Below are 57,671 nucleotides of genomic sequence, written 5' to 3' on the forward strand. Positions count from 1 at the left end.
CGGGCAGCCGATCTTCCATCTCTCCGCGTCCTTCCAGACGTACGAGGAGGGCATGGAGCACCAGGCCGCGATGCCGGCCGCGCCCGACCCGGAGACGCTGCCCACGGCCGCCGAACTGCTGCCGTTGTACGCCGATGTCATCAAGGACCCGGTCGTCGTCGAACGGCTCCTCGAAGCGCGCGAGTCCGTCGACCTGCGTTACGTCGACGCGCCCCCGTACGGCACGGTCGGCGAGGTCCGCGAACCGCACTCCCAGGTGTGGTTCCGCACCAACGGCAAACTGTCCGACGATCCCCTCCTGCACGTCGTCCTCGCCACCTATGTCTCCGACATGACGCTCCTCGACTCGATCCTGCTCGCGCACGGGCGCGGTGGCTGGGTGACCGGGGACGTCGTCGGGGCCTCGCTGGACCACGCGATGTGGTTCCACCGCCCGTTCCGCGCCGACGAATGGCTGCTGTACGACCAGGAGTCGCCGTCCGCCTCCGGGGGCCGCGGCCTCGGCCAGGCCCGTATCTACACGCAGGACGGACGGCTGGCCATTTCGGTGATCCAGGAGGGCGTGGTCCGCATCCCCCGCTAGGACGGGGCCTGCCCGGTGAGACTGACCGGGGGCCCACCCGGTAAGACTGGGGCATGGCCATGACTGAAGCGGGAGCCGGACAGCAGGACGACGAGGGTGGCGGGGGTGGCGAGAGCACCTTCACGGTGATCGTCGCCGCCCTCGCCAATCTCGGGATCGCGGTGGCCAAGGCGGTCGCGGGCGTCATCAGCGGATCGAGCGCGATGCTGTCCGAGGCCGCGCACTCGGTGGCCGACACGGTCACCGAGGTACTGCTGCTCACCGCGCTGAAGCGCAGCGAGAAGCCGGCCGACGAGGAACATCCGCTGGGCTACGGCCCCGAACGTTACATCTGGGCGATGCTCGCCGCCGTCGCCACCTTCGTCGGCGGCGCGGTGTTCTCCCTCTACGACGGCATCCACACCCTTGTCGCGGGCGAGGAGCCGGGCGACCCCCTCGTCGCGTACATCGTGCTCGCGGTCGCCTTCCTGCTGGAGAGCTTCTCCCTGCGCACCGGTGTACGCCAGGCGCGCGGAGAGGCGGAGCGTGTGGGGGCGCCTTTCAAGCGCTACCTCCGGTACACCCCGGACACCGCCGTGAAGGCCGTGGTCCTGGAGGACTCGGCCGCGCTGATAGGCCTCGTTCTCGCGGCGGGCGGTCTGCTCGGCGGGCAGCTCACCGGCTCCGGCGTCTGGGACGGCATCGCGTCCCTCAGTATCGGTCTCCTCCTGTTGTACGTCGCCTGGGTCCTCGGCCGCTCCAACGCCGAACTGCTGATCGGCCGACCGCTGCCCAAGTCGGTGCGGGAGCGGATCCGGGCCGAACTGCTCGCCGTGGAGCACGTGGAGGCCGTACTGGAGCTCACGACCCTCGTGCAGGGGCCCCGCGAGGCGCTGGTCGCGGCCAAGGTCGACTTCAGGGACGTCTCGACCGCCGCCCAGATCGAATGGGCCTGCGAACAGGCCGAGGCACGGCTGCGCGAGGTGTTCCCCGGGGTGAGCCGGGTGTACCTCGACCCGACACCGGGGTACGCCCAGCGCCGCGAGGAGGGCCTGAACCCGTTGCCGTAGCGCGACTCCCGTCGTCGTAGTGCGGCTCCCGTGGCTGTAGTCCGGCTCCCGCCAGGGGGTGGTCAGGCTTTGCGCAGGAACCGGATCCTCTGCTGGGCCCTGCTCACGGCACGCTCCAGCTCCATGCGGGCGTGCTCCTGCTTCATCGCGCGCTCCATGTGCGTGTCGAGCTCCGTCTGCGGCACCCTCGCGGGGCTGGTGAGCTGGGGGAGGCCGGTGGCGAGGTAGCCCTCGAAGTGGTCGGTGACATCGTGCAGTTCGGTCCGGATCACCTCCAGCTGATCGGCGGAGGCCTTGATGAGGTTGCGCAGCCGCCTCAGCGGGGCGAGGTCGGCGGCCCGGCAGGGCTTCTGTGCGAGCTCGCACAGCTTCTCGAAGGTCTCCTTGAGGTAGCTGTCGGCGTCGTCGAGGTCCTTGGCGTTGTCGTCGGTGTCGCGGTTCTTCTTCATCCACGCGAACACCTGGCGGCCGTGGCGGATCCCGAGGAGGGCGAGGGCGGCGGTGACCGCGCCGGACAGGGCGGCCACCACCGGGGAGCCGGCGCCGGCCGCCAGGGTGGTCGAGCTGAGGATCATCGTGGTCCGATCCGTTCGTGGGTGCGCGCCTGACCCGGCGCGGGGCCCTGCGGCGTTGCGGGAAGTCGTCGTCGGCTCGGTCGGACAGGCCCTACGAAGGCATGGCGATGTCGCGCAGGGCGAGGAGGTCCGTCACCACGAACTGCCGGTATCTGCTGGTGATCACGCCGTGGGTCTCGCGCAGGGTGCGGACCGCGTTCTCGACGGTGGAGACGCCCATCAGGAGCGCGTCGGCGATGTCCCTCTGGGTCGGGCCCAGGATGGTGACCTGGCCGGGGTCGGCGGAGTTCGTCCGGCCGGCGACCCCGGCCAGGTGCAGCAGCAGGCCGCCGACTCGCTGCACGGGCGAGCGGGTCGGGGTGCAGTAGATCATCTCGTCGCTGCGGTTGCGGTCCTCCAGGCTGCGCAGCAGGGCCAGTTGGGCTTCCTGCTGGCGGCGCAGCAGGAGGTTCATGCGCTTCACGGAGCAGGGCATGACCCAGGTGGTGGTCAGGCAGACGGTAGTGACCGTCGCCTGGGGGTCGATCAGCTTGGCCTCGCCCAGGAGTTCGCCGACGCCGCGGAACCTCGTGATCCTGGTGGAGGCGAACCCGGCGCCGAAGGGGAAACGCTCCTGGAGGACGCAGCCGCCCAGGATGATGTACACGTTTCCGTCGCCCGGTCCCAGCGGCAGTTCCTCGTCGCGTTCGTAGACACGGGCGTCCAGGCCCCAGGTGCTGACGAGCAGCGGCCAGGTGTTGCCGGGGAGGTAGTGGAGAAAGGTGCCCTCGGGCATCGCTTGACGGCCTTTGAGGACGTCACTGGTGCGGAAGGCGTCGACCTTGGGAGGCATCGGTCACTCCCCTGCCCCGGCCGCGCCGTACGGCGTCGTGGAGGCGTACGGCCGTAACGGGCCGTGATGGTGACGCTGTGTCGGTCGAGGGCTGCCGATGGCCCGGGTGACGAGGGTCTTCGGCAGGGCGACGCCATCGGCGACGGCGGTCTGCATCGGTTCTGAGGTCCTTCCCGCTCGGGAAAAACAGGGGACCGGGTGCGTCCGTCGACTGGCGGGCGCACCCGGGCTGGTGGGTCCAGAGCCCTCTCCGTCGCATGGTCATCCGGCTGGTTTAGGTCCGGACGCGAGGCGAAGGCGTTACATCGACAAGTTACCTCCACTCGCGCGGAATTTGCCAGTCGCGCATGTGCGGCGGCGGGAATTTCCGGTCGGCGGAGGCCGCGAAGGGAAGGGAAAACAAACCCTCGCGGGAGGGTTTTGTCGCGCCGACTCCGCTGGGTGTGGTCCACGTTACGCTCCGTCTTGCGGAGGGAGGGTCGCCAAGTGTGAATGCCGATATTCCGCAAGGATATCCAAAGACGCGCTTGGAAATTTCCCGCAGATGTTCCCGCGGATGAGCGGAAGGGGGCGCGGATGTGAACGCGATGGAAAACAAGGAGGCCCCGGGGAACCACCCCCGAGGCCTCCAGGAAAGGGTCTGGACCCACCAAGGCTCAGACCGACTTCCAGTAAACACCATGAGCTGCGAAAAGGTCACTCGGGCAGGGAAACGTCGGGCAGGCTTCCCTCCGGGGAGGGATTCACGGGCCGGACCTGACCGCGTCCTCGTCGCGGAGGGTCGCGCACCGGCACGCCGAACCTTACGTCCCTTTTGCTGCGCTAGGCGAATTTCGTCACGCGGTTCGTTTCGTTCACCGCTCATACTCGAACGGCACGAGTGAATAACGATCACATCTGGATCGGTGTCGACCGGTCGAGCCGGGGTGCCCTCACCGGCATGACCGTCCGATCGGTAGTTCGAAAGGGGGGTGAGCAAGCACCCGATTAAGTGCGTTAATGTCGCCACTTACCTTTCCTCAGGGTGCTGGACGTGCGGCCGTGCGAAACTCTCCGGGGATTCATAGCGCCTTGAGAGCGCCTTGAATCCGACTCCCCATTTCATTTATTTATGCGCGTTCGGGAAAGGGGGTTGGAGAGGGGTGGAAAGTAATCCGCCGGCCCGTCCTTCGCGACGTCCACCCTTTGGAAAGTCGACTAATGAACACCAGAACTCCGGCCGGTGACGGTGCCTCCGGGCGCCCGGTTGAGCCCCGCCGCATCGTCAACGCCGCGACGAGGCGCGGGGGTCGAGCGGGACGACGGACCCCAACGGTGCGTAGCGCGCCGAACACTCGCCATACAAATGCGGCTACTTTCCGTAGCCCTCCGTGCGCGGTGCCGCACGCGTTCCCGCGGTGGGCGTCAGAGGAGTCCCGCGGCGGAGAGCAGATACGCCGTCAGCGGGTCGTAGAACCGCGGGCTCGTGACGTGGTCGTCGAGGGGGACCGTCACCTGGACCGTGCCCTCGGACTCGGCGAGGAAGAGGGCCGGGTCGTTGGAGTCGGCGTAGCCGACGGAGTCGACGCCGAGCTGGCCCGCGCAGCCCGCCCAGCCGTGGTCGGCGACGACCAGGTCGGGCAGGGGGCGGCCCGCGCCCTCGAGGCCCTTGAGGATCGCGCGCATCGGCTCGCCCGAGTGCGTGTGCCACAGCGTGGCGCCGTGCTCCAGCACCGCCACGTCCGCGAACTGCATGACGTACCCCTCGTCCGTCTGCAGTCCGTCCGGAATGACGACGATCTCGCAGCCGGCGCCGCGCAGCGCGGTGGCGGTGGCGCGGTGCACGTCGAGGAGGCCGCCGGGGTGGCCGGTCGCGAACAGCACCCGCTGCTCATCGTCCGCCGCCTTGCGCAGCCGCGCCGCCATCCGCTCCAGGGCGTCGACGGTCAGCTCGGGGTCGATGGTGTCCTGGCCGTAGCGGTACTCCGGGTCGTCGTTCACACCGCACCGCTCCGCCATCACGGCGAGCACGTCCTGCTCGTCGGTCCAGCGGTCGCCGAGTTCCAGGCCGAGCCAGAAGTTGCGGTCGCCGTTGGCGAGCTTGCGGTAGTGGGAGAGGTTGTTCTCGCGAGGCGTGGCGACGTCGCCCGCGATACGGGTCATGACCAGGTGGTCGACGAGCTCGGCGCGGCTGGGGGTCCCGGATATCGGCATGCCACCCATTGTGCCGGGGCGCTCCGCTGGTAGGGCGGTTGTCCTGAACCGTGGGATGCGGGTCACTCGGCGTGAGGCGGTCGTTGTCGGTTCCCCGCCCACCCGTCCGACTCGGCCTGTTGAGAGGTGAGGGTCGGGGGAGGCTGCTCTCAGGCATCCCTCAACGCGAACCACAACTCCATCCGCACGTCCGCGTCGTCGAGGTCCGCCTCCAGCAAGGTCGCACACCGCGCGATGCGTTGGCGGACGGTGTTGCGGTGGACGGAGAGGGCGACGGCCGTGCGGTCCCAACTGCCGTGGAGGGAGAGCCAGGTACGGAGGGTCTCGGTGAGGGCGGGGGCGGCGGCGATGGGGGCGAGCAGGGCACGCGCGTGGGCCTCGGCGTCGGCCGAGGGCACGAGGTCCGCCAGGGCGGGACGCTCGCCGTGGCGGACGAGGGGCGCGCGGGTCGCCCGGGCGCGGGCCAGGGCGCGGGCCGCCTGCCCGTCGGCGGACGTCCACTCGTGCGGGCCGACCGCCGCGCTGACCCCGCAGATCCAGCCCTCCTGCGCGGTCGGCTCGCGGTGGCCGGGGACCAGGACGCGTACGACACCCCCGCCGGTGTCGATGAGCGCGGAACCCAGCGCCGCCCCCAGCGCCGACGCGGCGACGGCGTCCGGCGCCGGGCCGTCCGCCGCGGGGCGGGCGTGCACGACGGTCCACCGGTCCCCGCCGAGCAGCGGGGCCACGTCCTCGGGCGCGGCGCCCAGCAGGAGTCGTACGAGCGCCGCCGAGCGCGCCGCACCGCTCCCGCTCTGCTGCTCCCCGGTGAGGAGGGAGAGGAGCACGGCCGCGACGGAGGCGATGGTGTGGTCCCCGGGGTCCCGGCGCGGCGCCGCGACCCCGAGGACGAAGCCCTGCCCGCCGCCGAGGGCGTACGCGGCGAGGTGGGTGCCGCCGACGGTGTCGGTGGCGGAGGAAGGAGTGGGAACGGGGGTGGGGGCGGGGCCCTGGGGGCCGGTGGCCTGGGTTCCCCCGGGGTGCACGACGCCGGCCAGGGCGCCCAGGGCCGTCACGGGGCCCGCCTCCGGTGCTCTCCCCGCCCGGGCCAGTTCCGCGCCCTCCGGGCCGTACAGCACCGCCCAGCCGCTCACCCGCTGGGCGAGCTGCCGCAGCACCGCCGCCACCGGGTCCGGGCGCGCCGCGGCGGCCGCCAGGCTCTGCTGGGCCTCCGTGACGCGCCGCAGCTCCGCCAGCCGGGCCTGCGCCATCAGCTGCCACACCGCGCGGGCCACGCCCGAGAAGGTGGTCTGGGGCGGGACCTCCAGCAGGGGCAGGCCGTAGGTGTCGCAGGCCGCGACCAGGGCGCGCGGGACCGTGTCGTGCACCGGCGCCAGGCCGAAGCCGAGCGCCGCGCCGCCCGCCGCCACGATCCGGGAGACGTAGTCGTCGAAGTAGGTGCCCGAACCCGCCGCCTCCGGGATGTGCACCCCGGCGGTCAGCAGCAGCTCACCGCCCAGCAGATACGGGTACGGGTCCGCCATCTCCGAGGTGTGCGCCCAGTGGATCACCGTGTCCGGATCGGAGGGGCCCGCGATCCGGCGCAGGCCCAGGTCCTCCCGGGCCAGGAGAGCCGACAGAGGAATCGGTGGGGTGGGTGGGACAGGTGTGGCGGATGCGTCCGGCATGGTGGACGTTCCCTCCATCCGGATCGGCTGTAATGGATGAAACGTACACTTCAGAGTCATCTTCCGGCCACCTAATGTCAGTGCCGTCGGCAGCCGTGGGTACGGGCGTATGTCCCCGCGATCCGCTGCCGGTCTCCCGGCCGGGCCTCGCTCGCCCGTCCGCGTCCCCATGTCCATCTGCACGACACGCCACCGATGAGTGCGCGAAGGAGGGCCCCCTTATGGCCGTCGACTACACAGTGATCGTCGTCTATCTGGCCGGCATGCTGGCCATGGGCTGGTGGGGCATGCGCCGCGCCAAGTCGAAGAGTGACTTCCTGGTGGCCGGGCGGCGCCTGGGTCCCGCGATGTACTCCGGGACCATGGCCGCGATCGTCCTCGGCGGCGCGTCCACTATCGGCGGCGTCGGGCTCGGATACCAGTACGGGCTCTCCGGCGCCTGGATGGTGTTCGCCATCGGCCTCGGACTCCTCGCCCTCTCCGTCTTCTTCTCCGCCCGTATCGCCCGCCTGAAGGTCTACACCGTCTCCGAGATGCTCGACCTGCGCTACGGCGGCCGGGCCGGTGTCATCTCCGGCGTCGTCATGTGGGCCTACACCCTGATGCTCGCGGTCACCTCGACCATCGCGTACGCCACCATCTTCGACGTCCTCTTCGACATGAACCGGACGCTGGCGATCATCATCGGCGGCTCGATCGTCGTCGCGTACTCCACGCTCGGCGGCATGTGGTCGATCACCATCACCGACATGGTGCAGTTCGTCGTGAAGACCGTCGGCGTGCTGCTGCTCCTGCTGCCCATCGCGGTCGTCAAGGCCGGCGGGTTCAGCGAGATGAAGGCCAAGCTGCCCACGGAGTACTTCGACCCGCTGGGCATCGGCGGCGAGACGATCTTCACCTACGTGCTGATCTACACGTTCGGCATGCTCATCGGCCAGGACATCTGGCAGCGCGTGTTCACCGCCCGCAGCGACAAGACCGCCAAGTGGGGCGGCACCGTCGCCGGTACCTACTGCCTGGTGTACGCCCTCGCCGGTGCCGTCATCGGCACGGCCGCCAAGGTGATGTACCCGACGCTGCCCAGCGCCGACACCGCCTTCGCGACCATCGTCAAGGACGAACTCCCGGTCGGCGTACGGGGCCTGGTGCTCGCCGCCGCCCTCGCCGCCGTGATGTCCACGTCCTCCGGCGCCCTCATCGCCTGCGCCACCGTCGCCAACAACGACATCTGGACCAAGCTGCGCGGGGCCGTACGGCGCGACGCCGAGGTCCGTGACGGCGAGCCGCACGACGAGGTCAAGGGGAACCGCGTCTTCATCCTCGTCATGGGCGTCGCCGTGATCTGTACCGCCATCGCCCTCAACAACGTCGTCGAGGCGCTGACCGTCGCGTACAACCTGCTCGTCGGCGGTCTGCTCGTCCCGATCCTCGGCGGACTGCTGTGGAAGCGCGGGACCGTGCACGGCGCGCTCGCCTCCGTCGTCGTCGGCGGACTCGCGGTCATCGGGCTGATGGCGACGTACGGCATCCTCGCGAACGAGCCCGTCTACTACGGGCTGCTGTCCTCGCTGGTCGCGTACGTGATCGTCTCCCTGGCCACGCCCGCGACCGACCCGGCGGTGCTGGCCGCCTGGCGCGAGCGGCTGGCCGGGCGCGGCGCGGACGCCGAGGCGACGGCCGAGCCGACGGCCGTGGTCGCCTAGACGAGTCATTCCGAATGCTGACGGTGTGTCTGGGAACGCAGACAGGGCGTCCAAGATTCGTTGTGTGACGAACAACCTAGACGCCCTGCTGACCGCACTGTACGTGAAGATCGACGACGAGATCGGAGGTAGCCGATGGCTTGGCCGACCGCCGCAGCTGACGGATTCTGAGCTGGTCACCCTTGCCGTCGCCCAGGCGCTGCTGGGCTACACCTCGGAGTCGCGCTGGCTGCGGTTCGTGGACTCCCGACTGGGAGCGATGTTCCCGTACGTGCCCAGGCAGCCGGGCTGGAACAAGCGGCTGCGGGCAGCGTTGCCACTGGTCAAGAGGGCAATACGACTGCTGGCCGTCGATACGGACTTCTGGTTCGACAACCACTGGATCATCGACTCCACACCGGTGGAGTGCGGCCGCTCGCGTCCGACGGTGAAGCGGTCGGACATGGCCGGCTGGGCCGGATACGGGTACTGCGCCTCGCACTCCCGGTTCTTCTGGGGCCTGCGCCTGTTCCTGGTATGCACCCCGACCGGGATGCCCATCCTGTGGGCACTGGCGAACCCGAAACTGGATGAGCGGGAGGTGCTGTCGGCGATGCTGGACCGCGAACCGCACCTGTCCACGGACCGGCCGAGCCTGCTGGTGATCGCAGACAAAGGCTTCGCCTCCAAGGAGTTCGAGGCCGATCTGGCCTTCCGGGGCGCGGAGTTGCTGCGTCCTTCTTTCAAGCGCGAGAAGAAGCGCAGGGGCGAGAGCCTCCTGAAGTCGGTGCGACAGCTGATCGAGTCGGTCAACGACACCCTCAAAGGCCAGCTCGACCTGGAACGGCACGGTGGACGGACCTTCGAAGGTGTCGCCGTCCGCGTCGCCCAACGCATCCTCGCGATGGCCGCCGCGATCTGGCACAACCACAAGACCGGCCAGCCCGTCATACGATCCTTGATCGCTTATGACCACTGACCACATCGGAATGACTCGTCTAGCCGCCGCACCGCACCCCAGCCCCCGAAGAACTTCGGCCCGGCCGCCGCACGGCGACCGGGCCGGGCGGCCCCCGGTCAGCGGGGTCCGCGACACTGGAAAAGCGCCACCTGTACGACGCATCACCCCGTACCACCTGGAGGAGTCCGACGATGAGCAGCACCGAGTACCCGGCAGCAGGCGGCAGCCAGCCACGCGGCCCCGTCGACTCGTCCCGCGTCCCGCGGTACGCGGGCCCCGCGACCTTCGCCCGGCTGCCGCGCCTCGACGAGGTCGGCAGCGCCGACGTCGCCGTGGTCGGCGTGCCCTTCGACTCCGGGGTCTCCTACCGGCCGGGCGCCCGCTTCGGCGGCAACGCCATCCGCGAGGCCTCCCGCCTGCTGCGCCCGTACAACCCGGCGCAGGACGCCTCCCCCTTCGCCCTCGCCCAGGTCGCCGACGCCGGTGACATCGCGGCGAACCCGTTCAACATCAACGAGGCCGTGGAGACGGTCGAGGCGGCGGCCGACGAGCTGCTCGGCACGGGTGCCCGCCTGATGACGCTGGGCGGCGACCACACCATCGCCCTCCCGCTCCTGCGCTCCGTCGCCAAGAAGCACGGCCCGGTGGCCCTGCTCCACTTCGACGCGCACCTCGACACCTGGGACACCTACTTCGGCGCCGAGTACACGCACGGCACGCCGTTCCGCCGGGCGGTGGAGGAGGGGATCCTGGACACGGAGGCCCTCTCCCACGTCGGCACCCGCGGCCCGCTGTACGGCAAGCAGGACCTCACCGACGACGAGAAGATGGGCTTCGGCATCGTCACCTCGGCGGACATCTACCGCCGGGGCGCCGACGAGGTCGCCGACCAGCTGCGCCAGCGCATCGGCGACCGCCCGCTGTACATCTCCATCGACATCGACTGCCTCGACCCGGCGCACGCCCCCGGCACGGGCACGCCGGAGGCCGGTGGCATGACCTCCCGCGAGCTGCTGGAGATCCTGCGCGGACTGTCCTCCTGCAACCTGGTCTCCGCGGACGTGGTCGAGGTCGCGCCCGCGTACGACCACGCCGAGATCACGGCGGTGGCCGCGTCCCACACGGCGTACGAACTGACGACGATCATGTCCCGCCAGATCGCGCAGGCCCGTAAGGACGGCGAAGCGAAGTGACCCACGACCACGACCTGGTTCTCCGTCCGTCGGCGGCGCAGACGGAGGCCGCGCTGAATCCGCCCCCCGGCCGCAACGGCGGAGACCTGGTCGTGGAGACCCTCTCCGGTCTCGGCGCCACGACCGTCTTCGGCCTGCCCGGACAGCACGCACTGGGCATGTTCGACGCCCTGCGCCGGTCCTCGTTGCAGTACATCGGCTTGCGGGTGGAGAACAACGCGGGGTTCGCGGCCGACGCGTACGGCCGCATCACGGGTGAGGCCGCACCGCTGCTGCTCTCCACCGGCCCGGGTGCGCTGACCTCCCTGGCCGCGCTCCAGGAGGCCGCCGCGGCCTCCGCCCCCGTCCTCGCCATCAGCAGCCAGATCCCCACCGCCGGGCTGGGCGGCGGACGCCACGGCTATCTGCACGAACTCCCGGACCAGCAGGCGTCCTTCAGGGGTGTCGTCAAGTCCGTCCACACGGTCCGTACGCAGTCGCAGATCCCCTCCGCCATCGCGGCGGCCTGGGAGTCGGCGCTGACCGCCCCGCACGGCCCGGTCTGGGTGGAGATCCCGCAGGACGTCCTCCTCGCCGAGACCCACCTGCCGCAGGTCACGGCGATGGACGCGACCCCGGAGGACGTCGTCCCGCGCCCCGAACTGACCGCGCTGGCGGCCCACTTGCTGTCCTCTGCGGCCCGCCCCGCGATCATCGCGGGCGGCGGGGTCGTACGGTCGGACGCGTCCGGCAAGCTGAAGTCGCTGGCGGGGAAGTTGAACGCGCCGGTCGTCACCACCTTCGGCGGCAAGGGCGCGTTCCCCTGGAACCACCCGCTCTCGCTCCAGTCCTGGCTGGAGGACCGGCACACCACCGACTTCCTCGAGGACGCGGACGTCCTGCTGGTCGTCGGCTCCGGTCTCGGTGAACTGTCCTCGAACTACCACACGTTCAAGCCCCGCGGCCGGGTCATCCAGATCGAGGCCGACCTCGGCAAGCTGGAGTCCAACCACCCGGCGATCGGCATCCACGCGGACGCCCGGCTCGCGCTCTCCGCGCTCCTGGAGACCGTCGAGGAGCGCCCCGACGCGACGGCGGCGGACCGCGTACGCGCGCTGCTCGACCGGGTGGGCGAGCGCATCGCCGCGCAGGAACTCACCCTGGAACAGGAGGTGCTGGCGTCCGTGCGCCGGGCCCTCCCGTCCACCTCCCCGTCCTTCTGGGACATGACCATCCTGGCGTACTGGGCGTGGTCCGCCTTCGACCCGCGCGGGAAGAACACCATGCACTCCGCCCAGGGCGCGGGCGGCCTCGGCTACGGCTTCCCGGCGGCCCTCGGCGCGGCGGCGGCCGATCCCACCCGCCCGGTCCTCGCGGTCTCCGGCGACGGCGGCGCGTTGTATTCGATCGCCGAACTCGCCACGGCGAGGCAGTACGACCTGAACGTCACCTGGCTGATCGTCGACGACGGCGGCTACGGCATCCTGCGCGAGTACATGACCGACGCCTTCGGCCAGGCCACGGCGACGGAGCTGGCCCGCCCCGACTACGTGGCGCTGGCCGAGTCCTTCGGCGTCCCGGGGGTCCGTACGACCCCCGAGACACTGGAGGAGGACCTGGCGAAGGCCCTGGCGACCCCCGGCCCGTCCGTGGTGCTGCTCCCGGCGGTACTGCGGATGTTCGCACCCACCCACCTCGGGAGCTGACGGCCCGGTCGACCGGCACAGCCGTCTACCAGATCGCGTCCACCCACTCCGGGTGGTCGATGAACGGGTTGCGGTTGTGCTGGTAGGTGTCGTAGATGACCTGGTTGCGCTTCTCCTCGAAGGCGCTCGGCGGGTCCTCGTCGCTCCACTCCTTGAGCACGGAGAGCTTCCCGATGTACGGGTTGCTTCCGTTGCTCACCTTCTCGTTGGGCTCGAGGTCGGCGAAGCCGTCGCCGCCGTCGTAGCGGACGGCCATGTAGAGGATCATGCGGGCCACGTCGCCCTTGTCCGCGTCGCGGGGCTCGAACGAGTCGGAGTCGGTGAGGCTGCCGCCCCCGCCGCTGACCGAGCTGCCGCCGTTGTCGAAGTCCTTGTTGCCACGGATGCTGTTGACCTGGACGTCCGCGGGACGCAGGTGGTGCAGGTCCGTGCCGGGACCGGTCACCTCGCCGAAGTCGCCGTGGGACTTGGCCCACACGTGCTCGCGGTTCCAGTCGCCGACGTCCCCGCCGTTGAGGGACTTGGCGCGCGAGGTGCCGCTGTACAGCAGGATCACGTTGTTGCTGTTGTTCGGGTCCTGGTCGGTGACCATGAGCGCGTTCCAGACCGCGGAGTACGAGATCTTGGTCTGGCTGCTGATGATCGTGTGCAGCGAGGACTTCAGGGCGCTGCCGGTCTTGCCGACCGCGTTCTTGTAGTACGTGCTGTCGTACGCGGTCGTCGTGGCGCTCGCGGGGGTGGCGGTCATCGTCGGCAGGGTGAGGCCTACCAGGACGGCTGAGGTGGTCAGCGCCAGCGTCTTCCAGCGGCGTATGTGCGTGGCGGGCATGGTGGGGGCGTCCGATCTACGCGGGTTGAATGGGCGGGCAATCGGAGCGTGACATGGACATGCGTTTCTGGGAATGAACGGGAGATGTCGGTTGTGTATCGGACGCCGGCAAGTCGCTTGCCGCGTACGCGATATGAGATGCCAGAACGCCCCTGACCGGGGGTGACTCGGTCAGGGGCCTTCTGGGCGTGCGGGGGAGTGGATCAGTTGAGGTCGGACGGGTCCAGGCGGTAGAGCGTCGACGTCTGGGTGGTGGACGACGAGGAGCCCGAGGAGCCCGAGGAGCCCGAGGAGCCCGAGGAACTCGACGACGTCGATGACGAGCTCTTGCTGTAGGCGCTCTCCTTCACCGCGGTGGCGTTCTTCTGCACCCAGGCGGTGACCGCGGAACTGGTGCTGTTGTTGCCGCCCATTCCGCCGCCCATGCCCGAGCCGCCGACCTGGATGTAGTGAAGCTCGCCCTTCTTCACCAGCTCCTTGAGCTTGGCGACCGTCATGCCCTTGTCGGTGCCGGTGAAGCCGTACATGGAGATGACGGGCTTGTGGGTGCTCAGGATCAGCTGCCCGGCGCTCTGCGAATTGGACACCGCGAGCAGCCACTTGGCGCCGTCCTGGTGCTTCTCCAGGTACGAGATCAGCTCGCTGTCGGTCTCGCCGCCCATGCCGCCCCCGCCGCCGCCCGCGCCGCCACCGGGGAAGCCTCCCGTGCCGCCGGACCGGCCGCTGGTGCCGTTCGGAGGCGTACCGGTCTGGCCGCCCGTGGGGGCGCCTTCCTGACCCCCGGGTGCGCCGCCGCCCTGGGGCAGTTCGCCGTTGCCGCCGGGGAAGCCGCCCTGCTGACCGCCCGCCTCGGCGTTCTGGCCGCCCTGCTGGGTGCCGCCGGGCGCCTCGCCGCCGGGGGCGTTGCCGCCGCCGAAGCCGCCCCGGCCACCGCCCGGACCGCCGCCGCCGAAGCCGCCGTTGCCGGTGGAGGGCCCGGCGGTCGGGTTGGTGCCGCCCATGCCGCCGCCCGCGCCGCCCGCACTGGCCGGGACGGCGAACGAGTACGCCGCCGGGCCCGCGAGAGCCGCGACGACCGCCGCCGCCAGGGACGCGGCCAGCAGCCGTACGCGGTTGCCGGAGCGGAAGACGAACAGGCCGACGACGGCCAGCGCCATGACCACCGCGATGGCCGGCCACAGCCAGGTGTTCCAGTCGGTGGCCCGGCGCAACAGCACGACCGCCCAGATGCCGGTGACCGCGAGCCCGGCGGGCAGCACCCAGGACCAGCGGACGTCACCGCCGCGCAAGGCACGGAACAGCATGACGCCGCCGCCACCGCACAGGGCCGCGATGCCAGGGGCGACCGCGGTCGTGTAGTACGGGTGCATGGTGCCTTCGGCCGTGGCGAACGTCAGGTAGTGCAGCAGCAGCCAGCTGCCCCACAGCACCAGCGCCGCACGGGTCGGGTCGATGCGCGGGGCGCGCCCGCACAGCACCAGGCCGCCGGCGAGGGCGATGCCCGCGAAGGGGATCAGCCAGGAGATCTGGCCGCCCAAGATGTCGTTGAACAGTCGGCCGAGGCCCGCGGAACCGGAGAAGCCGCCGCCGCCTCCTCCGCCACCGCCGTTGCCCTCGCCGCCGAGGACCCGGCCCAAGCCGTTGTAGCCGAAGATCAGGTTCCAGGCGGTGCCGTCCGTCGAACCGCCGATGTAGGGACGGTCGTCGGCGGGCACCAGCGAGACGGCCGTCGCCCACCAGAAGCTGGACACGGCCAGGGCCACGGCGGCCAGCAGCAGGTTGCGGATCCGCTTCGCCCAGCCGAGGTGCGACGCGTACAGATAGACCGCGAAGACGGCGGGCAGCGCGATGTAGCCCTGGAGCATCTTCGTGTTGAAGGCGAGCCCGAAGCAGACCGCCGAGCCGAGCAGCGGCAGCAGCCTGCCGTCGCGGGTCGCGCGCAGTCCGAGGGCCGCGCCCGACACCATCAGGAGGAGGAGCAGGGTGTCTGGGTTGTTGTCGCGGTTGATGGCGACGGTGATCGGGGTGAGCGCAAGCACGAGCGCGGCGAGCGCGGCGGCGGCGTGGCCGAACACCCGCTTCACGGAGGAGTGAAGGATCCAGATCGTGCCGAGGGCGGCCACGATCATCGGCAGCATCATCTGCCAGGTGCCGAAGCCGAAGATCCGGCACGACAGGCCCATGACCATGAGTGCGAGCGGCGGCTTGTCGACGGTCAGGAAGTTGCCCGCGTCGAGCGAGCCGAAGAACCACGCCTTCCAGCTCTGGGTTCCGCTGTAGATCGCGGAACTGTAGAAGCTGTTGAGGCCGGAGCCGGACAGGTTCCAGGAGTACAGCACTGTGGCCAGCACCATGATCGCGATCAGGGCGGGGAGTGACCAGCGGGGGGCGGCGGGGGTGGGCGACGGCTCCTGGGTCGGCTCGGCGGCCGGTACGCCGGGGGCCACGGAGGGGCCGGGAGCCGGGGGCAGTGGGTCGGTGGCAGATGTCACCAGTGCACCGTGCACACCGCCGATGGGTACGGGCTGTGCTCTGTCTGGGGGTGAGCTGTGGATGGATGAGATCCCGGTAAGAGAACGTCGAGCCCTAACCGCGGTCCGGCGGGGAGAGCCAGGGAGCGAGCAGGTCTCTCATCAGAGAGGCGAAGGCGCCGTCCAGGGCGTCTTCCCGGCGCTGGTCGTTCACGGCTTCGGGACAGAGGGCGGCAGGGCGGGCGATCCAGAGGATCTTCCAGGTCATGGAGTTCAGTGCGGGGTCGCCCCAGATTCCGCCGTTCGGGACGAGCGGGTGCAGCAGATCGCTGACCCGTTCCAGCGCGAGCCGTACCAAAGGGCCCTCGGTCGCTGTGTGGGCCGCGATGAAGGCCGTGGGTGAGGAGCGGGCGACGGCGGCTGTGGTCGGATGGCGGCGGATGTTGCGAACGACGTGTGCCAGATGGTCGGTGATCCCTGGAACCGTTCCATCGCTGGGGCGGGTGCGGTGCGCCGCGTCGAAGGCGACGGCGAGTTCGGCCTTCAGCGCGAGCAGGTGCAGCGCGGAGGCGGACTTCCAGTTGGCGTAAAGGAAGTTTCGTGACGTGCCGCAACTGCGCGCGATGGCGGTGAGGGACACATCCAGGCCGTCGGCGCGCATGAGTTCGCGCACTGTGGCGACCACCTGGGCCGTGCCGTAAGGGTTGCGCTCGTACGCGAATCCAGGGCTCATGACACCAACTGTGCAAAAAGGTGTGAGCAGCCGGGGGGTGATTGTCACTGGTCCACTCAAATGAGCGACGCGTGAGCGATGGGGGCGGGATTGTGCACGGTTTCGGGCGGAGGTAGTGCTGACGCGGGGGCGATGCCTTCCCCGAATCATCACCGCCTGTTGTCGCCGACACGGAAAGCCGGGGCACCCGGCCGAATCCTCATCCGTAGAACGCGCGTACAACTTTCGGCCACTCACGCGAGTCATGAGAGGCGAGTGCGCCACGGGCGCGCTCGTACTGGTTCAAAGGGGATGGGGAACCTCCATGACTCACCGGATATCCCGGCGGGCCCGTGTGCTCGCGGCGAGCCTCGGCGCCGGGGTGATCGTGCCGTTCGCGGCGGCCGCCGCACCGGCCGCCGCCACGGCGCCACAGGTCAGCTGTACGTCGAACAAGGCGGGCCTGGCCACCAAGCTGCAGAAGGACATCACCACGGCGCTCAAGGGCCGCGCCGGTACCGTCGCCGTCGGTCTCTACGACCGTACGACGAAGACCACCTGCACCCTGCGGAGCAGCACGGCGTACGACTCCGCCAGCGTCGTCAAGGCCACCGTGCTGGCCACGCTGCTGTGGGACGCCAAGAAGCACAACCGGTATCTGACCAGCCGCGAGCAGACTCTCGCCACGGCAATGATCACCAAGTCGGACAACAACGCCACCAGCACGCTGTGGAAGCAGCTCGGTGTGACCAAGGTGAAGGGTTTCCTCGCCGCCGCGGGGATGACGCAGACCAAGCCGGGCGCCAACAACTACTGGGGTCTCACCCAGATCACGGTGCGGGACGAGCAGAAGCTGCTCGCGCTCCTCACCGCCAAGAACTCCGTGCTGAGCGACAGCTCCCGCGCCTACGAGTTGAAGCTGATGGGCAAGGTCATCTCCTCGCAGCGCTGGGGCACTCCGGCCGGAGCGCCCTCCTCGGTCGCCGTGCACGTCAAGAACGGCTGGCTGTCGCGCGCCACGCACGGCTGGCGGGTGCACAGCGTCGGCACCTTCAACGGTGCGGGCCACGACTACATGATCACCGTGCTCACGCAGGACAACAGCACCATGCAGTACGGCGTCAACACCATCCAGGCCGTCGCCAAGGCCATTCACAAGGACTTGGTGCCGGCGCCCTCCACGACGAGCTCCGCGACCAGCTCCACGACCGGCGCGAGCGTGCAGCGGTACGTGCCCACGAGCAACCCCCAGGAAGCGATCCCGGCGGTTCCGTCCGTGGGCTGACGCTTCACGAGGCGGCCTCCCGCGCGTCACCGAGTCGCCCTACGGTGACCGGCATGCGCCTGAGATCCGTACTCGCCACCGTCACCGCCGGCCTGGCGGCGGCCACGTCCCTGACCGCCGCCGGGCCCGCCGTCGCCGACACCCGTGCCTGCTCGCCCGCCGTCTCGATCACGAGCTACTCCGACGCCCTCGACAAGACCACGTACGACGGCACCTTCGTCGGCAACCTCTCCGCGCTCGCCGTCGACCGCGGCGGCCGGATCGCCGCGCTCTCCGACCGGTCCTCGCTCTTCACCCTGGACCGCAGGACGGCGAAGCAGACGACCGTCGTGAACCTGGTCGACGAGAAGGGCGCCGCGCTCGACTCCGAGGGCCTGGCCGTGGACCGGGACGGCACCCGTCTCGTCACCTCCGAGACCGAGCCCTCCGTACGCCGCTACGAGCGCGACGGCACTCTCGTCGGGAGCCTCCCCATGCCGGACGCGCTCAAGGTCACCCCCGCGGGCCGCGCCACCTCCAACCTGACCTTCGAAGGGCTCACCCTCCTCCCCGGCGGTCACACGCTGCTCGCCGCCATGGAGGGGTCACTGAGCGGTGACACCGGCGGCATCGTGCGCTTCCAGACCTGGGACCGCACCATCCGGCACCACGACTTCCGGCTCTCCGCCCAGTACGGCTACCGCACCGACACCGGCCTCGGCGTCTCCGAGGCCCAGGCCACCTCCGACGGCCGCCTCCTCGTCCTGGAGCGCGGCTTCACCGCCGGCGTGGGCAACACCGTCCGTCTCTACCTCGCCGACCTCCGCCACGCCACGGACACTCGCCGCATCGACACCCTGACCGGCCAGGACGGCGTGCGGCTCGCCCGCAAGACGCTCCTCGCCGACCTCGTGAACTGTCCTTCACTGGGCGCCCGGGCCAAGCAGCCCCAGCCCAACCCGCTCCTCGACAACATAGAGGGGCTGACGATCACCGGCCGCACCGCGGACGGCCGTCTCACGCTCCTGCTGGTCAGCGACGACAACCAGAACGCCGTCCAGACCACCCGCCTGTACTCCCTGAGTGCCCGCCTGCCACGCACGGTGAACGGCTGATTATTGCGGAGGGATGAAATCCGCTTCGTTCGGCGTTGGTGCTTTGCGGTGGAGTGAGATCTACGGAAGGCACCGGTGTGGCAGTGGAACAGAGCGAGGCCGGGCAAGGAAAGCCCGGCTGGGCGCGGCGACTGGCCGGGTACGCGTGGCGCTACCCGAAGGACGTCCTGCTCGCGCTCGGCTCCTCCCTCGCCGGCATGGCCGTCATGGCGATCGTCCCGCTGATCACCAAGGTGATCATCGACGACGTCGTCGGGAACCACAGCAAGGCCATGGCGCCCTGGGCGGGCGGGCTCATAGCCGCCGCCGTCCTCGTCTACGTCCTCGCCTACATCCGCCGCTACTACGGTGGCCGCCTCGCCCTCGACGTCCAGCACGACCTGCGGACCGAGATGTACGAGACGATCACCCGGCTCGACGGACGACGCCAGGACGAGCTGTCGACCGGCCAGGTCGTCGGCCGTGCCACCAGCGATCTCCAGCTGATCCAGGGCCTGCTCTTCATGCTCCCGATGACCATCGGGAACGTGCTGCTGTTCCTGATCTCTCTCGGGATCATGGCCTCGCTGTCCCTGCCCCTCACGCTGGTCGCGCTCGCCGTCGCCCCCGCCCTCTGGGTCGTCGCCAAGCGCAGCCGCTCCAAGCTGCACCCCGCCACCTGGTACGCGCAGGCGCAGGCCGCCGCCGTGGCGGGTGTGGTCGACGGCGCCGTCAGCGGCGTACGCGTGGTGAAGGGCTTCGGGCAGGAGGAGCAGGAGACCGGGAAGCTCCGGGACGTCGGGCGGCGGCTCTTCGCCGGGCGGCTGCGGACCATCCGGCTCAACGCCAAGTACACCCCGGCCCTCCAGGCCGTGCCCGCCCTCGGTCAGGTCGCGATGCTCGCGCTGGGCGGCTGGCTCGCCGTACGGGGACAGATCACGCTCGGCACGTTCGTCGCGTTCTCCTCGTACCTCTCCCAGCTCGTGGGACCGGTGCGGATGCTCGCCGTGGTCCTCACCGTCGGACAGCAGGCCCGTGCGGGCGCCGAGCGCGTCCTCGAGCTCATCGACACCGAGCCGTCGATCAAGGACGGCACCAAGGTCCTCCCGGCCGACGCGCCCGCGACCGTCGAGTTCGACGACGTGTCCTTCTCGTACGAGGACGCGCGGCCGGTGCTCGACGGGCTGAGCTTCGAGATCCGGCCGGGCGAGACCCTCGCCGTGGTCGGCTCCTCCGGCTCCGGCAAGTCGACGGTCTCGCTGCTGATGCCCCGTTTCTACGACGTGACGCACGGCGCCGTCCTCATCGGCGGGCACGACGTCCGCGAGCTGACGCAGGAGTCGCTGCGTGCCGCGATCGGACTGGTCCCCGAGGACTCCTTCCTCTTCTCCGACACCGTGCGCGCCAACATCGCCTACGGCCGTCCGGAGGCGACCCAGGAGGAGATCGAGACCGCGGCCCGCGCCGCGCAGGCGGACCGTTTCATCGCCGAGCTGCCCGGGGGCTACGACACCAAGGTCGGCGAGCACGGCCTCACGCTCTCCGGCGGCCAGCGCCAGCGCGTCGCCCTCGCCCGCGCCATCCTCACCGACCCGCGCCTGCTCGTCCTCGACGACGCCACCTCCGCCGTGGACGCCCGGGTCGAGCACGAGATCCACGAGGCCCTCAAGGGGGTCATGGAGGGCCGCACCACCCTCCTCATCGCCCACCGCCGCTCCACCCTGAACCTCGCCGACCGCATCGCCGTTCTCGCCGACGGCCGCCTCGCCGACATCGGCACGCACGAGGAACTCCAGCAGCGTTCCCCGCTGTACCGCCGGCTGCTGACCGACCCGGACGAGCTGGGCGGCGTCTCGCCCGGTCACGCCCAGCCCGCGGTGCCCCAGGAGGACACCTCGGTACGGGACGAGCTGGACGCCGAGTTCGACGCCGAGCGCGGGGTCACTCCCCGCCTGTGGACGGGCGACCGGGAGCCCAAGGACGACGCGCTGTCCGGCATGCCCGCCACCCCCGAGCTCCTCACCCTGGTCGAGGCGCTGCCCCCGGCCACCGACATCCCCGGCATCGACGAGGCGAGTGCGGTCAGGCCCGAGGAGTCGTACGGGCTGCGCAGGCTGCTGCGCGGCTTCGGGCTTCCGCTGCTGGTCAGTCTGGGTCTCGTGGCCGTGGACGCGGGCATGAGCCTGCTGCTGCCGGTGCTGATCCGGCACGGCATCGACCAGGGCGTCACCCGGATGGCGATCGGCGCGGTGTGGGCCGCCGCCGCGCTGGCCCTGGTCACCGTGCTCGTCCAGTGGGCCGCGCAGATCGGCGAGACCCGGATGACGGGCCGGACCGGCGAGCGGGTCCTCTACTCCCTGCGTCTGAAGATCTTCGCGCAGCTCCAGCGCCTCGGGCTCGACTACTACGAGCGGGAGCTGACCGGCCGGATCATGACCCGGATGACGACGGACGTCGACGCGCTGTCGACGTTCCTCCAGACGGGCCTGGTCACCGCCTGCGTCTCGGTCGTCACCTTCTTCGGCATCATGGGCGCGCTGCTGGTGATCGACGTACAGCTCGCGCTGGTCGTCTTCATTACCCTTCCGCCGCTGGTCATCGGCACGTTCTTCTTCCGCCGGGCGAGCGTGAAGGCGTACGAACTCGCCCGCGAGCGGGTGTCCGCGGTCAACGCCGACCTCCAGGAGTCGGTCTCCGGACTGCTGATCCTGCAGGCGTTCCGGCGCGAGCGCTCGAGCGGGCGGCGGTTCGCGGAGGGCAGCGACAGCTACCGCAAGGCGCGTATCCGCGGCCAGTGGCTGATATCGGTCTACTTCCCGTTCGTGCAGCTGCTGTCGTCGGTCGCGTCGGCCGCGGTGCTGATCGTGGGCGCGCACCGGGTGGACGCCGGCACCCTCACGACGGGCGCGCTGGTCGCCTACCTCCTCTACATCGACCTGTTCTTCGCCCCCGTGCAGCAGCTCTCGCAGGTCTTCGACGGCTACCAGCAGGCCACGGTCTCGCTGGGCCGCATCCAGGAACTGCTCCAGGAGCCGACCTCGACGAAGGCCGCCGACGAACCGCTGGAGGTCCTCTCCCTGCGGGGCGACATCGCCTTCGAGAACGTCGACTTCGCCTACGGCGACGACGAGGAGGCGCTCAGCGGTGTCTCGCTGAACATCCCCGCCGGACAGACCGTCGCCTTCGTCGGCGAGACCGGCGCGGGCAAGTCGACGCTGGTGAAGCTGGTCGCCCGGTTCTACGACCCGACGGGCGGGCAGGTGACCGTCGACGGCACGGATCTGCGCTCGCTCGACCTGACCTCGTACCGGCACCGGCTCGGCGTCGTCCCGCAGGAGGCGTACCTCTTCCAGGGGACCGTCCGTGACGCCATCGCCTACGGGCGTCCCGACGCGACCGACGCCGAGGTGGAGTCCGCGGCCCGCGCGGTCGGCGCCCACGACATGATCGCCACGCTCGACGGCGGCTACCTCCACGAGGTCGCCGAGCGCGGCCGCAACCTCTCCGCGGGCCAGCGCCAGCTGATCGCGCTGGCCCGCGCCGAACTCGTCGACCCGGACGTGCTGCTCCTCGACGAGGCGACGGCGGCGCTGGACCTGGCGACGGAGGCCCTGGTCAACCAGGCCACCGACCGCCTCGCCGGCCGTCGTACGACCCTCGTCGTCGCCCACCGTCTGACGACGGCGGCCCGCGCCGACCGTGTCGTGGTCATGGACCACGGCCGCGTCGCCGAGGACGGCACCCACGACGAGCTCCTCCAACAAGGCGGCCACTACGCGGAGTTGTGGAAGACGTTCGTCGGGGCTCCGGAGGAGGAAGAGCCGGTGCCTTCGTCGGCCTGAGCCGGAGCGTGCCCCGGACCTCTCAGCTCTTCGCCTTGATGTCGGAGATCTTCTTCGTGGCCAGGTCCGACCGCACGGTCAGATAGGTGTAGGTGGGGTGCTGGGCGGAGCCCCAGGTGAGGCGCACCGTCGACCAGGTGTGGCCCGCGCCGCTGTCTCCCGCCGTCACCTTCCAGGCGCTCGGCACGTTCTGCGCGCGCAGCACCCCGTCGGCGTGCTCGCGGCTCTCCCACTTCGCCAGGCGGGTGCGGAGATCCTTGGTCAGGTAGAAGGTGCGCAGTTGGGAGTCGAGGCGGCCGCTTCCCTCGTCGGTGACCGCGTCGATGTAGGCGCCGTAGAAGTCGGCCACCCGGTCGTAGGCGGGACCGTTGGCGCCGCTGCGGGCGGGTGGGGGGGCGCTGGATCCGGCGAACGCGGGCACGGAGGCACCCGCCGCGGCGAGGAGTGCCGCGGCGACGAGCGCGCCGACGGCCGTACGTGAACGTGACGTGCGGGACATGGCTGAGCACCTTTCGTTCGTTTTCCGACCAGTTGGACACCGAACAAAGGGGTGTGGTTGCCCCAAAGGGGGAAGAAAACCTCGCTTGGGTGAACGCAACCATCCGACGTACGCCCTGCGTCCGTACACCAGTACGCTGAATGGCCGGGGGAGGGACGACAGTGGACCGTGGTGGTGCGATACGCCGGCGCCTGGCGCTGGGCCTTGCGGTGTTGACCGCGGCCGGGTTGATGGCGCTGATGAGTCCGGGCAGTGCGCAGGCGGCGGGCTCGTACTGTTCGGGGCGCAAGGTCCGTACGCTCACGTTTTCGACCGGCTCCGTCCAGGTCTACAAGCGCGACGGCTATGTCTGCGCGGTGACCGTCCCCAAGAAGCAGCAGTCACACAGACGGCCGATGTCCGTCAGCGTGCAGGCGCGCGGCAACCGGCCCGTGGTCGACCAGGGCAGCTTCTCGCACCACGCGGGCCCGGTGACCGTCCACGCGGGCCACCGCTGTGTCCGCATCAAGGGTTCGGTCGGCTCGGGTTCGGTGAGCTCCGGCTGGATCCTCTGCTGAGCCGGCCGAGGCACTGCCCTCTCCGAGGGTTTTCCCCATGTCCCCTGGTGCGCCTGTGAGTTGCTCCGATAGCTTCCAGCGCACATCCGTTTCACAGGGGAGTGTGCATGCGCAAGGCGCTCAGATGGCTGCTGGCGCTCACGGTGCTCATAGGCACGTTGAGCACGGCAGGGGCGGCCACCGCCGCCCAGCCGGAGGCCGCACCAGGCACCACAAGCACGGACACCGACATCAAGGACCGGCTGCTCGCGATACCGGGCATGAGCCTGGTCGAGGAGAAGCCGTACACCGGCTACCGCTTCTTCGTTCTCAACTACACCCAGCCGATCGACCACCGGCACCCGTCCAAGGGCACGTTCCAGCAGCGGATCACCGTGCTGCACAAGGACGTCTCCCGCCCGACGGTCTTCTACACCGGCGGCTACAACGTCTCCACGAACCCCGGCCGCCGTGAGCCCACCCAGATCGTGGACGGCAACCAGGTCTCGATGGAGTACCGCTTCTTCACCCCGTCGCGGCCCGCCCCGGCCGACTGGTCGAAGCTCGACATCTGGCAGGCGGCGAGCGACCAGCACCGCATCTTCGAGGCCCTGAAGCCGATCTACCGTCAGAAGTGGCTCTCCACGGGCGGCTCGAAGGGCGGCATGACCGCCACGTACTACGAGCGCTTCTACCCGCGCGACATGGACGGCGTCGTCGCCTACGTCGCCCCCAACGACGTGGTGAACAACGAGGACTCGGCGTACGACCGCTTCTTCGAGAACGTCGGCACCAAGGAGTGCCGCGACAAGCTGGACGCCGTGCAGCGCGAGGCGCTGGTGCGGCGCGCACCGCTGGAGAAGAAGTACGAGGCGTACGCCGCCGAGAACGGCCTCACCTTCACCACCATCGGGAGCCTCGACAAGGCGTACGAGGCGGTCGTGCTCGACTACGTGTGGGGCTTCTGGCAGTACAGCCTGCTCTCGGACTGCGACTCGATCCCGGCCGACGCCGCCCACGCCACCGATGACGCGATCTGGAACTCCGTCGACACCATCTCCGGCTTCTCGGCCTACGCCGACCAGGGCCTGGAGACGTACACGCCGTACTACTACCAGGCGGGTACGCAGCTCGGCGCGCCCACGATCCACTTCCCGTACATCGAGAAGAAGTACATCCGCTACGGCTACCAGCCGCCGCGGAACTTCGTGCCGCGCTCGATCGCGATGAGGTTCCAGCCGTGGGCCATGGCGGACGTGGACTCCTGGGTCCGCCACCACGCCGACCACATGCTCTTCGTCTACGGCCAGAACGACCCCTGGGGTGCGGAGCGCTTCCGGCTCGGCAAGGGCGCGCGTGACTCGTACGTCTTCACCGCTCCCGGCCTGAACCACGGTGCCAACGTCGCCGGTCTCGTCCCCGACGAGAAGGCCCTCGCGACGGCCCGCATCCTGGAGTGGGCCGGTGTCGCCTCGGCGACGGTCCAGGAGAACCCGTCGGCGGCCAAGCCGCTCGCGAAGTTCGACGCGAAGCTGGACCAGCGCGACATCGAGCGCGAGCCCACGCTGCGACCGTAACCCGGTTCAACGGCCGTGACCCGGTTCACCGGCCGCGACCCGATTCATCGGCTGCGTCCGCCCCTCGGCTACACCGGGCGGGCGCAGCCCACGGGTTTGTCGCCGCCCAGTTGGACATAGAGGTCCGTGGACGACGGGCACCTGGCGCGGTCGACGACCGCCGATGTCACCTTGTACTCCGGGGACTTCTCTCCCTTGCCGTCGCACGCGGTCTCCCGCACCTGACCGTCGCCCGAGCTGTAGACGCAGTCGCCGACGATGGTGCGGGGCCCGCCGCCTCCGCCCGGGTCGCCGGGGTGCGGGGCCTCCAGCTTGCGCATGCAGGCGTAGCCCTGGGGGACGACCCCGTCGCCGTTCTCGTCCGAGGCGGGCCGGGTCTCGCTGATGTGCAGCACGAAGTCCGTGGTCGCGGGGCACAGCGGCCCGTCGGCCACCTTGCCGTCGTAGCGGGCGATCACCCGCGCCGCGGCCCGTTCGCTGCTGCAGGGCACCTCGGTGAAGCTGGTCGTCCCGAAGGAGCTGCACTCGTCGACCGCGAGGAACACCGCCCCGTAGCCGGAGGGCCGCGTCGATGTCGTCCCCGCGCTGGGTTCGGCGCTCCCCGAGTCCGACCAGCGGTCGCAGCCCGCGAGCGCGGCGACGGCCAGCAGCAGCGCGCACACCACCCCAACGGAACGCCGACCCGACGAGTTGGCTCGCATGGCTTCCCCCCGATACCCCCGCCCAGCGTGACCCGTCGCAACGGGCACACGCCAGACATCCGGGGTGCTTTGCGTCCTTTGGGGGTGGTGCGCGGGGTGTGCGGCGTAGGGCCGGTACGCCAATCCCCACGCGAGCCGGTACGTCAGCCCCTACCGGACCTGGTACGTCAATCCGTATCCGATCGGATACAGCACCTTCGCGGGATCGTCCGCCCGGTCCACGGCCACTGGCAGTTTCCCGCGGGGCCTCGCGGCGCCCCCGATCACTCGGGCGGCGGCGCGCAGTTCGACGTCCGTCCAGGAGTAGGTCGCCAGGTAAGCCCGCACGTCAGGGAGTTGAGCCACGTCGTACGGGTTGCGGATCGCGATCGCGACCAACGGGACGCCGGTGGCGAGGAGCCGCTCGACGAGGGTCTTCTGCGACCCGGTCGCCGTCACGTTGTACGTGCCGACGACGACCGCGTCCACGCCTGCGGCCGCCGCCACCGCCTGGTCGATGCCCTCCGCGGAGGGCGTCGTTCCGGTGGACAGCGCCGTCGTCGTGAATCCCAGCTCGGTGAGAGCGGTGGCGAGGACGGTCGTGGGCGGTCCGTCGGTACCGGACGGCGAGGCGGGATCGGCGCCCACGACGAGGACGCGTGGGGTGCGCCGGCGCGAGAGCGGGAGCAGACGCTCCTCGTTGACCAGCAGTGTCGTCGTGCGCTCGGCGATCCGGTCGGCCGTCCTGCGGTGCGTCGCGGTGCCGACCGTGTGGTCGACGCCGGCGTCGGTGACGTACGGATTCTCCAGCAGGCCCAGCTTGGCCTTGAGGCGCAGGACGCGCAGGACGGACTCGTCGAGCCGGGCCTCGGTGAGCTCGCCGCCGTGCACGGCGCTCAGGACCGCGTTCCAGGCCACCTCGATGGACGGCGGGTTGAGGAGCTGGTCGACACCGGCCTTGAGTGCCAGTACGGGGACGCGGTCGTCGCCGTACTTCGTCCGGACGCCCTCCATGCCGAGCGAGTCGGTCACCACGAGCCCGTCGTAGCCGAGTTCCTCGCGCAGGATGCCGGTGAGGATCGGGTGGGAGAGCGTCGCGGGGTCCCCGGACGGGTCGAGGGCCGGGACCATGATGTGGGCGGTCATGATCGAGTCGACGCCGGCGCGGATGGCGGCGCGGAAGGGCACGGCGTCGAGGGTCGACCACAGCTCGCGGCTGTGCGTGATGACGGGGAAGCCGTAGTGGCTGTCGACGGCGGTGTCCCCGTGCCCCGGGAAGTGCTTCGACGTGGCCGCGACCCCGGCGCTCTGGTAGCCCTTCACCTCGGCCGCCACCAGCCCGGCCACCGCGTCCGGATCGGCGCCGAAGGAACGTACGCCGATGACCGGGTTGGCCGGGTTGACGTTCACGTCGGCGACCGGGGAGTAGTCCTGCCGGATGCCGAGGGCGCGCAGTTCGGCGCCGCCGATCCGCCCCACCGCACGGGCGTCCTCCCGCGAGCCGCCCGCGCCCAGCGCCATCGCGCCCGGGAACAGGGTCGCGGGCTTGCCCACCCGGGCCACCGCTCCGTACTCCTGGTCGGTGGAGATGAGGACGGGCAGCCCGCGCGGCTGGTCCAGGGACACCTTCTGGATGCCGTTCGAGAGGGCGGCGATCTGGTGCGGGTCGCGGGTGTTGTGCGCCCAGGTGAAGTAGATGATCCCGCCGACGCGGTATTTGGCGATCAGCTCGGCGGCCGTCCGGACGCCCAGCTCCTCGAGGTTGGTGTCGATGTCGGCCTGGTCGGGCGCGGTGGCCGAGTGCCCGTACACCCGCATCACGAAGAGCTGGCCGACCTTCTCCTCCAGCGTCATACGGGAGACGAGCGCTCGGAGTGACGATTCGTCAGGGCGGTCTGCGGCGTCCTCGGCCGCCCGGACGGGGGTGGTGCTCAGGGCCAGGGCCGCGGTGGTCCCGGCGGTGGCGGCGAGAACGGTACGTCTGGTTGGCCTGGAAGACCTCGATGGCCGCACGTGCGCTCCTCCCTCGTGAAGGAAACTTCCGAGGGGTCACGAATATCCGGGAAGTTTCTTCCAGTCAAGGGTGTGCACAGTATCCCGAGGAGGGGCCGTCACCGGCGCAGTTGGAGGGGGGCGCGCCGGTGACGGCGTGCTGCCGGCCGCAGGCGGCGGAGAGGGTGGTCAGCGTTCGCAGCCAGCAGCGAGGCCGACACCGCTCTGCGGAGACTCATCCGGCAGCATGCGGATTGGACGAACCGGCACGGGTCGGGGTTCCCCGGTTTCCGCCGGTTCGGGGAATTGGTGCGGGTGGGGCGAATGGGTGGGACGGTTCGACGGCGGCTCGCTCGGGAAGGGCGGCGGCTCGCGCGGGAGGGTCCATTTGGCGGACGCTCCGGCGCATGACCGGGTCGGGGAGCCAGCATGAGGGCATGGCCGTCGTAGACATCCCCGGTTCCAAGTCCATCACCGCGCGTGCGCTCTTCCTGGCCGCGGCCGCCGACGGGGTCACGACCCTCCTGCGGCCGCTCCGGTCGGACGACACGGAGGGCTTCGCGGAGGGCCTGACCCGGCTCGGCTACCGCGTCGGCCGCACCCCGCACGCCTGGCAGGTCGACGGCCGCCCCCAGGGACCGGCGGCCACCGACGCCGACGTGTACTGCCGGGACGGCGCGACCACCGCCCGCTTCCTGCCGACCCTCGCCGCCGCCGGACACGGCACCTACCGCTTCGACGCCTCCGCGCAGATGCGCCGCCGCCCACTGCTCCCGCTCACCCGCGCCCTGCGCGACCTCGGCGTCGACCGGCGGCACGACGAGGCGGAGGGCCATCACCCGCTGCGGATCGCGGCGGCCGGGGTGGAGGGCGGTGACGTGACGCTCGACGCGGGCCAGTCCTCCCAGTACCTGACGGCCCTTCTGCTGCTCGGCCCGCTGACCCGCAAGGGCCTGCGCATCACCGTCACGGACCTGGTCTCGGCGCCGTACGTCGAGATCACGCTCGCGATGATGCGGACGTTCGGCGCGTCCGTGCGCCGGGAGGGTGAGGTGTTCGTGGTCTCGCCCGGCGGCTACCGCGCCACCACCTACGCCATCGAGCCCGACGCCTCCACCGCGAGCTACTTCTTCGCCGCGGCGGCCGTGACGGGCCGCGCGGTGACGGTCCCGGGCCTGGGGACCGGCGCGCTCCAGGGCGACCTGGGCTTCGTCGACGTACTGCGGCGCATGGGGGCGCGCGTGGAGGTCGGCTCCGACGGTACGACGGTCACCGGCACCGGCGAACTGCGCGGCCTCACGGTCGACATGCGGGACATCTCCGACACCATGCCGACGCTCGCCGCGATCGCGCCCTTCGCCACGGGCCCGGTCCGTATCGAGGACGTCGCCAACACGCGCGTCAAGGAGTGCGACCGCCTGGACGCCTGCGCGGAGAACCTCCGGCGGCTGGGCGTACGGGTGGAGACCGGGCCGGACTGGATCGAGATCCACCCCGGTGCGGATCCCCTCACGAGCGCGGAGATCAAGTCGTACGGCGACCACCGCGTCGTCATGTCCTTCGCGGTGACCGGACTCCGCGCGCCGGGCGTCTCGTTCGACGACCCCGGCTGCGTACGGAAGACGTTCCCGGGTTTCCACGAGGCTTTCGCGGCCTGGGCGGGCCCGCTGGGGATCAGCGGGGGTGATCGGCGGGGGTGATCAGTGGGGTGATCAGTGCGGGATGTCGTCGATCAGTTCGCGGGCGCCCTGGCGCAGCAGGGCGACGGCGACCGAGGTGCCCAGGGTCGCGGCGTCGAGGCGGCCCGCCCACTCGTGGGCGTTCAGCACGGTCTTCCCGTCGGGAGTGAACACGCAGGCCCGCAGCGAGAGTTCGCCACCGCGGTCGGCCTTCGCGTAACCCGCGATCGGCGAGTTGCAGTGGCCCTGGAGGACATGCAGGAACATCCGCTCCGCCGTGGCCTCGCGGTGCGTGTTCGGGTCGCCGAGGTCGCTGATCGTCTCGATCACGTCGGTGTCGCCCTCACGGCACTGGAGGGCGAGGATCCCCGCCCCGATCGGCGGCATCATCGTCTCGGGCGACAGGATCTCCGTGATCACGTCCGCCCGGCCGATCCGCTGCAGCCCCGACACCGCCAGCAGCAGCGCGTCCGCCTCACCCGCCGCCAGCTTCTCCAGCCGACGGTTGGCGTTCCCCCGGAACGGCACGCACTCCAGGTGCGGATGCGAGGCGGCGAGTTGCGCGCCCCGCCGTACGGACGACGTACCGATCCGTGTACCCGGCGGCAGTTCGTCCAGCGTGCGGCCGCCGGGGTGCACGAGGGCGTCCCGGATGTCGTCGCGGGCCAGGAACGCGGCGAACATCGTCCCCGCGGGGAGGGGACGGTCCGCGGGGATGTCCTTCACACAGTGCACCGCGAGGTCCGCCTCGCCGGCCAGCAGCGCCGCGTCGACCTCCTTGGTGAACGCGCCCTTCCCCTCGACCTTGGCCAGGTCGCCCATCCACTTGTCACCGGTCGTCTTCACGGGCACGACCTCGGTGCGGATGTGCGGATGGATCGCGCCCAACTCGGCACGGACACGCTCCACTTGGGCCAGAGCCATGGGCGAGTCGCGGGAGACGATACGGATCAGTTCCGGTGCCGACATGGGGTCCACGATAGCCCGTCGCCGAGGGGCAGCGAGCCGCAGGAAACGGGCCCGGCGTGGCCCCGCGCCCTCGGAACCGGACCTAGGCCGAGTCGTTCAGGAGGCGTCCGAGGTGCTCCCGGCCCGGCCCCAGCAGCTCGGGAAGCGGCGCGGCCTCCTCGTACCACCGCTTCTCGTACTCCCAGCACAGCCAGCCGTCCCAGCCCTCCCGCGAGAGGAGTTCCACACAGTCGGCGAGGGGCAGGACGCCCGCGCCGAGGGGGAGCGGGGTGGTGTCCTCGGCGGAGGCGATGTCTTTGACCTGGACGTAGCCGAGGTAGGTGCACAGGGCCGCGTACGTCGCCGGTGGCTCCTCGCCGCCGAGCCAGGTGTGCATGACGTCCCACAGCGAGCCCACGTGGTGGTGGCCGACCAGCCCCAGGATCCTGATCGCGTCCGCGCCCGTGCGGTGCGAGTCATGGGTCTCCAGCAGGATCCGTACGCCCAGATCGGCGGCGTACTCCGCCGCGGTCCCGAGCCGCCGCGCCGCCGTCGCGTCCGCCTCCTCGGTGCTCTGCTCGGAACTCGCGCCCGGGAAGACCCGTACGAACGGGGCGCCCAGGTCGCGGGCGAGGTCGAGAAGCTCCCTGATCTCGCCGATGACGGCGTCGTCGTCACCCGGCGCCGCCACCCGCGCGTACCCCGCCAGGCCCAGGATCTCGATGCCGCCCGCCTTGAACTCGGCGACGACCTCGTGCCGCTCGGCCGCCCCGATGCCGGGGTGCACCGGTTCCTCGGGGTGCGCGCGCAACTCCACACCGTGGTAGCCGTGCGTGGCGGCGAGTCGTACGACGTCGGGGATGGGAAGCCCGGGCACGCCGAGCGTGGAGAAGGCCAGCTTCATGTACATGGACCTTACTCGCGCGCGCCCCGCGTGCTGCCATCGGCCGTTGCCGGGTCGTTGTCGGGCGGTCTTCGCGTCGGCGTCGGTCCGGAACGTCGACTTCGACGGGGTGATGGGAAAGGTCGGATTCGACGCGAACGGCGACGCCGTGTCCCAGACGGTGACCGTCTACGGCCTCAGCGGCGGTAGGTGGAAACCCGTGTGAGCCGGCCGGTCACTCCTGAGCGCCGTGCAGATCCAACCGCCAGTCCTGGCCGAGCAGATCCGCGCCGAACGAGCGGTGCGGTTTCTCGGCGACGAGGACGAAACCGTGGCGCTGGTAGATGCGGCGGGCGGCGGAGAGGACGTCGTTGGTCCACAGGACGAGGTCGCGGTAGCCGCCGTCCCGCGCGAAGTCGATGACCGCCTCGACCAGCCGGTCGCCGATGCGCAGCCCGCGCGCGTCGGGCTCGACGAGGAGCAGGCGCAGGCGGGCGGTCCCGGGCGCGTCGTCGCGTACGCACATCACACAGCCCACCGGCCGCCCGTCCAGCTCGGCGATCCACACCCGCTCCAGGTGCGGATCGTGGTCCTCGGCGAAGTCCGCCACGATCCGGGCGACCAGGCCCTCGTAGTCGGTGTTCCAGCCGTACTCGGCGGCGTACAGCGCGGCGTTGCGCTGCACGATCCAGCCGAGGTCGCCGGGGCCGGGTTCGCGCAGGACGACGTCCTCGCGGCGGGGAGGGCGGCCGTGGGAGAGGAGCGTGCGTACCGTGTGCATCGCCTCGGCGAGCCGGGGGCGGTCGCCGGCCGGAACGGTCGCCAGCAGCGCCCCCACCGATTCCCGTGAGCGCTCGTCCAGCAGGGCCGCCGTTTCCCGGCCGCGTGCCGTGAGCGCGATACGGCGCCGCCGCGGGTCCCGCTCCGAGGGCGTCCGCCCGATCAGGCCGTCCTGCTCGAACTTGTTCAGGATGCGGCTCAAGTAACCGGCGTCCAGGGACAGTTCGTTGCGGAGGTCGGCGGCGTCGGTGCGGGGGGAGTGGGCGAGCTCGTACAGCACGCGGGACTCGGTGAGGGTGTAAGGGGCGTAGAGGTGGCGGCCGTAGTCGAGGGCGCCGATGACGTTCGTGTAGAAGCGGTTGAAGGAGCGGACGTCCTGGACGGTCATGAGTGCTCAACCCCGGATCGGCTCTGGTTGTTCGGCTCTGGCGGTTCGGCTCTGTTTGCTCGTCTCTGGATAGTTGACTCAGTCAGAGGTGTGTGTCGAGCCTACGACTTCGGCCAAGCCTGGGCAACGGCCGGGCGACTCCTCGGCAACCCCGGTCATGGCTTGGCCAACCCCTTTCCGCACGTTGACCACGAGTTCATCTCAGGGCTCTGCCAACCCTCGCCCACCCCTAGGAGAGTGAAGCGGCGGGCCCGCCCCCGTGCGGGCCGCAGTTCGACTCCGGAGAGCTGACGAAGTCTCAAGAAGGGGGCATCAATGACCGAGTTGACACGTCGTAGACTCCTGGGCTCGGCCGCGGGCGCGCTGGGCGGCGCCGCGGCGCTCTCCCTCCTCCCGCCGAGCGTCCAGAAAGCCGTCGCGGCCGGGCCGCCGAAGCGCGGCTCGCTGCGCGACATCGAACACGTCGTCCTGCTGATGCAGGAGAACCGGTCGTTCGACCACTACTTCGGCACACTGTCCGGCGTCCGCGGCTTCGCCGACCCGCACGCGCTGAAGCTCGACACCGGCCGGTCGGTCTTCTACCAGCCCGACACGGTGAACCCGAAGGGGTATCTGCTCCCCTTCCACCTCGACACCCACACGTCCAGCGCCCAGGCGATCCCGTCCACCAGCCATGCGTGGGCGGTGCAGCACGACGCGTGGAACGGCGGGAAGATGGACCGCTGGCTGCCGGCCCACCGCAAGGCGGACGGGATCAACGGCCCGTACGTGATGGGCTACTACACCCGCGAGGATTTCCCCTTCCAGTTCGCCCTCGCCGAGACCTTCACCATCTGCGACAACTACTTCTGCTCGGTGTTCGGGCCGACCTGGCCCAACCGGCTGTACTGGATGACCGGCACGATCGACCCGGGCGGCACGCGGGGCGGGCCGGTCCTCGTCAACAAGGCGCCGACGCCGTACCGGTGGACGACGTACGCGGAGCGGCTCCAGGCGGCCGGGGTCAGCTGGAAGGTGTACCAGCAGGACGACAATTACGGCTGCAACATGCTGGAGCAGTTCGCGAACTTCCGCGCGGCGGCGCCGGGGTCCGACCTGTACGAGCGTGGTGTACGCCCCCAGCCGGAGGGCACGTTCGAGGACGACGCGCGGGGCGACCGGCTGCCGGCCGTGTCGTGGATCATGCCGACGAGTTTCCAGTCCGAGCACCCGGACTATCTGCCGGCGGCGGGTGCGGACTTCGTGGCCTCGAAGATCGAGGCCATCGCCTCGAACCCGAAGGTGTGGCGGAAGACCGCGTTCATCCTGAACTACGACGAGAACGACGGCCTGTTCGACCACGTGCCGCCGCCGACGCCTCCTGCCGGAACCGCCGACGAGTTCGTCCAGGGACTGCCCATCGGAGGCGGCTTCCGCGTCCCCGCGATCATCGTCTCCCCGTGGACGGTGGGGGGCTGGGTGGCCTCGGAGGCGTTCGACCACACCTCGACGCTGCGGTTCCTGGAGCGTTTCACGGGGGTCGAGGAGCCCAACGTGAGTGACTGGCGGCGGTCGACGTTCGGCGACTTCACGTCGGCGTTCCGCTTCTCGCACGCGCGTCCGCGGCCGCCGCGGCTGCCCGATGACACGGCGGAGCAGTTGGAGAAGGCGAAGGAGGAGGTCGCGACCCTTCCGAAGCCGACGCTGCCCGGCGCCGACCAGTCGTTCCCCCACCAGGAGAAGGGGCACCGTCCGCACGTGTGAGCGTATGCGGGTGGTGCGTGGGTCGGGGCCGTGCCGGTACGTCGAGCCCGTCGCCGCCGGATCAGACGTGGGCCGGGCCAGCGAGCCGCCGCTCGATCCGAACGTAAGCGACGGGCTTACGACGCACCGACACGGCCCCTTGCGTCGCATCGGGGCCGCGGGTGGGTGGGGGCCGTTCGCGCAGTTCCCCGCACCCCTGAGGCGGGGGCTTCGCCCCGCATCTTCAGCCCGTCCGGCGTTTGAGGACGAGGCCGTTCAGGCCGATGCGGGGGTCTGGGGGCGGCAGCCCCCAGTGGGGTCGGAGGGGCGGAGCCCCTGGAGGATGGGACGGGTAGGGGCGGCGGGGGCGAGAAGCCCCGTCGTTCAGGCCCGCGGCACCCCCGTGGACCCCCGCACCATCAACTCCCCCCGCACCGTCGCGATCCCTCCCGGCGGCGGCTCCTCGCGCCCCATCGCGATGCGGCCGGCCCGAGCCCCCGCCTCCGACAGGGGCAACCGCACCGTCGTCAGCGCGGGCACCGCGTCGATGCTGAAGGGCAGGTCGTCGAAGCCGGCGACGGACACGTCGTCGGGGATGCGCAGGCCCGCGTCGCGCAGCGCGGCGCACGCGCCGAGGGCGACGGTGTCGTTGGCGGCCACGACCGCCGTCAACGACGGGTCGCGGCGCAGGAGTTCGAGGGTCGCCTCGTAGCCGGCGCGACGGTCGTAGCGTCCATGGACCGTGCGGCGCGGATCGTCCTCGATGCCGTGCGCGGCGAGGGCGGCGCGGTGTCCCTCGAGGCGGTGGCGGGTCGTCGTCCGCTCCTCCGGGCCCGCGATGTAGCCGAGCCGACGGTGGCCGAGCCCGATCAGGTGCTCGGTGAGCTGCTGACCGCCGCCCCGGTTGTCGAAGGTGAGCGCGATCGCCTCGGGGGCGTCGGGCGCGGGCGGCCGCCCGCACAGGACCACCTGGGTCCCCGCGTCCCCGAGCTTGCGCAGCTTCGCCGCGACCGCCGCCGCGTGCGGCGCGTCCTCGACGGCGCCGCCCGTCAGGACGACCGCGGCGGCGCGCTGGCGCTGAAGGAGCGTGAGGTAGGTCAGCTCACGTTCCGGGGAGCCGCCGGTGTTGCACACGACCCCGAGCCGTTCGCCGCCCGCCCGTCCACCGGGGCCGCCGATCTCCGACTGGATCGCGGCCGCCATGATCCCGAAGAAGGGGTCGGCGATGTCGTTCACCAGGATGCCGACCAGGTCGGAGGTGGCGGCGGCCAGTGAACTCGCGGGGCCGTTCAGTACGTAGTCCAGGTCGTCCACCGCGCGCAGCACCCGTTCGCGCGTGGACGCCGCGACGGGATAGTTCCCGTTCAGCACCCGGGACACGGTCGCGGGCGAGACCTGCGCACGCGCCGCCACGTCCGCCAGGGTCACGGTCATCTCGTCGTCCTCCGGTCACGCATCTCGTAGCACCTCATCGTGCTTCTCGTGCTCGCTGTGCTCTTCGGTTTGCCGTACCCGTCGTGCTCGAAGTGCTTGAAGTGCTCGAAGTGCTCGTCGTACTCGTAGTGCTCCATCCGACCGTGCTCACGCCCCCTACGTCCAGGTGTCCGGACGGTCGAACATCTCGTCGTCCGTATGGTCTTGTCCAATCGGCAGGACAGAGGCTAACTTCTTCTTGAGTAGAAAGCGCTTGCTGTCACGCTCACCAGTTCATCAGTGGACGAGTAGGGGGTGTACACGGCGCGGAACCCGCGTACGAAGGGAATCACGTGACACGCAAGACGGTGCGAATCGCCATGAACGGCGTGACGGGGCGCATGGGCTACCGCCAGCACCTGGTCCGCTCGATTCTCGCGCTGCGCGACCAGGGCGGCCTCGACCTCGGCGACGGCACGGTGCTGTGGCCCGAGCCGGTTCTCGTCGGCCGCCGGGAGCACGCTCTGAAGGCGCTCGCCGAACAGCACGGCCTGGAGCACTGGTCGACGGACGTGGACGCGGTCCTCGCCGACCCGACGATCGACATCTACTTCGACGCGCAGGTCACCTCGGCCCGTGAGGAGGCCCTCAAGAAGGCCATCGCGGCGGGCAAGCACATCTACACCGAGAAGCCCATCGCCACCGGCCTCGACGGCGCCCTGGAGCTGGCCCGCCTCGCCCACGAGAAGGGCATCAAGCACGGGGTCGTGCAGGACAAGCTCTTCCTCCCCGGGCTGCTCAAGCTCAAGCGGCTCATCGACGGCGGCTTCTTCGGGCGGATCCTGTCCATCCGCGGGGAGTTCGGTTACTGGGTCTTCGAGGGTGACTGGCAGAGCGCCCAGCGGCCCTCCTGGAACTATCGCGCGGAGGACGGCGGCGGCATCGTCCTCGACATGTTCCCGCACTGGGAGTACGTGCTCCACGAGCTGTTCGGCCGGGTCACCTCCGTCCAGGCGCTCACCGCCACCCACATCCCGCAGCGCTGGGACGAGCAGGACAAGCCGTACGACGCGACGGCCGACGACGCCGCGTACGGCGTCTTCGAGCTGGAGGGCGGCGCGATCGCCCAGATCAACTCCTCCTGGGCCGTCCGCGTCAACCGCGACGAGCTCGTCGAGTTCCAGGTCGACGGGACGGAGGGGTCGGCCGTCGCCGGGCTGCGCAACTGCCGCGTCCAGCACCGCTCCGCGACGCCCAAGCCGGTCTGGAACCCCGATCTTCCGGCCACGTACTCCTTCCGCGACCAGTGGCAGGAGATCCCCGACAACACCGAGTTCGACAACGGCTTCAAGGCCCAGTGGGAGCTGTTCCTGCGGCACGTCTACGCCGACGCCCCCTATCACTGGGACCTCCTCGCCGGCGCCCGCGGCGCCCAGCTCGCCGAACTGGGCCTGAAGTCCTCGGCCGAGGGCCGCCGTCTCGACGTACCGGAGATCTCGCTGTGACCATTCGACTGCCGGACGGCGGGGGGCGGTTGAGGGCTTACGAGCCGCGCGTCATCCCGCTCGCCCTCACCACCGGCGCGCCCTTCACCTCCCGTACGGTCTTCTCGGCCGCGCATGTCGTCGCCGACCCGTTCGCGGACGTCTCGCCGGACTCGGCCGCCGCCGTCGACTGGGATGCCACCCTCGCCTTCCGCCGCCACCTGTGGTCCCACGGGCTCGGCGTCGCCGAGGCGATGGACACCGCGCAGCGCGGGATGGGCCTGGACTGGGCGGGCGCGGCGGAACTCATCCGCCGGTCGGCGGCGGAGGCGAAGGCGGTCGGCGGCCGTATCGCGTGCGGCGTCGGCACCGATCAGCTCACCGGCCCGGCCTCGCCGGCGGAGGTGCGCGCGGCGTACGAGGAGCAGCTCACCCTCGTCGAGGAGTCGGGGGCACAGGCCATCCTCATGGCCTCCCGGGCGCTGGCGGCGAGCGCGCGGGGTCCCGAGGACTACCTGGACGTCTACGGGCATCTGCTCCGGCAGTCGGCCGAGCCCGTGGTCCTGCACTGGCTGGGCCCCATGTTCGACCCGGCCCTGGAGGGCTACTGGGGGTCGCGCGACCTGGACGCGGCGACGGATGTGTTCCTGGAGGTCATCGCGGCCCACCCGGACAAGGTCGACGGCATCAAGGTCTCCCTCCTCGACGCCCGGCGCGAGGTCGACCTGCGCCGCCGCCTGCCGCAGGGCGTCCGCTGCTACACGGGTGACGACTTCAACTACCCCGAGCTGATCGCGGGCGACGAGCAGGGCTTCAGCCACGCCCTGCTCGGCATCTTCGACCCGCTGGGCCCGCTCGCCGCGGAGGCGGTACGGGTGCTCGACACCGGTGACGTGAAGGGCTTCCGCGAACTGCTCGACCCCACCGTCGAGCTGTCCCGCCACCTCTTCGAGGCGCCGACCCGGTTCTACAAGACGGGCGTCGTCCTGCTGGCGTGGCTGGCCGGGCACCAGGAGCACTTCACCATGGTCGGCGGGCTGCAGTCGGCGCGCTCGCTGCCGCACTTCGCGCGGGCGTACGAACTGGCGGACACCCTGGGCCTGTTCCCGAACCCGGAACTCGCCGAGACCCGGATGAAGACCCTGCTGGCCCTGTACGGAGTGACCTCTTGACGCTCCCCTCCCTGAAGGGAGGGGATTCTTACGGCTCGCGCCGTGAGACTTCCTGTTTCATCGCTGACTGCCCGCCCGGAGAACTCCGTTGAGGTCTTACACCAGCTCCGCAGGCTGCGACCGCCCGTCCGGCGGCCAGAAGGTTCTTCGCCGCGTTCACGTCCCGGTCGTGGGTCGCGCCGCAGTCGCACGTCCATGTACGGACGTTCAGCGGCATCCTGTCCTGCAAGGTGCCGCAGGTGGAGCACAGCTTGGACGAGGGGAACCACCGGTCGACGGCGATCATCTCGCGTCCGTACCACTGGGCCTTGTACTCCAGCATGCTCCGGAACTCACTCCACGCCGCGTCCGAGATGGCGCGGGCCAGTTTCCGGTTCTTGACCATGTTGCGGACGGTCAGGTCCTCGATCACGAGCGTTTGGTTCTCACGCACGAGACGAGTGGTGATCTGGTGCAGGGTGTCACGACGCCGGTCAGCGATCCGGGCGTGGATACGGGCGACCTTGCGCCGGGCTTTGACGCGGTTGGCCGAACCCTTCTCCTTCTTCGCCAACCGGCGCTGCGCCTTCGCCAGCGCGGCCCGGTCGCGGCGTTCATGGCGGGGGTTGGCGATCTTCTCCCCGGTCGAGAGGGTCAGGAGGTGATCCAGCCCGGCGTCAATACCGACCGCCGCGTCCGTGGCGGGCAGATGCCTGATGCCGGGGTCGTCGCACAGCATCGAGACGAACCAGCGCCCCGCCGCATCCTGGGACACGGTCACCGTGGACGGGCTCACACCCTCGGGCAGCGGCCTGGACCACACGATGCGCAAAGGCTCGCTCATCTTCGCGAGCCGCAGCTCACCGTCCCAGAAACGGAACGCGCTGGTGGTGTACTCGGCGGACTTCCTGGACTTCTTCCGCGACTTGAAACGCGGGTACTTGGCCCGTTTGCCGAAGAAGTGGGTGAACGCCGTCTGAAGGTGCCGCAGCGCCTGCTGCAGCGGCACCGACGAGACCTCGTTGAGGTAAGCCAGTTCCTCGGTCTTCTTCCATACCGTCAGCATCGCCGACGTCTGGTTGTAGTTGACCCGCTCCTGACGCGTCCACGCCTCGGTGCGAGCGGCGAGCGCCATGTTGTAGACCTTCCGCACGCACCCGAAAGTGCGCGACAGTTCCGCTGCCTGCGCATCCGTCGGATAGAAGCGGTACTTGAACGCCCGCTTCACGTGACTGGTCATAGCTCACAAACTATCAGATCACCTTGTGACCACCTGCCGGGTGTTAGCGGTGAACGGCGATCCGCCCTTGCGGCGGATCGCCCGTCCCTGCCCTGCTCCGCAGGAGTCCGTTTCCTCTCCGCCCTGAAGGGCGGAGTATCCACGGAGGAATCCCGATGAGCAGCAGCTTCGCCCGCTTCTCCATCAACCAGATGACGGTCAAGCAGCTGTCGATGCCCGAACTGGTCGAGTCCTGCCTGGAACTGGCAATTCCGGGCGTCGGCCTCTGGCGCGAACCGGTCCAGTCGTACGGCCTCGACGCCACCGCCAAACTCGTCCGCGACGTGGGCCTGGTCGTCACCACCCTCTGCCGTGGCGGCTTCCTCACGGCGATCGACCCGGGGGAGCGGGCCCGCGCCCTGGACGACAACCGTGCGGCCGTCGACGAGGCCGCGACCCTCGGTACCGACACCCTGGTCCTGGTCTCCGGGGGGCTGCCGGCCGGCTCGAAGGACCTGTACGGCGCGCGGGAGCGGATCGCCGACGCGCTGGGGGAGCTGGGCCCGTACGCCGCCGAGCGGGGTGTGCGGCTGGCCATCGAGCCCCTCCACCCCATGTACGCCGCGGACCGTTGTGTGGTGTCCACCCTGGCCCAGGCCCTGGACCTCGCGGAACGCTTCCCCGCGGAGCAGGTGGGCGTCACCGTCGACACGTACCACATCTGGTGGGACGACACGGCTCCCGCCCAGATCGCCCGCGCGGGTGCCGGCGGCCGTATCCACACCTTCCAGCTCGCCGACTGGACGACTCCGTTGCCCGAAGGCGTGCTCAACGGTCGCGGTCAGATCGGTGACGGTTCGATCGACATGCGGGAGTGGCGGCGGTACGTCGAGGCGGCGGGCTACTCCGGGCCGATCGAGGTCGAGCTGTTCAACGACGGGTTGTGGGCGCGGGACGGGCGCGAGGTGCTGGCGGAGACGGCGGCACGGTTCGTCGAGCACGCGGCTTGACTTGCTCCTCGGGCCGAAGCCCCAGGGATTCCGGCCTTCTCGTCCGTTGCCGTGCCGCTACGCGGCACGGGGTTCGGGCGGGAATCCGTGGCTTCCTGCTTCGTCGCGCTGTGCCGGGACGAGTCCTGGTCTTACCTGCGCTCCACAGCTCCGACCGCCAGTCCGGCGGCCGCTCCCGCCCCTGCCGTCCGGGCTGGACGGCAGGGGCTCACGGGAGTCGGGCCGCCGATGTCACCGTCGCGATCGCCGCTGCCGGGGCGAGCGCGGCAGCCCCTTTTGGCGCACACCGCCCGGAGGGAACTCAGTGACCGGTCATCGACTGCGCCACCGGCCGACCAGGCGGTTCCACAGGCTCCAGCCGCCGGATTCGGGCGTGCCCGGCGAGGGCGCGACGACCTCGGTCGCCGACGACCGCGGGGCGGGGCCGACGGTGCTCCTTGGGCTGTCTCCGGGGATCTCACCAGGCCAGACGGAGTTCTCGTCCTTCAGGTCCTGCACCGGCGGGAAGTGCACCGGAAGAGCGGCCAGGGCGCGGTGGAAGGGTCCAGGCCGCCACTTCAGCTCGGCCCCGGGGACGGCGAGTTCCACATCGGGCAGCCGGTCCAGGAGTTTTTCGATGGCGACTGTGGCGATCAGCCGGGCCGAGCCCTGTGCCGGACACACATGCGGACCCGCACTCCAGGCCAGATGGGCGCGGTTGCCGACGATCTGGTGGGACGACTGCGCCGGGTCGTTGTTGGCGGCGGCCATACTGATGATGACCGGATCGCCCTTGCGCAGCCGGACTCCGTCCAGCACGACATCGTGCACCGGGAAGTGGACGCAGTAGTTGGCCATCGGCGGGTCCTTCCACAGGACCTCGTCGAGCGCGTCGTCGATCGGCAGGCTGCCACCGGACAGGCGGCCCGCGAAACGGTCGTCGGAGAGCAGCAGCCGAAGCGCGTTCGCGATCAGGTTCTGCTCGGGCTCGGTGCCCGCCCCGAAGAGTACGGACAACTCATGGACCAGTTCCTCGTCCGTCACCGCGACCGGGTGGGCCATCATCCAGGAGATCACGTCGGGACCCGGATTCGCCCGCTTGAACGCGACCAGCTCGTTGAGGCATTGGAGCGCTTCCCCATGCGCCCGCTTCGCGTCGCTCCCGGCTTCGAAGATCGCGGTCATGGCGATGAACAGCCGTTCCCCGTAGGCGGCAGGGCAGCCGATCATCCGGGTGAGGACGAGCAGCGGCAGGGCCGCGGCGTACTGACCGAGCAGGTCCGCCTCACCGGCCTCCTGGAACCTGTCGATGAGCGTGTCGGCCGTGTCCTCGACGTAACCGCGCAGTGCGATGGGGTCGACCCGGCTCAGACTGTCCTCCACCACGGCACGCCGCCTACGGTGTTCCTCACCCTCGGTGAACATGCAGCTGGGCCGGTACTCCATCATCGGCATGACCGGGCTGTCCGGACCGACGGTCCCCTCGGCCAGCGCCCGCCACCGGCGGGGGTCCTTGCTGAAGGTCCCAGGGTCGCGCAGGACCCTGAGCGCGGTCTCGTAACCGATCACCATGGAGGCGTCCACGCCGGGGGCGAGCTCGACCGGCACCACCGTTCCCAGCCGGCGCATTCTGGTGTAGGTGGCAGTGGGGTCAGCGGCGAAGGCCGCTTCGTAGAGCGGGGTGCGAAAACCCGCAGCGGCACCCGCGTGGGCCGGGCAGCCCGGCGGAGGTACCGCCCCGACGGCAGGATCGGAAGTCACGTGCGCTCCTGGGGGATACGGGTCTGGAGGTATTCGACGAGGGTGATCAGAGCCTGGGTGGAGGTCTTCGGATCACGGGCGTCGCAGCTGACGAGCGGGGTCTCGGGGAGGAGGTCGAGGGCCTGACGAAGATCGGACTCGGGATGGGCCGGGGCGTTGTCGAAGGTGTTGACGGCCACCGCGTAGGGCAGTCCCTGCTCCTCCAGCCTTCCCATGACGTCGAAGGACTGCTCAAGGCGGCGGGTGTCGGCGAGCACCAGTGCCCCCAGCGCTCCGCGCGACATGTCCTTCCACAGCTGGGCGAACCGTTGCTGGCCCGGCGCACCGAACAGATACATCACCAGGCGGTCGCTGAGTGTGAGACGTCCGAAGTCCATGGCGACCGTGGTGGTGGTCTTGTCCTGTACACCCGTGAGGTCGTCGACGAGGGCGCCGGCCTCGGTCATGACTTCCTCGGTGCTCAGCGGTCTGATCTCGGACAGTGTGTTGACGAAGGTGGTCTTGCCGACCGCGAAGTGTCCGACGATCAGGAGTTTCACCGCGGTCTGCACCGTGTCCGGCAGATAGCCGTGGTCAGAGGCGAGCGCGGAGACCATCGAGCACCTCCTGCAGAATCTGGGCTTCGGGGAGCTGGGCCGAGGGGATGGGGGAACGGGTCAGGATGTGGCCGCTGTCCACGAGATCTCCGATGAGCACCTTCGTGACGCTGACCGGCAGTCCCAGTACGGCGGAGATCTCGGCAACCGACAGCGCGCCTCCCAGACACAGCTGGACGAGGCGCTGTTTCTCCGGACCCAGCGCGTTCGGCTTGTGCCCGGTGGCGACGACGAGCGTCACCAGATCGAAGGTGTTACGCGTCGGGTGAGCACGGCCGCCGGTGACCACATAGGGCCGTACCAGGCCCTGCTTCTCACGCCTTGGCGGGGTCATGCAACGCTGTCCCGATCATGCCGGGGCGGAGTGGTCAGCGCCTTGCCGAGACGGTCGACGAGCTTGTGCATGCGGAAGGTGACCGCCTCCATGTCCACCTTCTCGGAGGTGGACACCGCCAGATAGGCTCCCGGGCCCGCCGCGATGAGGAAGATGAAACCGTCGACGAATTCGACCAGAGTCTGCCGCCACGGTGTCTCGGAGTGATCGCAGAACTCGGCGGTGCTGCGGCTGATCGACTGCAGCCCCGCCAGCGCGGCGGCCTGCCGGTCCGCCTCGTCCCGGTTGATGCCCCTGGAGTGCGCGCGCAGCATCCCGTCGGCCGAGAGCAGGATGGCGTGACGCGCTTCGGGAACCTCCAGGGCGTCGTCGAGCATCCAGCCCAGCTTGTCGTTCATGATGTTGTTCATTCGTCAGCCATTCCTTCGGCGTCCGGGGTGGAACCGCGACCGGCTCGGGTACCGCGGGAGAACGCGCCCAGCATGGTGGCGGCGTCACTCGCGGAGCGGGCTGCTACGGGACTCGGTTCCGGCTGGGTGACTGTGGGAGAGAGCGAGGCAACCGCTCGGCGGCGGCGCCTTGGCAGTCGGTGGGCCGTGTCGGCCAGGTCTTCCGACCACGTGTGGTGAGTGACCTGCGGCGGCTGCGATGCAACCGCCGGCGGGCTCGTCCGCCCCGCCGCTTCGTCGGCGTCCACCGGTGCGAGCAGTGCGCTGGGCAGGAACACGACCGCTCGCACACCGCCGTAGGGGGACTGCGTGTCCACCGAGACACCGAACCCGTAACGGGCCGCGAGCAGACCGATCACCGCGAAGCCGAACTGCGGCGGGTCGCCGAGTCTGCCGACGTCCACCTGGTGCCGTCCGGACAGGAGGGCCGCCGCGCGCTGGATCTCGCGGCCGTGCAGTCCGACCCCGGCATCGTCGATCACCATCGAGACACCGTTGTGCGCCGGTTGGAGGCTCACCTGGACCGTGGTGTTGGGCTGGGAATGCCGTGCGGCGTTGTCCAGCAGTTCGGCGACGGCGAGCACCACGGGCTCCACCGCCCGGCTGATGACCGCGCTGTCCACCTGCGCCTGCACCTGAACGCGTTGGTAGTCACGGATCCGGGAGGTCGCGCCACGTATGACGTCGACGAGCGGCGCGGCCGCTCGCTGCCGGCCGGGCCACGAACCGCAGAGAATCGCGATGGCCTGCGCCCGCCGGCCGAACTGGGAGTTCATATGGTCGATCTCCAACAGGTCGTGGAGAACCTGGGGATCGTCGTGCGCGTTCTGCATCTCGGAGATGGCCAGTTGCTGCTCGTTGGACAGGCCCTGGAGCGCGCGCATGGACGCCTTCAGTGCCGCCTTCGCCGACTGGTCCGCGCGTTTCTGCGCCGATTCGCTGGACTGGATGAACAGATCCGTCATCTTCTGGACGTTCTGCGCGAACGGCGTTCCGCTGAGTTCCGCGCGTAGCAGGCGGGGCGCTGATTCCCCCTGGCGGTTGGAGGATTCCAGCATCGCGGGAAGGCGTACCCCGGCCAGGTGTCCGACCTCGTCGTCTCGGGCGCGTAGTTCGGCTTCGAGCACGGCCTGCCGCCTTTTTGCCGCGACGACCACGCGCTGCTGGCGGACCAGCAGGACTAGGGCGATGGACGCGGCTGCCGCCACGATCCAGAACGCCGCCTCCGGTATATCTGATGTCATTGCATCCTCATGACAGGTCATCGGATTTCCAGGAGCGCGGCGGTAGGGAAACGGCTCCTATATCCGGACACGAATTGTCACTCTCGGCCACTGAGCTGCCGGGCGGGGCTCACATTACCAGGATGTTTTCAGCCATCTTTTCAGCCATGCGTGGCCAAAAGGGCAATAAACAATGGCCTTTTAGAACGTGACCCACCTCGCCCAACTCTTTCTGGGTGAGGTGGGTCGCTGCCCGCATTCCACTTCGGAGGGCCAGGGCGTCTGCCGTCACGCCGCCGCACCGCGGAAAAAATCTTCGGAATCGCGTACAACCCTTCCCGTACCCCGCCGGTCGTACGTGGCATCAGGACTTCTGGAGGGGGATCCGGGGGGATCGCGGGGGTTCTGATGTGGGAGGGGAAAACCGAGGGGCCCGGTCGACGGACCGGGCCCCTCGAAGCATGTCGGGCACCGCGCTGAACCTGTCGGGCACCGCGCTAGAAGAACACCCCACAGCGCAGCAGCACATTCGCGTACGGCCGTGCCTCTCCCGTGCGGACGATCAGCTTCGCGCCCGCCGACAGTGACTTCAGTTCCTCGTGGGGGACCGTCGACAGGGTGGGGAAACGGGCGTCCAGCAGGGCCGTGGCCTCCGGGTTCGCCCCGCGGATCTCGCGTGCGGCGGTGGCGCCCTCCACCACGAGTTCCTCCAGCAGCCCGTCGAGCACCTCGGCGAAGGACGGCACCCCGGCCCGGAAGGCCAGGTCCACGACGCGCGGACCGGCGGGGATGGGCATCCCGGCATCGCAGACGAGGACCCCGTCCCCGTGGCCCAGCTCCGCCAGCGCGCCCGCCAGGTGGCGGTTGAGTATTCCGGCCTTCTTCATCGGGACTCACCTTGCACGGTCTCTCCGGCGGGCCTCTCCGACCCGCTTGTCCGGCCGGGGGTCCGGCCCGCGGCGGAGCCGCTGTCGGATGTGGCGTCCCCCGGGATGGCACAGCACAGCGACGCGACCTCCTCGGCCGTCGGGAAGGACTCCTGCGCACCGGCGCGGGTGACCGCCGCGGCACCGACGCGGGCGGCGTACGCGGCCGCCTCGGCGAGCGGCTCATCGAGCCCGAGCCGCCACGCCAGCGCCGCCGTGAACGCGTCCCCGGCTCCTGTCGTGTCCACCGTCTCCACCTTCACCGACGGCACGCGTACGGCACCCTCGGCGGAGGCCACCAGCGCGCCCCGCGCGCCCAGCGTGATCACCACCGAGCGCGGGCCGAGGGCGAGCAGGGCGGACGCCCAGTCCTCCGGGGAGTCCCCGAGGTCCGTCCCGACGATCACCCGCGCCTCGTGCTCGTTCACGATCAGCGGGTCGCAGGCCGCGAGCACCTCGGCGGGCAGCGCGCGCGGCGGCGACGGGTTCAGTACGAAACGACTGCCGGGGGCGAGATTCCGGACGACCTCCACGACCGTCTCCAACGGGATCTCCAACTGTGCCGAGACCACTCGGGAGGCCGCCAGGAGGTTTCCTGCGGACCGCACGTCCTCGGGTGTGAGGCGGCCGTTGGCGCCCGGTGAGACCACGATGCTGTTGTCCCCGGAGGGGTCCACCGTGATCAGCGCGACCCCGGTCGGCGCGCCACCGACGAGCACGCCCGCCGTGTCGACCCCGGCCGCCCGCTGCGAGTCGAGCAGCAGCCGCCCGTGCGCGTCGTCGCCGACGCGGGCCAGCAGGGCCGTCCGGGCCCCGAGGCGGGCGGCGGCGACCGCCTGGTTGGCGCCCTTGCCGCCCGGGTGGACGACGAGGTCGGAGCCGAGCACCGTCTCGCCTGCCGCGGGCCGCCGCTCAACCCCGATCACCAGGTCGGCGTTGGCCGATCCCACGACCAGCAGGTCGTAGTCGTACATGAACTTTCTCCCTATGAAGGTGAGTCGAAGCAACGGCGCGAGCCGCCCGGCGGTGCGCGGAGGTCGTCCGCGTCACGCTGCCCGGGCGGCCCACTCAGGTCATCCGCCGAAACCGGCCACATTCTCCTTGGTGACCACCTTCACCGGCACCATCACGGTCTTGTCGACCTTCTTGCCCTCGGCGGCCTTCAGCGCGTTCTCCACCGCGATCCGGCCGAGTTCCTTCGGCTGCTGGGCCACGGAGGCGTACATCGTGCCGTCCGCGACCGCCTTCAGGCCGTCGGGTTCGCCGTCGAAGCCGATCACCGAGACCGACTTGCCGGCCTTGGAGCCGAGCGCCTTGACCGCGCCGAGCGCCATCTCGTCGTTCTCGGCGAAGACGCCCTGGATGTCGGGGTGCGCCTGGAGCAGGTTCGTCATCACGTCGAGACCCTTGGTGCGGTCGAAGTCCGCGGGCTGCCGGGCGACGACCTTGATGCCCGGGTAGTCCTTGAGGCCCTCGGCGAAGCCCGCGCCGCGCTCACGGCTCGCGGAGGTGCCCGCCAGCCCCTGCAGGATCACGATCTTGCCCTTGCCGCCCAGCTTCTCGGCCATCGCCTTGGCGCCGAGCTTGCCGCCCGCGATGTTGTCGGAGGCGACCAGCGCGGCCGTGTCGGCCTTGTTCACGCCCCGGTCCACGCCGACGACGGGGATGCCGGCCTTGTTCGCCGAGCGGACCGCCGGGCCCGCCGCGTCCGAGTCCACCGGGTTGACGATGATCGAACCGAGCCCCGAACTGGTGAAGTTCTGCAGCTGGTTGGCCTGCTGCGAGGCGTCGTTCTGCGCGTCGGTGACCGTCAGGTCCACGCCGAGCTTCTTCGCCTCCTGCTGCGCGCCCGACTTGATCTGTACGAAGAAGGGGTTGTTCAGGGTGGACAGGGACAGGCCGACCTTCTTCGACGCCGACGAGGAGGAGTCGTTGTGTATGAAGGACATCCCACCGACGATCGCCGCCGCGACCACGGCCGCGAGGATGTACGTCGCCGCCTGCTTGCCCTTGCCGCCCGGCGTACCGGACCCGGCGGCCACCGGGGTCGCCCCGGCCTTGCGCCGCACCGTGTCCAGCAGCACCGCCAGCGCGATCACGACACCGATGACGACCTGCTGCCAGAAGGCGGACACGGACAGGAGGTTGAGGCCGTTGCGGAGCACCGCGAGGATCAGCGCGCCGATCAGCGTGCCGGACGCCTTGCCGGTGCCGCCCGCGAGGGAGGCGCCGCCGATGACGACCGCGGCGATCGCGTCCAGTTCGTAGCCCTGGGCGGCCTGCGGCTGCGCGGAGGACAGACGGGAGGCGAGCACGATGCCCGCGGCGGCCGCGAAGAGACCCGACAGGGCGTAGATCGCGAGCTGCTGCTTCTTCACCCGCAGGCCGGAGAGGCGAGCCGCCTCCTCGTTGCCGCCGATCGCGTACATGGAGCGGCCGATGTACGTACGGCCCAGGATCACGGCCGTGATCAGACCCATCGCGACCATCACCAGGACCGGGACCGGCAGCCAGCCGCCGAGCGTGTCACCGAGGTGCGAGACCGAGCTGGGGAAGGCGATCGGCGAGCCCTGCGAGATCACCAGCGACAGACCGCGGCCCACCGACAGCATGGCGAGCGTCGCGATGAATGACGGCAGCTTCCCGTACGCGACCATGAAGCCGTTGACCAGGCCGCACGCGATGCCGACGGCGACCGAGAGGATCACCGCGATCCAGACCGGGACGCCTTCCGAGGTCGCCATCCAGGCGAGGACGGTGGCGGACAGCGCGGCGACGGAGCCGACCGACAGGTCGATGCCCGCCGAGACGATCACGAACGTCGATCCGAAGGCGAGGATGGCGACCACGGCCGCCTGGACGCCGATGTTGAGCAGGTTGTCCGTCGTCAGGAAGTCGCCGGACAGCGCCGTCATCGCGATGACGAGGGCGATGAGCGCGGTGAGCGCCCCGTTGTCGAGCAGAAGGCGGCGGACCGCCGAGGCGCCACTCGCGCCCGTAGTGCTCTTGAGCGTGTCAGTGGCCACGGGAGCCCTCCACAGCGGTAACAGAGTTGGTGGTTGGTGTGCTGACGGCGAGGGCCATCACGGAGTCCTGGGTGGCCTCGTCGGCGGACAGTTCGCCCGCGATCCGGCCCTGGGCCATCACCAGCACCCGGTCGCTCATGCCGAGCACCTCGGGCAGATCGCTGGAGATCATCAGGACGGCGGCTCCGGCGGCCGTCAGTTCGTTGACGAGCTGGTAGATCTCGACCTTGGCGCCGACGTCGATACCGCGGGTCGGCTCGTCGAGGATGAGCACTTTGGTGTCGGCGAGCAGCCACTTGCCGATGACGACCTTCTGCTGGTTGCCGCCGGAGAGGGTGCGCACATGCTGGCCGAGACCGGCCATCCGTACGCCGAGCTGCTCGGCTATCCGCGCGGCGGCGGCCCGCTGACCCTTGAGGTCGACGAATCCGCCATGGGTCGCGGCCCGCATGGTGACCAGGCCGAGGTTCTCCTCGACGGAGGCGTCCAGGAGCAGTCCCTGGCCCTTGCGGTCCTCGGGGATGAGCCCGATCCCGGCCGCCATCGCCGCGTTCACGTCGTGGCGCCGCAGCGCGGAACCGGCGACCTTGACGGCCCCCTTGTCATACGGATCGGCCCCGAAGACCGCTCGTACGACCTCGGTGCGCCCGGCCCCCACGAGCCCCGCGATACCGACGACCTCACCGGCCCGCACCTCGAAACTCACGTCATGGAAGACCCCGTCACGGGTCAGCCCCTCGACGGTGAGCAGGGCGGCCCCGGCGTCGGCCCGCTCACGCGGGTACTGCTGGTCGATCGACCGTCCCACCATGAGGCGTACGAGCTCGTCCTCGGCGGTGGAGGCCGGGACCTGCCCGACGCTCTTGCCGTCCCGGATGACGGTGACCCGGTCCCCCAGAGCGGCGATCTCCTCCAGGTGGTGCGTGATGAAGACGATGCCGACCCCGTCCTCGCGCAGCTGGCGCACGATGGCGAAGAGCTTTTCGACCTCTTCGGAGGTGAGCACCGCGGTCGGCTCGTCCATGATCAACACACGGGCGTTCAGACTCAGCGCCTTCGCGATCTCGACCATCTGGAGACGTGCGATACCCAGTTCACGCACCCGCGCGCGGGGGGAGACGCTGACACCGACCCGCTCCAGCAGCTCGGCGGCGTCGGCCTCCATCTTCTTGCGGTCGATCAGCCCGTACCGGCGCGGCTGCCGCCCCAGGAAGATGTTCTCGGCGACCGTCAGATCGGGAACGAGGTTGAACTCCTGGTAGATGGTCGCGATCCCGAGGCGCTCGGAGTCCTGAGCCGCGTGGATGCGCACCTCCTCGCCGTCGACGAGGACGCGCCCGGAGTCGGGCTGGTAGGCGCCCGAGAGCATCTTGATGAGCGTGCTCTTGCCGGCACCGTTCTCGCCGAGCAGCACATGCACCTCGCCGCGGCGCAGATCGAAGTCGACGCTGTCGAGCGCGATCACGCCGGGGAAGGTCTTTCGGATGCCCTCGATGCGCAGCAACTCGTCCTGGTTGCTCACGACGTGCTCCTGTTCGTTACGGGGGAGTGCGGGGTGGGGGCCGGTTCGCCGCACGAGCGGCGGACGACCAGACGGGCGGGGAGGGTGACCGACTGCGGGGGCCGCCCCTCGATCCGGTCGACGAGCGCGCGCACGGCGGCCCGCCCCAGCTCGCCGGTCGGCTGGGCGACCGCGGTGATCGGCGGATCGGTGTGCACGAACCACGGGATGTCGTCGAACGCCGCGAGTGCGATGTCCTCGGGAACCCGCAGGCCGCGCGCGCGGATCGCGTCCAGCGCGCCGAGCGCCATCAGGTTGTCGGCGGCGAAGACGACCTCGGGCGGCTCGGGCAGATCGAGGAAGCCCTCGGTGACCCGCCGGCCGCTCTCGGCCTGGAAGTCGCCCTGGCCTATGTAGGCGTCCGGGAGCGGAAGCCCGTGCTCGGCCATGGCCTCCCGGAAGGCCTCGACGCGCTCGCTGCCGGTGGTGGTCGCCGCGGGCCCCGCGATGATCGCGAGCCGGCGGTGTCCGAGCCCGTGCAGATGCGCCACGAGATCCCGTACCGCCGCGCGTCCGTCCGACCGCACGACGGGCACGTCCACGCCCGGGATCCAGCGGTCCACGAAGACGATCGGCGTCCCCGCCCGCGCGGCGTCCAGCATTCCGGGGGAGCCGCCGTCGGCGGGGGAGACGAGGAGGCCGTCGATACGGCGGTCCAGCAGGGTCCGTACGTGGTGGTCCTGCAGGTCCGGCCGCTCGTCGGCGTTGCCGATGATCACGCTGTAGCCGAGGGCGCGGGCCTCCTCCTCGACGGAGCGGGCCAGCTCGGTGAAGTACGGGTTGAGTACGTCGCTGATGACCAGGCCGAGGGTGCGGGTCTGGTCGGTGCGCAGGGAGCGGGCGACGGCGTTCGGGCGGTAGCCCAGGGTCTGTACGGCGGCCAGCACACGGGTGCGTGCGTCTTCGCTGACCGACGGATGATCGTTCAGGACGCGCGAGACCGTGGCGACGGATACGCCGGCCTCGGCGGCAACGTCCTTGATGCTCGCCATCGCTGCTCCACCTCCTCGTGGAATCGATTACACGGAGGATTGGAATCGATTACACGAGCATTAATCAAGCCCTCAACCAGATGTCGAGACCGGATCGTGATGAATCGGGCTCAGGTGGGCACCGTGGGAGGAGGGGCCGGTCCCGCCCGGCTGTCAGTTCTCACCGGTACCTTCGGATCATGTCCAATCAGGTGGGGAACCGGCAGACACAGCTGGCGGTTGTCGAGGGCGTGCTCGAGCGGATCACGTACGCCAACGAGGAGAACGGGTACACGGTCGCCCGGGTGGACACCGGCCGCGGCGCGGGCGACCTGCTCACCGTCGTGGGCGCACTCCTCGGTGCCCAGGTGGGGGAGTCGCTCCGGATGGAGGGCCGCTGGGGCTCCCACCCGCAGTACGGCAAGCAGTTCACGGTGGAGAACTACACGACCGTCCTCCCCGCCACCGTCCAGGGCATCCGCCGCTACCTCGGCTCCGGCCTCGTCAAGGGCATCGGCCCGATCTTCGCCGACCGCATCACCCAGCACTTCGGGCTGGACACGCTCCAGATCATCGAGGAGGAGCCGAAGCGGCTCATCGAGGTCCCCGGCCTCGGTCCCAAGCGCACCAAGAAGATCGCCGAGGCCTGGGAGGAGCAGAAGGCGATCAAGGAGGTCATGCTCTTCCTCCAGACCGTCGAGGTGTCGACGTCGATCGCGGTGCGCATCTACAAGAAGTACGGCGACGCGTCGATCTCGGTCGTCAAGAACCAGCCCTACCGCCTGGCCGCCGACGTCTGGGGCATCGGCTTCCTCACCGCCGACAAGATCGCCCAGTCCGTCGGCATCCCGCACGACAGCCCCGAGCGGGTCAAGGCGGGCCTGCAGTACGCCCTGTCGCAGTCCGCCGACCAGGGTCACTGCTTCCTCCCCGAGGAGCAACTGATCGCGGACGCCGTGAAGTTGCTCCAGGTGGACACGGGCCTGGTCATCGAGTGCCTGGCCGAACTGGCGGAGCCGACCGTGGACGAGAGCGAACCCGGTGGCGTACGGGAGCCGGGCGTCGTACGCGAGAGGGTCCCCGGTCCCGACGGCGGCCCCGAGACGGTCACGGCCGTCTACCTGGTCCCCTTCCACCGCGCCGAACTCTCCCTCTCGGCCCAGCTGTTGCGCCTCCTGCGTACCACCGATGACCGCATGCCCGGTTTCCACGACGTGGCCTGGGACAAGGCACTGACCTGGCTGAAGGGGCGTACGGGCGCGGAGTTGGCGCCCGGGCAGGAGGAGGCCGTACGGCTGGCGCTGACCAAGAAGGTCGCGGTGCTCACCGGGGGCCCCGGCTGCGGCAAGTCGTTCACGGTCCGCTCGATCGTGGAGCTGGCGCGCGCCAAGCGGGCGAAGGTGGTGCTCGCGGCGCCGACGGGCCGCGCGGCCAAGCGACTCGCCGAGCTGACCGGAGCGGACGCGTCCACCGTGCACCGGCTCCTGGAGCTCAGGCCGGGCGGTGACGCGGCGTACGACAAGGACCGGCCGCTGGACGCCGACCTGGTGGTCGTGGACGAGGCCTCCATGCTCGACCTCCTCCTCGCCAACAAGCTGGTCAAGGCGGTGCCGCCGGGCGCCCACCTGCTGTTCGTCGGAGACGTCGACCAGCTCCCCAGCGTCGGTGCCGGCGAGGTCCTGCGCGACCTGCTCGCCGACCAGAGCCCCATCCCCTCTGTCCGGCTGACCCAGGTCTTCCGCCAGGCCCAGCAGTCCGGAGTGGTGACGAACGCGCACCGGATCAACTCGGGTCAACACCCCGTCACCGACGGCATGAAGGACTTCTTCCTCTTCGTCGAGGACGAGACCGAGGATGCCGGGCGGCTCACCGTCGATGTGGCGGCACGGCGGATTCCGGCCAAGTTCGGGCTCGACCCGCGCCGGGACATCCAGGTGCTGGCCCCCATGCACCGCGGCCCGGCGGGCGCGGGCACCCTCAACGGCCTGTTGCAGCAGGCGATCACGCCAGGCCGCCCCGACCTCCCCGAAAAACGCTTCGGCGGCCGTGTCTTCCGGGTCGGCGACAAGGTGACCCAGATCCGCAACAACTACGAAAAGGGCGAGAACGGCGTCTTCAACGGCACCGTGGGTGTGGTCACCTCACTCGACTCCGAGGAGCAGCGCCTGACGGTGCTGACGGACGAGGACGAGGAAGTCCCCTACGACTTCGACGAACTCGACGAGCTGGCCCACGCGTACGCGGTGACGATCCACCGCTCCCAGGGCAGTGAGTACCCCGCGGTGGTGATTCCGGTCACCACCGGCGCGTGGATGATGCTCCAGCGCAATCTGCTCTATACGGCGGTCACGCGGGCGAAGAAGCTGGTCGTCCTGGTCGGCTCCCGCAAGGCGATCGGCCAGGCGGTCCGCACGGTGTCGGCGGGCCGCCGCTGCACGTCCCTCGCCTACCGCCTCGCCACCTGACGGCCCCGGGCGAACACCGGGTGCCCCGAGGTCTTTCCCGAGGCTTTAGGGGCGCGGGGAACTGCGCGACCAGCCCCCACCGGCCCGCGGTCGAAAGGGATGCCCAACGGACGCCCAACGGGGTCCGGGGCGGAGCCCCTGGGGGACGGGACACCCTTCGGCACCCACCCCCACCGCAGGCATCACAAAAAATGATCGATCAAACGAGTCGCAAAGGTCACACAGCACTTCCGGAACCAGGGCGAAGGGGGGCAGGATGAGCAGGTTGGCGGCACTGAGTGCCGCCGATAGGCCCAATGGTCGACCCCGAGTGCACTCTCCAGGGCCAAATGGGGGATGGTAGAGACAGTCAGGGCACCTCGAAGAAGAGGCACAACGTCGGTGAGGGATGACGTGAGCGACAACTCTGTAGTACTGCGGTACGGCGATGGCGAGTACACCTACCCGGTGATCGACAGCACCGTCGGCGACAAGGGCTTCGACATCGGGAAGCTCCGCGCTCAGACCGGGCTGGTGACGCTGGACAGCGGGTACGGCAACACCGCCGCGTATAAATCCGCGATCACCTACCTCGACGGTGAGCAGGGCATCCTCCGGTACCGCGGCTACCCGATCGAGCAGCTGGCCGAGCGCTCCACCTTCCTTGAGGTGGCCTCTCTGCTGATCAACGGCGAACTGCCGAACGTGGACGAGCTCTCCACCTTCAAGAACGAGATCACGCAGCACACCCTGCTGCACGAGGACGTCAAGCGCTTCTTCCAGGGCTTCCCGCGCGACGCCCACCCGATGGCGATGCTGTCGTCGGTGGTCAGCGCCCTGTCGACGTTCTACCAGGACAGCCACAACCCGTTCGACGAGAAGCAGCGTCACCTCTCGACGATCCGCCTTCTCGCCAAGCTTCCGACGATCGCGGCGTACGCCTACAAGAAGTCGATCGGTCACCCCTTCGTCTACCCGCGCAACGACCTCGGGTACGTCGAGAACTTCCTGCGCATGACCTTCTCGGTCCCCGCCCAGGACTACGAGCTCGACCCGGTCGTCGTCGCCGCGCTCGACAAGCTGCTCATCCTGCATGCGGACCACGAGCAGAACTGTTCGACCTCCACCGTGCGCCTGGTGGGCTCGTCGCAGGCGAACATGTTCGCGTCGATCTCCGCCGGCATCAGCGCGCTGTGGGGCCCCCTGCACGGTGGCGCCAACCAGTCCGTGCTGGAGATGCTGGAGGGCATCCAGGCCTCCGGCGGCGATGTCGACTCCTTCATCCGCAAGGTGAAGAACAAGGAGGACGGCGTCCGCCTGATGGGCTTCGGCCACCGCGTCTACAAGAACTTCGACCCCCGGGCGAAGATCATCAAGGCGGCGGCGCACGACGTCCTCTCGGCGCTCGGCAAGTCCGACGAGCTGCTGGACATCGCGCTCAAGCTGGAGGAGCACGCGCTCTCCGACGACTACTTCGTCTCGCGCAGCCTCTACCCGAACGTGGACTTCTACACGGGCCTGATCTACCGCGCCATGGGCTTCCCGACCGAGATGTTCACGGTCCTGTTCGCCCTCGGCCGCCTTCCGGGCTGGATCGCCCAGTGGCACGAGATGATCAAGGAGCCCGGCTCCCGCATCGGCCGCCCGCGCCAGATCTACACGGGCGTCGTCGAGCGCGATTTCGTCCCGGTCGAGGCCCGCTAGGGCCTGTCCGGCGGATCAAGGCGGAGGGAAGCGGCGGTCTCTCATAAGCACGGGTGAGCGGGGCTTGGTGCGTGCAGCTGCAAGGCGGAGGAGGGCGTCGACGCGGAGCGTCGGCAACCGACGACAACGCCGCTGGGGGTACCCCCTCTGGGGGAGGGCGTGCCAAGCCCCGCGTCTGCGGCATGATCCGCCGGACAGGCCCTAGGCCCAGGTCACTCCCAAGAAAAACGGAAAGCGCCCTGCTACCGGTCCCCCCACGGGCCGGCAGTCAGGGCGCTTTCCTTGTCCCGGTGCGGATTCCCCCCACGGGATCCGGCCGGGCGTCTGTGGGACAGCGCCTGAATCGCTGCGAGCGTGCTGACGCCTTGCTCCCGGCCGACCGGGCTGACCGGACCGGCCGTGAGCAGAACGAGCAAAACTCTCTGTACTACTGCGGTGCTTATGTACTGCTGGGTTGCGGTCTGCCGGGACCCGTACCAACGGGAGGGCCGCTCAAAGCTCCCCGATGCACGTGCCCCGGCAACGCAGTTCCGGGAACGTCCCCCAAGACATCCCCAGATGTCAGAGACGCCCCCCAAGACGTCTCTGGCATCGCCAACTTAGACTCACGAACCCCTTCGATGGTTACGTTCACATCACTGTGATCTGCGTCTCTTGCGTATGTCCTGAAGATACGCAAGAGACTGATATGACAAATCGAGACCCAAGCGTAAGGAAGATGCGCGAGCCTTGTGAAGAGCTTATGTGAGGCTCCCGTTGGACTCTAGGGGGACTCTTACCCCGTCGTCATGAGAATGTCCTGAGTCGAAGGCTGTTCGTCACCACGAACACCGACGAGAAGGCCATGGCGGCCCCCGCGATCATCGGGTTGAGGAGTCCGGCCGCGGCGAGCGGCAGCGCCGCCACGTTGTATCCGAACGCCCACACCAGGTTCCCCTTGATCGTGGACAGGGTCCTGCGCGACAGCCGGATCGCGTCCGCCGCCACCCGCAGATCCCCCCGGACCAGCGTCAGGTCGCTCGCCTCGATCGCCGCGTCCGTGCCCGTCCCCATGGCGAGGCCCAGGTCGGCGGTGGCGAGCGCCGCCGCGTCGTTCACCCCGTCGCCGACCATCGCCACGGTCCGCCCCTCGCTCTGCAGGCGCTTGACGACCGCGACCTTGTCCTCGGGCAGCACCTCGGCGATCACCTCTCCGGGGTCGATGCCGACGGCACGCGCCACGGACCGGGCGACCGCCCGGTTGTCCCCGGTCAGCAGGACCGGTGTGAGCCCCAGGGCGCGCAGTGCGCGCACCGCTTCGGCGCTGCTCTCCTTGATCGCGTCGGCGACGGTCAGGACACCGAGTGCCAGGCCGTCCCGGGTGACCACGACGGCCGTACGTCCCTCCGCCTCCGCTTCGGCCTTGGCGCGGGCCAGTGCCTCGGGGAGCTCGCCCTCGTGGAGCCGCCCCACCTGGACGTCGTGACCCTCCACGCGCCCGCGTACGCCGAGCCCGGGGACGTTCTCGAAGTGCTCCACCGGGGGAAGGTCGCCAGTCCGCTCCTGAGCGCCCGCGGCGATCGCCCGGGCCACCGGATGCTCGGAGGCGTGCTCCAGGGCGCCTGCGAGCCGCAGGAGCTCCTTCTCGTCGGTGTCGGCGACGACGTGGACCTCCCGCAGTGTCATCCGTCCGGTCGTCACCGTGCCGGTCTTGTCCAGGACGACCGTGTCGACGCGCCGCGTGGACTCCAGGACCTCGGGGCCCTTGATGAGGATGCCGAGTTGCGCGCCCCGGCCCGTGCCGACCATCAGGGCGGTCGGGGTCGCGAGGCCGAGGGCGCACGGGCAGGCGATGATCAGCACCGCGACGGCCGCGGTGAAGGCGGCGACCGTGTCGCCCGTGACGCCGAGCCACACCCCGAAGGTGCCGAGCGCGATCACCAGCACCACCGGCACGAAGATCCCGGAGATCCGGTCGGCGAGGCGCTGCACCTCCGCCTTGCCGTTCTGCGCGTCCTCGACGAGCCGGGCCATCCGCGCGAGCTGGGTGTCGGCGCCGACCCGGGTCGCCTCGACGACGAGCCGTCCGCCGGCGTTCACGGTCGCGCCGGTGACGGCGGAACCC

46 protein-coding genes (2 of these 46 running past the window's edge) are annotated in these 57,671 nt (G+C 70.1%); 19 read left to right on the top strand and 27 right to left on the bottom strand.

Going from position 1 to position 57,671, the window contains the following annotated elements:
- Together tesB and OG568_RS32045 are read left to right on the top strand one after the other, a co-directional pair.
- On the top strand, positions 1-583 hold the 3' portion of the coding sequence (tesB, locus tag OG568_RS32040) for an acyl-CoA thioesterase II (RefSeq protein WP_266413756.1). Its footprint begins 290 nt before the window's first position; the window shows 583 of its 873 coding nt (coding positions 291-873); its start codon lies off the left edge, out of view; the stop codon is at positions 581-583.
- A 53-nt stretch (positions 584-636) separates the two neighbouring features.
- Entirely contained in the window at positions 637-1,632 is a 996-nt protein-coding gene (locus OG568_RS32045; protein WP_443077796.1) for a cation diffusion facilitator family transporter, read from the top strand.
- 62 nt (positions 1,633-1,694) lie between these two features.
- Here the strand turns inward: OG568_RS32045 and OG568_RS32050 are convergent, their stop codons facing one another.
- The 5 genes from OG568_RS32050 to OG568_RS32070 all read right to left on the bottom strand — a co-directional run bounded on the left by OG568_RS32050 (position 1,695) and on the right by OG568_RS32070 (position 6,899).
- Positions 1,695-2,207, bottom strand: a complete 513-nt coding sequence (locus OG568_RS32050; RefSeq protein ID WP_266624865.1) for a hypothetical protein — start codon at positions 2,205-2,207, stop codon at positions 1,695-1,697.
- 91 nt (positions 2,208-2,298) lie between these two features.
- Complete coding sequence (locus tag OG568_RS32055; RefSeq protein WP_329534049.1) at positions 2,299-3,039, bottom strand: Crp/Fnr family transcriptional regulator; 741 nt, start codon at positions 3,037-3,039, stop codon at positions 2,299-2,301.
- 3 nt (positions 3,040-3,042) lie between these two features.
- Complete coding sequence (locus OG568_RS32060; RefSeq protein WP_329534050.1) at positions 3,043-3,195, bottom strand: hypothetical protein; 153 nt, start codon at positions 3,193-3,195, stop codon at positions 3,043-3,045.
- Between the two features lie 1,248 nt (positions 3,196-4,443).
- The gene (locus OG568_RS32065; protein ID WP_266413761.1) at positions 4,444-5,232 is read right to left on the bottom strand and encodes a phosphatase; all 789 of its coding nucleotides are present in this window, start codon (positions 5,230-5,232) and stop codon (positions 4,444-4,446) included.
- 149 nt (positions 5,233-5,381) lie between these two features.
- On the bottom strand, positions 5,382-6,899 hold the full coding sequence (locus tag OG568_RS32070) for a PucR family transcriptional regulator ligand-binding domain-containing protein (protein WP_329534051.1): 1,518 nt from the start codon (positions 6,897-6,899) through the stop codon (positions 5,382-5,384).
- 221 nt (positions 6,900-7,120) lie between these two features.
- Here OG568_RS32070 and OG568_RS32075 point away from each other — a divergent pair, with 221 nt between their 5' ends.
- From OG568_RS32075 to OG568_RS32090, 4 genes are all read left to right on the top strand, one after another.
- The gene (locus tag OG568_RS32075) at positions 7,121-8,602 is read left to right on the top strand and encodes a sodium:solute symporter (protein ID WP_329534052.1); all 1,482 of its coding nucleotides are present in this window, start codon (positions 7,121-7,123) and stop codon (positions 8,600-8,602) included.
- A gap of 64 nt (positions 8,603-8,666) precedes the next feature.
- Complete coding sequence (locus OG568_RS32080) at positions 8,667-9,560, top strand: IS982 family transposase (protein WP_329532835.1); 894 nt, start codon at positions 8,667-8,669, stop codon at positions 9,558-9,560.
- 173 nt (positions 9,561-9,733) lie between these two features.
- Positions 9,734-10,735 carry an agmatinase gene (gene speB / locus OG568_RS32085; RefSeq protein WP_266413764.1) on the top strand — a complete coding sequence of 334 codons (1,002 nt, stop codon included), beginning with the start codon at positions 9,734-9,736 and terminating at the stop codon, positions 10,733-10,735.
- Positions 10,732-12,420, top strand: a complete 1,689-nt coding sequence (locus OG568_RS32090; protein ID WP_329534053.1) for a thiamine pyrophosphate-binding protein — start codon at positions 10,732-10,734, stop codon at positions 12,418-12,420. Before speB ends, OG568_RS32090 begins: the two co-directional genes overlap by 4 nt.
- Before the next feature lie 25 nt (positions 12,421-12,445).
- Here OG568_RS32090 and OG568_RS32095 read toward each other — a convergent pair whose 3' ends face one another.
- The 3 genes from OG568_RS32095 to OG568_RS32105 form a co-directional block, all read right to left on the bottom strand.
- Positions 12,446-13,249 (bottom strand): endonuclease I family protein, encoded by an 804-nt coding sequence (locus OG568_RS32095; protein ID WP_329534054.1) that lies wholly within the window; start codon positions 13,247-13,249, stop codon positions 12,446-12,448.
- A 203-nt stretch (positions 13,250-13,452) separates the two neighbouring features.
- Entirely contained in the window at positions 13,453-15,741 is a 2,289-nt protein-coding gene (locus OG568_RS32100) for an ArnT family glycosyltransferase (protein WP_329534055.1), read from the bottom strand.
- Positions 15,742-15,835: 94 nt separating this feature from the next.
- Positions 15,836-16,453, bottom strand: a complete 618-nt coding sequence (locus OG568_RS32105; protein ID WP_329534056.1) for a hypothetical protein — start codon at positions 16,451-16,453, stop codon at positions 15,836-15,838.
- A 304-nt stretch (positions 16,454-16,757) separates the two neighbouring features.
- On the opposite strand from OG568_RS32105, the gene OG568_RS32110 reads away from it, so the two are divergent.
- From OG568_RS32110 to OG568_RS32120, 3 genes are all read left to right on the top strand, one after another.
- Entirely contained in the window at positions 16,758-17,717 is a 960-nt protein-coding gene (locus OG568_RS32110; protein ID WP_266582591.1) for a serine hydrolase, read from the top strand.
- A 53-nt stretch (positions 17,718-17,770) separates the two neighbouring features.
- Positions 17,771-18,811, top strand: coding sequence for an esterase-like activity of phytase family protein (locus OG568_RS32115; RefSeq protein WP_329534057.1), 1,041 nt, complete (start codon positions 17,771-17,773; stop codon positions 18,809-18,811).
- 77 nt (positions 18,812-18,888) lie between these two features.
- Complete coding sequence (locus OG568_RS32120) at positions 18,889-22,632, top strand: ABC transporter ATP-binding protein (RefSeq protein WP_329534058.1); 3,744 nt, start codon at positions 18,889-18,891, stop codon at positions 22,630-22,632.
- Between the two features lie 22 nt (positions 22,633-22,654).
- Here OG568_RS32120 and OG568_RS32125 read toward each other — a convergent pair whose 3' ends face one another.
- Positions 22,655-23,131 (bottom strand): hypothetical protein, encoded by a 477-nt coding sequence (locus OG568_RS32125; protein WP_329534059.1) that lies wholly within the window; start codon positions 23,129-23,131, stop codon positions 22,655-22,657.
- A gap of 140 nt (positions 23,132-23,271) precedes the next feature.
- On the opposite strand from OG568_RS32125, the gene OG568_RS32130 reads away from it, so the two are divergent.
- Complete coding sequence (locus tag OG568_RS32130) at positions 23,272-23,688, top strand: hypothetical protein (RefSeq protein WP_443077797.1); 417 nt, start codon at positions 23,272-23,274, stop codon at positions 23,686-23,688.
- A gap of 107 nt (positions 23,689-23,795) precedes the next feature.
- Complete coding sequence (locus tag OG568_RS32135) at positions 23,796-25,244, top strand: S28 family serine protease (RefSeq protein WP_329534060.1); 1,449 nt, start codon at positions 23,796-23,798, stop codon at positions 25,242-25,244.
- Positions 25,245-25,312: 68 nt separating this feature from the next.
- Here the strand turns inward: OG568_RS32135 and OG568_RS32140 are convergent, their stop codons facing one another.
- Positions 25,313-25,945 (bottom strand): hypothetical protein, encoded by a 633-nt coding sequence (locus OG568_RS32140; protein WP_329534061.1) that lies wholly within the window; start codon positions 25,943-25,945, stop codon positions 25,313-25,315.
- 150 nt (positions 25,946-26,095) lie between these two features.
- Positions 26,096-27,937 (bottom strand): glycoside hydrolase family 3 protein, encoded by a 1,842-nt coding sequence (locus tag OG568_RS32145; RefSeq protein ID WP_329534062.1) that lies wholly within the window; start codon positions 27,935-27,937, stop codon positions 26,096-26,098.
- A 416-nt stretch (positions 27,938-28,353) separates the two neighbouring features.
- Here OG568_RS32145 and aroA point away from each other — a divergent pair, with 416 nt between their 5' ends.
- The gene (aroA, locus tag OG568_RS32150; RefSeq protein WP_329534063.1) at positions 28,354-29,616 is read left to right on the top strand and encodes a 3-phosphoshikimate 1-carboxyvinyltransferase; all 1,263 of its coding nucleotides are present in this window, start codon (positions 28,354-28,356) and stop codon (positions 29,614-29,616) included.
- A 12-nt stretch (positions 29,617-29,628) separates the two neighbouring features.
- On the opposite strand, the gene hemC is transcribed toward aroA, so the two are convergent.
- Entirely contained in the window at positions 29,629-30,564 is a 936-nt protein-coding gene (gene hemC / locus OG568_RS32155) for a hydroxymethylbilane synthase (RefSeq protein ID WP_329534064.1), read from the bottom strand.
- Positions 30,565-30,646: 82 nt separating this feature from the next.
- The gene (locus tag OG568_RS32160; RefSeq protein WP_329534066.1) at positions 30,647-31,447 is read right to left on the bottom strand and encodes a sugar phosphate isomerase/epimerase family protein; all 801 of its coding nucleotides are present in this window, start codon (positions 31,445-31,447) and stop codon (positions 30,647-30,649) included.
- Positions 31,448-31,493: 46 nt separating this feature from the next.
- On the opposite strand from OG568_RS32160, the gene OG568_RS32165 reads away from it, so the two are divergent.
- The gene (locus OG568_RS32165; protein WP_329534067.1) at positions 31,494-31,652 is read left to right on the top strand and encodes a hypothetical protein; all 159 of its coding nucleotides are present in this window, start codon (positions 31,494-31,496) and stop codon (positions 31,650-31,652) included.
- 9 nt (positions 31,653-31,661) lie between these two features.
- Here the strand turns inward: OG568_RS32165 and OG568_RS32170 are convergent, their stop codons facing one another.
- The gene (locus OG568_RS32170) at positions 31,662-32,594 is read right to left on the bottom strand and encodes a bifunctional helix-turn-helix transcriptional regulator/GNAT family N-acetyltransferase (protein WP_329534068.1); all 933 of its coding nucleotides are present in this window, start codon (positions 32,592-32,594) and stop codon (positions 31,662-31,664) included.
- A 315-nt stretch (positions 32,595-32,909) separates the two neighbouring features.
- Here OG568_RS32170 and OG568_RS32175 point away from each other — a divergent pair, with 315 nt between their 5' ends.
- Complete coding sequence (locus OG568_RS32175; protein WP_329534069.1) at positions 32,910-34,337, top strand: alkaline phosphatase family protein; 1,428 nt, start codon at positions 32,910-32,912, stop codon at positions 34,335-34,337.
- Positions 34,338-34,700: 363 nt separating this feature from the next.
- Here OG568_RS32175 and OG568_RS32180 read toward each other — a convergent pair whose 3' ends face one another.
- A complete protein-coding gene (locus tag OG568_RS32180) occupies positions 34,701-35,750 on the bottom strand; it encodes a LacI family DNA-binding transcriptional regulator (RefSeq protein WP_266413784.1) in 1,050 nt (349 codons plus the stop codon).
- Positions 35,751-36,082: 332 nt separating this feature from the next.
- Between OG568_RS32180 and OG568_RS32185 the strand changes: the two genes are divergently transcribed.
- Positions 36,083-37,234 carry a Gfo/Idh/MocA family protein gene (locus OG568_RS32185; protein ID WP_266582581.1) on the top strand — a complete coding sequence of 384 codons (1,152 nt, stop codon included), beginning with the start codon at positions 36,083-36,085 and terminating at the stop codon, positions 37,232-37,234.
- The gene (locus tag OG568_RS32190) at positions 37,231-38,385 is read left to right on the top strand and encodes a dihydrodipicolinate synthase family protein (protein ID WP_329534070.1); all 1,155 of its coding nucleotides are present in this window, start codon (positions 37,231-37,233) and stop codon (positions 38,383-38,385) included. The genes OG568_RS32185 and OG568_RS32190 overlap by 4 nt, the downstream gene beginning before the upstream one ends.
- Before the next feature lie 28 nt (positions 38,386-38,413).
- Here the strand turns inward: OG568_RS32190 and OG568_RS32195 are convergent, their stop codons facing one another.
- Complete coding sequence (locus tag OG568_RS32195) at positions 38,414-39,604, bottom strand: RNA-guided endonuclease InsQ/TnpB family protein (RefSeq protein WP_329534071.1); 1,191 nt, start codon at positions 39,602-39,604, stop codon at positions 38,414-38,416.
- Between the two features lie 155 nt (positions 39,605-39,759).
- Between OG568_RS32195 and OG568_RS32200 the strand changes: the two genes are divergently transcribed.
- Positions 39,760-40,593: a sugar phosphate isomerase/epimerase family protein gene (locus OG568_RS32200; RefSeq protein WP_329534072.1), complete on the top strand. Its 834-nt coding sequence runs from the start codon at positions 39,760-39,762 to the stop codon at positions 40,591-40,593.
- Between the two features lie 312 nt (positions 40,594-40,905).
- On the opposite strand, the gene OG568_RS32205 is transcribed toward OG568_RS32200, so the two are convergent.
- The 10 genes from OG568_RS32205 to OG568_RS32250 all read right to left on the bottom strand — a co-directional run bounded on the left by OG568_RS32205 (position 40,906) and on the right by OG568_RS32250 (position 51,440).
- A complete protein-coding gene (locus tag OG568_RS32205; RefSeq protein WP_443077897.1) occupies positions 40,906-42,201 on the bottom strand; it encodes a cytochrome P450 in 1,296 nt (431 codons plus the stop codon).
- 128 nt (positions 42,202-42,329) lie between these two features.
- A complete protein-coding gene (locus OG568_RS32210) occupies positions 42,330-42,929 on the bottom strand; it encodes a GTP-binding protein (protein ID WP_329534074.1) in 600 nt (199 codons plus the stop codon).
- Complete coding sequence (locus OG568_RS32215) at positions 42,907-43,263, bottom strand: DUF742 domain-containing protein (protein WP_329534075.1); 357 nt, start codon at positions 43,261-43,263, stop codon at positions 42,907-42,909. Before OG568_RS32215 ends, OG568_RS32210 begins: the two co-directional genes overlap by 23 nt.
- Entirely contained in the window at positions 43,260-43,673 is a 414-nt protein-coding gene (locus OG568_RS32220; RefSeq protein WP_329534076.1) for a roadblock/LC7 domain-containing protein, read from the bottom strand. Before OG568_RS32220 ends, OG568_RS32215 begins: the two co-directional genes overlap by 4 nt.
- Positions 43,670-44,956 carry an ATP-binding protein gene (locus OG568_RS32225; protein ID WP_329534077.1) on the bottom strand — a complete coding sequence of 429 codons (1,287 nt, stop codon included), beginning with the start codon at positions 44,954-44,956 and terminating at the stop codon, positions 43,670-43,672. The genes OG568_RS32220 and OG568_RS32225 overlap by 4 nt, the downstream gene beginning before the upstream one ends.
- A gap of 476 nt (positions 44,957-45,432) precedes the next feature.
- Positions 45,433-45,822 carry a D-ribose pyranase gene (gene rbsD, locus OG568_RS32230; RefSeq protein ID WP_266413789.1) on the bottom strand — a complete coding sequence of 130 codons (390 nt, stop codon included), beginning with the start codon at positions 45,820-45,822 and terminating at the stop codon, positions 45,433-45,435.
- Positions 45,819-46,835: a ribokinase gene (locus OG568_RS32235; protein ID WP_329534078.1), complete on the bottom strand. Its 1,017-nt coding sequence runs from the start codon at positions 46,833-46,835 to the stop codon at positions 45,819-45,821. Before OG568_RS32235 ends, rbsD begins: the two co-directional genes overlap by 4 nt.
- A gap of 99 nt (positions 46,836-46,934) precedes the next feature.
- Positions 46,935-48,887, bottom strand: coding sequence for an ABC transporter permease/substrate-binding protein (locus tag OG568_RS32240; RefSeq protein WP_329534079.1), 1,953 nt, complete (start codon positions 48,885-48,887; stop codon positions 46,935-46,937).
- Positions 48,877-50,409: a sugar ABC transporter ATP-binding protein gene (locus tag OG568_RS32245; RefSeq protein WP_329534080.1), complete on the bottom strand. Its 1,533-nt coding sequence runs from the start codon at positions 50,407-50,409 to the stop codon at positions 48,877-48,879. The genes OG568_RS32240 and OG568_RS32245 overlap by 11 nt, the downstream gene beginning before the upstream one ends.
- Positions 50,406-51,440, bottom strand: a complete 1,035-nt coding sequence (locus tag OG568_RS32250; RefSeq protein ID WP_329534081.1) for a LacI family DNA-binding transcriptional regulator — start codon at positions 51,438-51,440, stop codon at positions 50,406-50,408. The genes OG568_RS32245 and OG568_RS32250 overlap by 4 nt, the downstream gene beginning before the upstream one ends.
- A 179-nt stretch (positions 51,441-51,619) precedes the next feature.
- Here OG568_RS32250 and recD2 point away from each other — a divergent pair, with 179 nt between their 5' ends.
- Together recD2 and OG568_RS32260 are read left to right on the top strand one after the other, a co-directional pair.
- Positions 51,620-53,884: an SF1B family DNA helicase RecD2 gene (recD2, locus tag OG568_RS32255; RefSeq protein WP_329534082.1), complete on the top strand. Its 2,265-nt coding sequence runs from the start codon at positions 51,620-51,622 to the stop codon at positions 53,882-53,884.
- Between the two features lie 393 nt (positions 53,885-54,277).
- Positions 54,278-55,567, top strand: coding sequence for a citrate synthase (locus OG568_RS32260; protein ID WP_054231840.1), 1,290 nt, complete (start codon positions 54,278-54,280; stop codon positions 55,565-55,567).
- Between the two features lie 786 nt (positions 55,568-56,353).
- Here OG568_RS32260 and OG568_RS32265 read toward each other — a convergent pair.
- On the bottom strand, positions 56,354-57,671 hold the 3' portion of the coding sequence (locus tag OG568_RS32265; RefSeq protein ID WP_329534083.1) for a heavy metal translocating P-type ATPase. The gene runs 965 nt beyond the window's last position; only the last 1,318 of its 2,283 coding nucleotides appear in the window; the start codon falls outside the window, past its right edge; the stop codon is at positions 56,354-56,356.

Origin of the sequence: Streptomyces sp. NBC_01450, from assembly GCF_036227505.1 — a bacterium.
In the GTDB taxonomy this organism is placed as follows: domain Bacteria; phylum Actinomycetota; class Actinomycetes; order Streptomycetales; family Streptomycetaceae; genus Streptomyces.

What these genes read in the sequence shown, in the direction of transcription:
- OG568_RS32045 (WP_443077796.1), top strand. Translation starts at nt 637, where the DNA reads ATGGCCATGACTGAAGCGGGAGCCGGACAGCAGGACGACGAGGGTGGC.
- OG568_RS32050 (WP_266624865.1), bottom strand. Translation starts at nt 2,207, where the DNA reads ATGATCCTCAGCTCGACCACCCTGGCGGCCGGCGCCGGCTCCCCGGTG.
- OG568_RS32055 (WP_329534049.1), bottom strand. Translation starts at nt 3,039, where the DNA reads ATGCCTCCCAAGGTCGACGCCTTCCGCACCAGTGACGTCCTCAAAGGC.
- OG568_RS32060 (WP_329534050.1), bottom strand. Translation starts at nt 3,195, where the DNA reads ATGCAGACCGCCGTCGCCGATGGCGTCGCCCTGCCGAAGACCCTCGTC.
- OG568_RS32065 (WP_266413761.1), bottom strand. Translation starts at nt 5,232, where the DNA reads ATGCCGATATCCGGGACCCCCAGCCGCGCCGAGCTCGTCGACCACCTG.
- OG568_RS32070 (WP_329534051.1), bottom strand. Translation starts at nt 6,899, where the DNA reads ATGCCGGACGCATCCGCCACACCTGTCCCACCCACCCCACCGATTCCT.
- OG568_RS32075 (WP_329534052.1), top strand. Translation starts at nt 7,121, where the DNA reads ATGGCCGTCGACTACACAGTGATCGTCGTCTATCTGGCCGGCATGCTG.
- speB (WP_266413764.1), top strand. Translation starts at nt 9,734, where the DNA reads ATGAGCAGCACCGAGTACCCGGCAGCAGGCGGCAGCCAGCCACGCGGC.
- OG568_RS32095 (WP_329534054.1), bottom strand. Translation starts at nt 13,249, where the DNA reads ATGCCCGCCACGCACATACGCCGCTGGAAGACGCTGGCGCTGACCACC.
- OG568_RS32105 (WP_329534056.1), bottom strand. Translation starts at nt 16,453, where the DNA reads ATGAGCCCTGGATTCGCGTACGAGCGCAACCCTTACGGCACGGCCCAG.
- OG568_RS32110 (WP_266582591.1), top strand. Translation starts at nt 16,758, where the DNA reads ATGACTCACCGGATATCCCGGCGGGCCCGTGTGCTCGCGGCGAGCCTC.
- OG568_RS32115 (WP_329534057.1), top strand. Translation starts at nt 17,771, where the DNA reads ATGCGCCTGAGATCCGTACTCGCCACCGTCACCGCCGGCCTGGCGGCG.
- OG568_RS32125 (WP_329534059.1), bottom strand. Translation starts at nt 23,131, where the DNA reads ATGTCCCGCACGTCACGTTCACGTACGGCCGTCGGCGCGCTCGTCGCC.
- OG568_RS32130 (WP_443077797.1), top strand. Translation starts at nt 23,272, where the DNA reads ATGGCCGGGGGAGGGACGACAGTGGACCGTGGTGGTGCGATACGCCGG.
- OG568_RS32135 (WP_329534060.1), top strand. Translation starts at nt 23,796, where the DNA reads ATGCGCAAGGCGCTCAGATGGCTGCTGGCGCTCACGGTGCTCATAGGC.
- OG568_RS32140 (WP_329534061.1), bottom strand. Translation starts at nt 25,945, where the DNA reads ATGCGAGCCAACTCGTCGGGTCGGCGTTCCGTTGGGGTGGTGTGCGCG.
- aroA (WP_329534063.1), top strand. Translation starts at nt 28,354, where the DNA reads ATGGCCGTCGTAGACATCCCCGGTTCCAAGTCCATCACCGCGCGTGCG.
- hemC (WP_329534064.1), bottom strand. Translation starts at nt 30,564, where the DNA reads ATGTCGGCACCGGAACTGATCCGTATCGTCTCCCGCGACTCGCCCATG.
- OG568_RS32160 (WP_329534066.1), bottom strand. Translation starts at nt 31,447, where the DNA reads ATGAAGCTGGCCTTCTCCACGCTCGGCGTGCCCGGGCTTCCCATCCCC.
- OG568_RS32170 (WP_329534068.1), bottom strand. Translation starts at nt 32,594, where the DNA reads ATGACCGTCCAGGACGTCCGCTCCTTCAACCGCTTCTACACGAACGTC.
- OG568_RS32175 (WP_329534069.1), top strand. Translation starts at nt 32,910, where the DNA reads ATGACCGAGTTGACACGTCGTAGACTCCTGGGCTCGGCCGCGGGCGCG.
- OG568_RS32180 (WP_266413784.1), bottom strand. Translation starts at nt 35,750, where the DNA reads ATGACCGTGACCCTGGCGGACGTGGCGGCGCGTGCGCAGGTCTCGCCC.
- OG568_RS32195 (WP_329534071.1), bottom strand. Translation starts at nt 39,604, where the DNA reads ATGACCAGTCACGTGAAGCGGGCGTTCAAGTACCGCTTCTATCCGACG.
- OG568_RS32200 (WP_329534072.1), top strand. Translation starts at nt 39,760, where the DNA reads ATGAGCAGCAGCTTCGCCCGCTTCTCCATCAACCAGATGACGGTCAAG.
- OG568_RS32205 (WP_443077897.1), bottom strand. Translation starts at nt 42,201, where the DNA reads ATGCGCCGGCTGGGAACGGTGGTGCCGGTCGAGCTCGCCCCCGGCGTG.
- OG568_RS32210 (WP_329534074.1), bottom strand. Translation starts at nt 42,929, where the DNA reads ATGGTCTCCGCGCTCGCCTCTGACCACGGCTATCTGCCGGACACGGTG.
- OG568_RS32215 (WP_329534075.1), bottom strand. Translation starts at nt 43,263, where the DNA reads ATGACCCCGCCAAGGCGTGAGAAGCAGGGCCTGGTACGGCCCTATGTG.
- OG568_RS32220 (WP_329534076.1), bottom strand. Translation starts at nt 43,673, where the DNA reads ATGAACAACATCATGAACGACAAGCTGGGCTGGATGCTCGACGACGCC.
- OG568_RS32225 (WP_329534077.1), bottom strand. Translation starts at nt 44,956, where the DNA reads ATGACATCAGATATACCGGAGGCGGCGTTCTGGATCGTGGCGGCAGCC.
- rbsD (WP_266413789.1), bottom strand. Translation starts at nt 45,822, where the DNA reads ATGAAGAAGGCCGGAATACTCAACCGCCACCTGGCGGGCGCGCTGGCG.
- OG568_RS32235 (WP_329534078.1), bottom strand. Translation starts at nt 46,835, where the DNA reads ATGTACGACTACGACCTGCTGGTCGTGGGATCGGCCAACGCCGACCTG.
- OG568_RS32250 (WP_329534081.1), bottom strand. Translation starts at nt 51,440, where the DNA reads ATGGCGAGCATCAAGGACGTTGCCGCCGAGGCCGGCGTATCCGTCGCC.
- recD2 (WP_329534082.1), top strand. Translation starts at nt 51,620, where the DNA reads ATGTCCAATCAGGTGGGGAACCGGCAGACACAGCTGGCGGTTGTCGAG.